Raw genomic sequence first — 46,377 nt, forward strand, 5'->3', positions numbered from 1 at the left:
CGCTACGCAACATCAGCAAGAAATGGACGATGCCGATCCGTGACTGGAAAGCGGCACTGACACGCTTTACGATCAGCTACGAAGGCAGGCTGCCACAGTAGTAACCCCATCCCCGGTTACACAGAATTCTGCACACCCTCGTTCAAACCGTCGGACAGTCGAGCAATGCGGCATATTGCGGAATTTGTCGGCTACTCCGGTTTCGAGCGGCTGACACCCGGTTCCAAAAACTCTCCTGAACGTTCTGTAACAGGGGCATTTTTCCAGCGTGGGCGCCGACCGCAATGGTGAGAGAAGAACTGCACAGCGGAAAACCGGTCAGTCTGTTGAATGACTGGTTTACCACCTATGACGGCTATTACCTGTATTACCCGAGTCGCCGTCAATCATCCCCGCTGTTTCGCTTGCTGGTGGATGCACTGAGGTTCAAATAGAAAAACCGGGTAATTCCAGGTAATTAATCAAAGTCCAAAAACAAACAACCCGGCAATGGCGCCGGGTTGAATGAACGCCTGTCATTGACAGACGGTTACCAGAGAGTGCCCGTCGTTGCCGGCTACTCCCACTCAATCGTCGCCGGCGGCTTGCTCGAGACGTCGTAGGTAACGCGGGAGATGCCTTCGATTTCGTTGATGATGCGGTTGGAGACCTTCTCCAGCAGCTCGTAAGGCAGGTGCGCCCAACGAGCGGTCATGAAGTCGATGGTTTCAACTGCACGCAGGGCAACCACCCAGGCGTAGCGACGGCCATCACCGACCACACCAACCGACTTGACCGGCTGGAATACCACGAAGGCCTGGCTGGTCTTGTGGTACCAGTCGAAGTTGTGCAGTTCCTGAATGAAGATGTGATCCGCCAGACGCAGCAGGTCGGCATACTCCTTCTTCACTTCACCGAGGATACGCACGCCCAAACCCGGACCCGGGAACGGGTGACGGTAGACCATGTCGTAGGGCAGGCCGAGTTCCAGACCGATCTTGCGCACCTCGTCCTTGAACAGTTCGCGCAGCGGCTCGACCAGTTCAAAGGCCATGTCGTCAGGCAGACCGCCGACGTTATGGTGCGACTTGATCACGTGGGCCTTGCCGGTCTTGGCGCCAGCCGACTCGATCACGTCCGGATAGATGGTGCCTTGGGCGAGGAACTTCACGTCCTGCAGCTTGGTCGCTTCGGTATCGAACACTTCGATGAAGGTGCGGCCGATGATCTTGCGCTTCTCTTCCGGATCGGCGACACCGGCCAGACGGCCGAGGAACAGATCTTCGGCATCAACACGGATGACCTTGACGCCCATGTTCTCGGCGAACATGGCCATGACCTGATCGCCTTCCTGGTGACGCAGCAGACCGTTGTCGACGAAGACACAGGTCAGCTGGTCGCCGATGGCCTTGTGCAGCAGCGCGGCAACCACCGAGGAGTCCACACCGCCGGACAGGCCCAGCAGCACCTTGGAGTCGCCAACCTGCGCACGCACGGTGGCGATGGCATCTTCAACGATGTTGGCCGGCGTCCAAAGCGCTTCACAGCCGCAGATGTCGAGCACGAAGCGCGACAGAATGCGGCCGCCCTGCTTGGTATGCGTCACTTCCGGGTGGAACTGCACGCCGTAGTAGCCGCGCTCGTCATCAGCCATCGCCGCGATCGGGCAGCTCGGGGTGCTGGCCAGGATGTGGAAGCCTTCCGGAATCGAGGTGACCTTGTCGCCGTGACTCATCCACACATCCAGACCAAGCACGCCGTCGGCGTCCACGTGATCTTCGATGCCGTCCAGCAGACGGCCCTTGCCGACCACATCGACACGGGCATAGCCAAACTCGCGAACGTCGGAACCTTCAACCTTGCCACCCAATTGCTCTGACATGGTCTGCATGCCGTAGCAGATGCCGAACAGCGGTACGTTCAGATCAAATACCGCCTGCGGGGCGCGCGGGCTGTCAGCGGCGTGCACCGACTCCGGGCCACCGGCCAGGATGATGCCACGCGGCGCAAAGGCGTTGATGTCCTCGGCGCTCATGTCCCAGGGATGGATCTCGCAGTAAACGCCGATCTCGCGCACCCGACGGGCAATGAGTTGGGTGTACTGGGAACCGAAGTCCAGAATCAGGATGCGGTGAGCGTGAATATCATGCAGGGACATGGAATTTCCTCAGAAAAAGTAAGCTACAAGCGCCAAGCCGCAAGCTACAAGTACACGCCGTACTGCTTGCAGCTTGAGGCTTTCAGCTTGCCGCTGGCGGGTTGAGCTGCGCTCAACCTACCCGATAGTTCGGCGCTTCCTTGGTGATCTGCACGTCATGTACGTGCGACTCACTCATGCCTGCGCCGGTGATGCGAACAAACTCGGGCTGGGTGCGCATCTGCTCGATGGAGCTGGAGCCGGTATATCCCATGGAAGCACGCAGGCCGCCCATCAATTGATGGATGATGGCAGACAGCGCGCCCTTGTAGGGTACGCGGCCTTCAATGCCTTCAGGCACCAGTTTCTCGGCACCGGCCGCGGAATCCTGGAAGTAACGGTCTGCGGAACCACCGCCAGCGTTGGCCATCGCACCCAGCGAGCCCATGCCGCGGTAGGCCTTGTAGGAACGGCCCTGGAACAGCTCGACTTCGCCCGGCGCTTCTTCGGTACCGGCGAACATGGAACCCATCATCACAACGGACGCGCCAGCAGCGATAGCCTTGGCCAGATCACCGGAGAAACGAATACCGCCGTCCGCGATCAGCGGCACGCCGGTGCCTTCCAGTGCGGCAGCCACGTCGGCAATGGCAGAAATTTGCGGTACGCCAACGCCGGCAACGATACGGGTAGTACAGATGGAGCCCGGGCCAATGCCCACCTTGACGGCATCTGCGCCGGCCTCAGCCAGCGCCTTGGCGGCAGCGCCAGTGGCGATGTTGCCGCCGATCACCTGAATGTCCGGGAAGTTCTGCTTGACCCAGCTGACGCGGTCGATCACGCCCTTGGAGTGGCCGTGTGCGGTATCAACGATGATCACATCAACACCGGCAGCCGCCAGCGCTTCAACGCGAGCCGGCGTTTCCGGGCCAGTACCAACAGCGGCGCCAACCAGCAGGCGACCCTGATCGTCCTTGGCAGCGTTCGGGTAGGCACGGGCCTTTTCGATGTCCTTGACGGTCATCATGCCCTGCAGGCGGAAGGCGTCGTCAACGATCAGCACTTTCTCGATGCGATGAATGTGCAGCAGCTGACGCACTTCGGAAGCGGCGACACCTTCCTTGACGGTGACCAGTTTGTCCTTGGGTGTCATTACGTCGCTGACCAGCGCATTCATGCGGGTTTCAAAGCGAATATCGCGGGCAGTCACGATACCGACCAGATCACCGTTGGACAGCACCGGCACACCGGAGATGTTGTTCTGGTGAGTCAGTTCGATCAATTCGGCAACGGTAGCGCTGGCGTCGATGGTGATCGGGTCACGGACCACACCGGATTCGAATTTCTTGACCTTGCGGACTTCGGCGGCCTGCTGCTCGACGGTCATGTTCTTGTGGATGATGCCCATGCCACCTTCCTGCGCCATGGCAATCGCCAGACGGGCTTCGGTGACGGTATCCATCGCAGCAGACAGCAGCGGGATGTTCAGTTCGATACGACGGGTCAGACGGGTCTTGAGACTCACGTCCTTGGGCAGGACCTCGGAGTATCCGGGCACCAGGAGAACGTCATCAAAGGTAAGTGCTTCTTGGCGAATACGCAGCATAGCAGGCTCCCGAGCGGGAAAAATGGAAGCGCGCCATTATACCTATCACCCCGGTCACACTCAATTGGATTCGGCATGCTAAATCACCACAGATATCAGCTGCTGCACGCTGCCCGGGCGGTCGTGAACACGCCATTTCAATGCACCTGAATTTGTCGCCAGCCTGCTAGAATGCGCCCATGAACGACGACCACCTGTTTCAGAAGCTGACCGCCGAGCCGGATGTGCTCAGCGTCAGCCAACTCAACGCCCGCGCCAGACAGCTGCTGGAAGACGTCTTCCCGCGTATCTGGGTCGAGGGCGAGCTGTCCAACCTGTCGCGCCCCAGCTCCGGACACATGTACTTCACCCTGAAGGATGACCGCGCGCAGATTCGCTGTGCCCTGTTCCGCCAAAATGCCGCCCGGGTGCGACTCGCGATGCGCGACGGGCAGCAGATCCGTGCCCGCGGCCGGGTCAGCCTGTATGAAGGTCGCGGTGACTATCAGTTGATCGTCGACAGTGTCGAGGCGGCCGGTGACGGCGCGCTGCGCCAGGCTTTCGACGCACTCAAGGCCAAGCTGCAGGCCGAGGGCCTGTTCGACAGCGAGCACAAACGCCCCCTGCCCGCCCATCCGACCCGGATCGGGGTCATTACCTCACCGAGCGGCGCCGCAGTACGCGACATCATCAGCGTCTTCGGCCGCCGGGCACCGTTCATCGAGCTGGTGATTGTGCCCGCTGCGGTGCAGGGCCGTGAGGCGGCACCGCAGCTGGTCAAGGCGCTGGAGCGGGCTGACCGTGCCGGCTTCGACGCCATTATCCTCAGCCGCGGCGGCGGCTCGCTGGAGGATCTCTGGCCGTTCAACGAGGAAAGTGTCGCGCGCGCCCTCGCCGCCTGCCAAACGCCGACCATCAGCGCGGTCGGCCACGAAACCGATTTCTCCATCAGCGACTTTGTGGCCGATGTGCGCGCCCCGACTCCGTCGGCCGCGGCCGAGTTGCTCAGCCCGGATCGGCTGGCTCTGCTGCGTCAGGTCGAGCAACTGCAGCGCCGCCTGCAGCAGCGCCTGAGCGAGCGCCTGAGCCGCGCACGCCTGCAACTCGATGGCCTGCGCCGGCGCCTGCGCCATCCCGGCGAACGCCTGGCCCAGCAGGCTCAGCGACTGGACGAACTGGAAATGCGCCTGCGCCGTGCGCTCGACAACCGCCTGCGCCAGCGCAGAGATCGCCTGCAGCACCTGCAGACACGGCTGAATACCCAGCATCCGGGCCGTCGCCTGCAGCGCCTGCATGAACAGTGGCAACAGCTCGACCAGCGCCTGCCGCGCGCCATGCAACAGCAATTGAAGCAACAGCAGACCCGCCTGCAGCAACAGGTGCAGGCGCTGCATCTGGTCAGCCCGCTGGCCACCCTGGGGCGCGGCTATAGCATCCTGCTGGATCAGCAGGGCAAGGCGGTGCGCAGTGCTGGCGACACCCGCCCGGGCCAGCGCCTGACTGCCCGCCTGCACGACGGTACACTCGCGGTGGAAGTCGTAAAAGACGAACCCCATACCCTCTCGCTGCTGGACTGATCCATGCTCGGTAATCGATTGCGCCGCCCGCTGGCGGTACTGCTTCTCACCGCCTTCAGCCTGCCCGCGCTGGCCGATGGTTTTATTACCCGGCTGCTCAACAAACCGGTGCCCGGCGGCGTTGCCGTAGTGGTGCTGCCCGAGCAAGCCGAGGCGCCGCGGGCAACCTTTCAGGGCAAACCGCTGCTGACCATCCGCGAAGATGGCCAGCGCTGGATCGCCATCGTCGGGCTGGGCCTGGATGTACCGGCCGGCCAGCAGCAAATCGATCTGGCGGACGGTCGCCAGCTGGCATTCAATGTCGGCTCACGCGAGTACACCCAGCAGCACATCACCCTGAAGAACCGCAGTCAGGTCAATCCGGATCCGGCGCAACTGGCACGTATTGAGCGTGAGCTGAAAGAGCAGACCGATGCCTACGCGCATTTCAGCCCGCGCCAGCCCAGCAACCTGCTGTTCGACCGTCCGGTGCCTGGCCGCCAGTCCAGCCCCTTCGGTGTACGCAGGTTCTTCAATGGCGAGGAACGCAATCCGCACTCCGGCCTCGACTTCGCCGCCGGCACCGGCACGCCGATAAAGGCGCCCGCTGCCGGCCAGGTCATTCTGGTGGGTGACTACTTCTTCAACGGCAAAACCGTCTTCGTTGACCACGGCCAGGGGCTGATCAGCATGTTCTGCCACCTGTCAGCCATTGACGTGGCCGTGGGTCAGGAAATCCCCCGCGGCGGCGTTCTCGGCAAGGTGGGTTCTACCGGCCGCGCTACCGGCCCGCACCTGCACTGGAATGTCAGCCTGAATGGCAACCGGGTTGATCCGACGATTTTCATTGGCACCTACCAGCCTTGAGCCCGCCCGGAAAACGGGCGCGCAAAGATCCGGCAGAATTCGCGCCACAGCGACAATAAGAACCAACATTTATTCACCAAAAGGTGATTCCTGCCAATTTTTTTCAACTTGTTGCAACTCAAAACCTCAGACATTACCTTCTACTGCAACCAACTCTTATCTGCCATTGCCTCAGGCCTTCACAAGAGGCCGGCCAGCCCAGGGAAACCCAGACCATGAGCATGCTCAAAGACCCGTCCAGCAAGTACCGCGCGTTCCAGCCGATCAACCTGCCCGACCGCCAGTGGCCCAGCCGCACCATTACCGAAGTACCGGTCTGGTGCAGCTCCGACCTGCGTGATGGTAACCAGTCACTGATCGAGCCGATGGATCCGGCGCGCAAGCTGCGGTTCTTCAAGACGCTGGTCGCTGTAGGGCTGAAGCAGATCGAAGTTGCCTTCCCATCTGCCTCGCAGACCGATTTCGACTTCGTGCGCACGCTGATTGAGGATGGCCATATCCCGGAAGACGTCACCATTCAGGTGCTGACCCAGGCCCGCGCCGATTTGATCGAACGCACCTTTGAGTCCGTTCGAGGTGCCAAGAAGGTCATCATTCATGTCTACAATGCGACCGCACCGAGCTTCCGCCGCATCGTCTTCAAGCAGGACAAGCAGGGCGTGACCGATATTGCCGTCAACGCCGCCAAGCTGATCAAACAGCTGGCCGCCAAGCAACCAGACACCCAGTGGACCTTCCAGTACTCACCGGAAATCTTCACCTCAACCGAACTGGACTTCGCCGTTCAGGTCTGTGATGCCGTGCTCGACGTCTGGCAGCCGACGCCCGAGAACAAGGTGATCCTCAACCTGCCGGCTACCGTCGAGGTCTCCACTCCGAACATTTACGCCGACCAGATCGAATGGTTCTGCCGCCACATCAGCCGCCGCGACAGCGTGCTGGTCAGCCTGCACACCCACAACGATCGCGGCACCGGTGTAGCCGCGACCGAGCTGGGCCTGATGGCCGGGGCTGACCGCGTCGAAGGCTGCCTGTTCGGCAACGGCGAGCGCACCGGTAACGTCGACCTGGTCAACGTGGCGCTGAACATGTACACCCAGGGTCTGTATCCGGGGCTCGACTTTTCCGATATCGACGCCGTGCGCAAGGTGGTCGAGGAGTGCAACCAGTTACCGGTTCATCCGCGCCACCCGTATATCGGCGATCTGGTCCACACCGCCTTCTCCGGTTCGCACCAGGATGCGATTCGCAAGGGCTTTGCCCAGCAGGACCCGAACGGCATTTGGGAAGTCCCCTACCTGCCGATCGATCCGGCTGATATCGGCCGCAGCTACGAGGCGGTCATCCGCGTCAACAGCCAGTCCGGCAAGGGTGGTATCACCTATCTGCTGGAACAGGAGTACGGCATCAGCCTGCCGCGCCGCATGCAGATCGAGTTCAGCCAGGTGGTTCAGGGTGAAACCGATCGCCTTGGCCTGGAGCTGACTGCAGCGCAGATTCACGGTTTGCTGGAGAAGGAATATCTGCAGGCAACCAGCCCGTATGCGCTGATCCGTCACCGCCTGCAGGAAGAAAACGGCACCAGCGCGGTCGACGTCGAAGTGCTCAATCAGGGTAATACCCTGCATTGGCGCGGTCTGGGCAAGGGCCCGCTGGAGGCACTGGTCGCCGGTCTGCCGGTTGCCGTGGAGATCATGGATTACCACGAGCACGCCATCGGCTCGGGCACCAACGCCAAAGCCGCGGCCTACGTTGAAGTCCGCCTGGACGGCGGTCGCCCGGTACACGGTCTCGGTATCGACGAGAACCTGACTACCGCCAGCTTCCGTGCTCTGTTCAGCGCACTCAACCGGGCACTGCGTCAGGCCGAGGCACAAGCCGCCTGACCCTGAATCCGCAGGGCATCGTCCTGCGGATCAGCCTTCTGCACCGGCAGCGCTCTGCTGCCAGTGCTCTCTCCCCCAGCTGCACATCGCTGCCAGTACCGGCTGCAAACTCGCACCGTGCTCGGTAATCCGATACTCCACCCGTGGCGGCACCTCGGCAAACACCGTGCGACTCACCACGCCGTCGCGCTCCAGCTCACGCAACTGCTGGGTCAGCATCTTCTCGGTAATACCCGGCACCAAACGCTTCAACTCCGAGAAGCGCTGCGGGCCCTGAATGATGTGGTAGGCCAATACAGCCTTCCACTTGCCGCCGATCACATCCAGCGTGACTTCGATAGGCGTCGAGTAGGTCTTGTCGCCACGCACCAATCGCTTGCTCTCGGCGATACGCAACTGCTCTTCGGTCATCTTATGATTACCTTTTGGTAAGTGACTGCCAAAATCGTACGTACTTGCCAAAAGGAATGCCACCCCCATAATGGCCGGCATTGGTAATTCACCGATGACTGAATCTGGGAGACACCCATGTCCAGCAATACCCTGTTTCAACCCGCTCGCCTCGGCAGCCTTCAGCTGCCCAACCGCGTGGTAATGGCCCCGCTGACCCGCCAACGCGCCGCCCAGCCCGGCAATCTGCCCCACGCTCTGAACGTCGAGTACTATACCCAACGCGCCAATGCCGGTCTGATCATCAGCGAAGGCGTGCAGATCAGCCCCGAAGCACAGGGCTACGCCTGGACGCCGGGCATTCACAGCCCCGAGCAGATTGAAGGCTGGAAGGCTGTCACCGAGTGCGTGCACAACGCCGGTGGTCGTATCTTCCTGCAGCTGTGGCACGTTGGCCGCATCTCGCACACCCTGATTCAGCCCAACGGTCAGGCACCGGTTGCCCCGTCGGCTATTGCCGCCAAAGCGGAGGTATACGTTCAGGAGCCGGACGGCAGTCATCACAAAGCCGCGGCATCAACCCCGCGCGCCCTGGAAACTGCAGAGCTGCCTCAGGTGGTGGAAAGCTACGCCCAGGCGACCCGCAACGCACTGCAGGCCGGCTTTGACGGCGTAGAGATTCACGCTGCCAACGGCTACCTGCTTGACCAGTTCCTCTGCTCCAACAGCAACCAGCGCACCGATGCGTATGGCGGCAGCGTCGAAAACCGGGCCCGTTTGGTACTCGAAGTCGTCGATGCAGTGGTCGCCGCCGCCGGCGACGCCGGCATCGTTGGCATCCGCATTTCTCCGCTCGGCACCTTCAACGGTGTTGAGGACGCCAACCCGCTGGAAACCTTTACCTATCTGCTGGAGCAGCTGAACAGCCGAGGCCTGGCCTACGTCCACGTCAACAAGCCGGACTGGGCGGGTGGCAGTTACGAGGGTTTCGACGAGTTGCTGGCCGCGCTGCGCAAGGTCTACAAGGGCGACTTTATCCTCGCTGGCGGCCTGGATGGCGAAAGCGCCTCCGCCGCAATCGACAGCGGTCTGGCGCAGTTTGCGGCGTTCGGGCGCCCCTACATTGCCAACCCGGACCTTGTCGCACGGCTGCAGGCCGGCGCGCCGCTCAATCAGGTCAACCCGCGCACGCTGTACGGCGGCGGCGCAGAAGGCTACACCGACTATCCGGTGATGGATGCCTGAATAGTGCAATTGCAGGGGGATGAGCACGCGGTACCACCCGCCTGACGGACGCGACATGTCGCGTCCCTACGAATGCAACGCCCCCTCCTGTAGGGCCACGGCATGCCGTGGCCGTGCGGCTGCCGGGAGAATGGATGCCTGAACAGCGGATACAAAAAAGCCGGCTTGATGCCGGCTTTTGTTTGAGCAGGATCAGCGCTTGTCCTTACTCTTCTTCTTCATCTTCTTGTTGTGACTCATCAGGCGGCGCTTCTTGTTCACCTGACGCTCGGTCAGCGTGTTCTTGCGATCGGCGTAAGGGTTGTCACTGCCCTTGTACTCGACACGGATCGGCGTACCGGTCAGCTTGAGCACCTTGCGGAAGGTGTTCTCCAGATAGCGGGTATAGGAGCGCGGCACCGCGTCGACCTGATTGCCGTGCACCACGATAATCGGCGGGTTGGAGCCACCGAGGTGGGCATAGCGCAGCTTGATGCGACGGCCATTGACCATTGGCGGCTGGTGCTCGCTGACGGCATCTTCCAGAATCTCGGTCATGCGGCGCGTCGGAATCTTGGTCATCGCAGCCTGATAGGCCTGATCCACTGACTTGTAGAGCAGGCCGACACCACTGCCGTGCAATGCAGAAATAAAGTGGATGTCGGCGAACTGGGCGAAAATCAGCCGGCGCTCCAGTTCGGTTTTGACGTACTCCTTCTCTTCCTGCTTCATGCCGTCCCACTTGTTGACGGCAATCACCAGAGCGCGCCCCGCTTCGAGTACAAAGCCCAGCAGGTGCAGATCCTGCTCGACAATCCCTTCCCGGGCATCGACCACAAAGATCACCACGTTGGCGTCCTGGATCGCCTGCAGGGTCTTGATTACCGAGAACTTCTCGATGGCCTCGAACACCTTGCCGCGACGGCGCACGCCGGCGGTATCGATCAGCGTGTAGGGCTTTTCAAAGCGCTCATAGGGGATGTAGATACTGTCACGGGTAGTTCCCGCCTGATCGAACACCACAACCCGATCTTCGCCGAGCATGCGGTTGACCAGCGTGGACTTACCTACGTTGGGTCGGCCGATAATCGCAATTTTGGTGCCGATCGGCTCAACCACGCGCCCTTCTTCACCCGTAACCTGCAGGCTCTCGTCGTTGAGTACCGCGTCCAGCATCGGGTTGATATTGCGGCCGTGCGCGGCGGCAATACCCAGCGGCTGGCCCAGGCCAAGGTTGGCGAACTCGCCCAGGATGGCATCCGGATCCGCGCCATCAATCTTGTTGGCGATCAGATAGGTGTGCTTGTTGCGCTTGCGCAGGTGCTCGGCAATCTGCTCATCGCCTGCGGTACGACCAGCGCGCGCATCGACCAGAAACAGCACGGCGTCGGCTTCTTCGATAGCCTGCAGAGATTGACCTGCCATCATCAGATCGAGGCCTTGCTCGTCCCCGGTGATACCACCGGTATCGACCACGATATAGGGTTTGCCCTGCCAGACTGCCTCGCCGTATTGACGGTCGCGGGTCAAGCCGGCGACGTCGGCAACAATAGCGTCACGACTCTTGGTCAGACGGTTGAACAGGGTGGATTTGCCGACGTTCGGCCGCCCCACGAGAGCGATGACAGGAACCATGATTACTCCGCGCACAGATGCTGTGCAAAAAAACAAAACGGCCGTTACACCTGACTGTGTAACGGCCGGGAAAGTATAACCGCTTTTCGGCTTACTTCAGCTTGTAGGCTGCCAGATCGCCGCTATTGCCGTAGACGAACAGCAGATCACCGATCACCAGCGGGCTGGCACGCAGACCGTCGCCATCGACCTTGACGCGACCGGCCATGCGACCGTCAGTCTGGGCCAGCAGGTGCAGATAGCCTTCGAAGTCACCTACCGCAACATAGTTGCTGAAGGCAACCGGTGCCGTCAGCTGGCGGCGAGCAAGCGATTCGTTGCTCCACAGCTCGCGAGCACTACCGGCGTCAAGCGCCTGCACGGTGCCGCTGGTTTCACTGACATACACACTGCCGAAGCCCGCGCCGGGACCAACATAGCTGGAGGCCGGATGCTCCCACAGCGGCTGCCCGGTCTGGGCATCCAGTGCGGCCACGCTGCCCTGATAGGACACAACATAAAGGCGCTGATCAACCAGCAGCAGTTGGCCGTCGATGTCGACCATACGCTCCAGCTCGGAACGCCCCTTGGGCTGCGCGACGCGCTGCTCCCAGAGGGGAATGCCGGTATCGGCTGCCAGCGCAACGACCTTGCCGCTGGCCATGCCGGCGAAGACCTGACGCACGCCAACGATCGGCGTGCTGTGGCCGCGCACGGTCAGCACCGGTAGCGAGGATTCATAGATCCAGCGACGCTCGCCGCTGCTGATATCCAGGGCAACCAGTTTGTCATCCTGCGTCTGCACGACGACCACGTCTCCGTTGGTCTGCGGCGGCGCCAGCACTTCGCTGGAAGCCTGCGCGCGCCACTTCTCGCTGCCGTCGTTCTCGTCCAGGGCGATCACCTGACCATCGAGGGTACCGACAATGACCAGACCACCGCCGGCACCAACAGCACCAGACAGGGGCGCCTTGAGTTTGACTTCCCACTTCTCGTCGCCATCTTCGCGATTCAATGCGACAACCCGCCCTTCGGCGTCGGCAGCGTACAGGGTCAAACCATCAAGGGCCGGGGTCAGGTTGTTGTACAGATCGCCCTGACCTACGCCGATGTTGCGCTTCCAGACACGGTCCAACTGAACCTCGGCATCAAACTTTTCCAGATCGGCCGGAGGCAATTCCTTCTTGCCGGAGCTGCTGCAACCGACCATCAATGCAGCGGCCAGACCCAGCACCAGATAACGGGACATCACTTTCACTAGGCTTCCTCCGCCAGATCATCCAGCTTCAATTGCAGTTGCGGACGCGCGGATGCATCCTCGAGCGCCTCAATGGCCGCCTGGTAGGCCGCCCGGGCTTCCGACTTGCGACCCAGGGCAAGCAGCAGGTCGCCCCGCACCTCTTCGCGGCCCGCCTTCAATTCGGAACCTTCGACCGGTGAGGCGAACAGCGCCAGGCCTTCTTCGGCACGCTCCTGTTGAGCCAGAACCCGCGCCAGACGCTGACGCGCCACTTCCTGCAGCGCCGCATCCTTGCTGGTGTCTACCAGCTCACGCAAGTGCTTCTCGGCAACAGGATAGTCACTCGCCTCAACCGCCATGCGCGCCTGCATCAAAGCAGCATAGTCGGCATAACGGGTGCTGGAATAGTCTTTACGCAGCTGGGTAGCCAGTTCCGCTGCGCGCGCACGCGACGCCTCGCTGTCACTGCTCAGTACGGATTCGAGCATGGTCTGGTAAAGGGTTGAAGCGCCCTGCGCCTGGCCCTGCTGATAGTTCTGCCAGGCATTCCAGCCAAACACCCCCGCAAGGGCTATAGCCACACCGGTGAGCAACGGCACACCATGGCGCTGCCAGAGTTCCTTCAGCTTCTCTACCTGTTCTTCTTCTGTCTCGTAAGCCACCCTAAAACTCCTTAGCCAAACCAGAAACGGCAAGCGCCGCTCAAATACTCTCTGCCAGTCGAGCCGGCACATCCTGCCAGCTCAAGGTTTCCTGCTCCTCACCACTGCGCAGCGGTTTGAAACCGATCTGCTGCGCAGCCACTTCGTCTTCGCCCAGCACCAGCGCGTAAAGCGCACCGGACCTATCGGCCTTCTTGAACTGGCTCTTGAAGCTGCCACCGCCAGCGTGCACGACCAGTCGCAATGACGGCAGCGCATCGCGCAGCTGCTCGGCCAGACGCAGTCCCGCCCTGGCAGCCACATCGCCCAGGGTGACGAGATAGACATCCACCTGACGGGCCAGTTCGGCGGGCACGCAATCAAGCGTCTCGATCAGCAGCAACAGCCGCTCGATACCCATGGCAAACCCCACAGCCGGCGCCGGCTTGCCGCCCAGCTGGGTTACCAGACCGTCGTAACGGCCACCGGCGCAGACGGTACCCTGGGCACCGAGCTGGTCAGTCACCCATTCGAACACCGTCAGGCCGTAGTAGTCCAGCCCGCGCACCAGTTTGGGATTGATTACGTAAGGGATGCCAACTTCGTCCAGCAGTGCACGCAGGCCGTCGAAGTGAGCGCGTGCCTCGCCGTTGAGGTAGTCGGCCAGCTTCGGCGCGTCTGTCAGCAGGGCCTGGGTCTCCGGCACCTTGCTGTCGAGGATGCGCAGCGGGTTGCTGGCAAGTCGGCGCTGGCTATCCTCATCCAACTGATCAAATCGCGCCTGCAGATAGGCAACCAGATCATCGCGGTAGCGGGCACGGTCTTCCGCACTGCCCAGGCTGTTCAGCTCCAGCTTGACCGCATTGCTGATACCCAGACGCTGCCACAGCCGCCAGGACAGCACGATCAGCTCGGCATCGATGTCCGGACCGGTCAGGTTGAAGGTTTCCACGCCGATCTGGTGAAACTGGCGATAGCGGCCCTTTTGCGGACGCTCGTGACGGAACATCGGGCCGTTGTACCAGACCTTCTGGGCAACACCGCCCCCGAGCAGACCGTGCTGCAGCATGGCGCGCACGCAGCCTGCGGTGCCTTCCGGGCGCAGGGTCAGCGAGTCACCATTACGGTCCTCGAAGGTGTACATTTCTTTCTCGACGATGTCGGTCACTTCGCCGATGGAGCGTTTGAACAGCTCGGTCGGCTCGACAATCGGCATACGTACCTGCTGGTAACCGTAGGTGGTCAACAGGTCAGCAACAGTGCGCTCAAAGTACTGCCACAGGGCGCTGTCTTCGGGCAGCACATCGTTCATGCCGCGAACGGCTTGCAGGGTCTTCAAAGTCTGTTTCCTATTACCTGACCGCTCAACCGCGGGCGATGGTGTTGGCATCCAGCGCCTGTTTGGCAGCCACTTTATCTCGAATCATTTTTTCCAGCCGGTCGACCAGCTCGGCGTTATCCACCTTCTGGTCCGGCTTGCCATCCTGATAGATCAGGTTGTTCGGCGAGCCACCGGTCAGGCCGATGTCGGCCTCCTTGGCTTCGCCCGGACCGTTGACGACACAGCCGATAACCGCAACATCCAGCGGTGTCAGCACGTCGTCGAGGCGCGCTTCCAGCTCGTTCATGGTCTTGACCACATCGAAGTTCTGGCGTGAGCAGCTCGGGCAGGCAATGAAATTGATACCGCGCGAACGCAGGCGCAGCGACTTCAGAATGTCGAAGCCGACGCGAATCTCCTCCACCGGGTCGGCCGCCAGCGAGATGCGGATAGTGTCGCCAATGCCTTCGGCCAGCAACATGCCAAGGCCAACGGCCGACTTCACCGTGCCCGAGCGCAGGCCACCCGCCTCGGTAATCCCCAGATGCAGCGGCTGCTCGATCTGCCTGGCCAGCAGGCGGTAGGCATCAACCGCCATGAAGACGTCGGACGCCTTGACGCTGACCTTGAAATCCTGGAAATCCAGGCGATCAAGGTGCTCGACGTGGCGCAGCGCCGATTCCACCAGCGCCGCCGGAGTCGGTTCGCCGTATTTCTTCTGCAGATCCTTTTCCAGCGAGCCAGCATTAACCCCGATACGAATCGGAATGCCATTGTGGCGCGCGGCGTCGACCACGGCCTTGACCCGGTCTTCCCGGCCGATGTTGCCCGGGTTGATGCGCAGACAATCAACACCCAGATCAGCGACCCGCAGGGCAATCTTGTAGTCAAAGTGAATATCGGCGACCAGCGCGATACCGACCTGCTTGCGGATTTCACCAAAGGCCTCGGCAGCCTCCATGCTCGGCACCGAGACCCGCACGATATCGGCACCAACCGCTTCCAGCCGCCGAATCTGTTCGACGGTAGCGGCCACATCACAGGTTTCGGTGTTGGTCATGCTCTGTACCGAAATCGGCGCATCACCACCTACCAGTACCGAACCCACCTTGATCTGCCGGGAGACACGACGTTTGACCGGCGACTCATGCTGCATAACTGACTGACCTCTTACTCGCCCAGACGCAGCCGGACGACACCGGACTGGCTCTGCGGCGGCAACGTTACGGGGTTACCCTGAAAGCGAATGGTGGTGACCGCACTGCGGTCGCCGATCACCAGGTTCAACGGACCTGCGTGATCAATGTCCAGCGCCTGGCCATCGCGCAACAGGCCACTGTGCAGGACCTGGCCGTCGACGGCACTGACCTGCACCCAGCAATCGGCGGCCACACTCAACTGCAGGCCACGCCCCTCGACGGCTGCAGGCTCCTCGACGGGAGCGACCACCTCAGTCTGTGCATCCGCAACCAGGGTCGCTTCCCGAGGCGCCTCCGCCGCATCCGCAACCGCCTCGGTCGCGAGCGGGTCGGCAGCCGGAGCTTCAGGCTCAGGGGCCAGCAAGTCGGCGGGCAGCGCCTCTGTCTGCTCGGCAATTGCCTCGGGCAACGTCATGGCATCGACCTCGACATCGTCCAGCAGCAACTCGGACTCCAGTTCTTCCATCGGCGGCAACGGCTCGGAGACAGGGCGGCCGGCTTCGTACCACCACCATGCCGAGGCCATCAGCACCAGCACAATCAGCAGGGTGCTCCAGCGCATGATGGACCGCCCAGCCCCGTTCGGCATCTGGACCCGGGCGATAGAACTGACCGGACGCTCGCGTACCTCGATACCACGATGCCGATCGAATTCAACGGCGAGCCGGTTGGGGTCCAGCCCCATCAGCCGCGCATAACTGCGTATGTAGCCGCGGGTAAAGGTATCACCGGGCAAGCGGTCGAACCGCCCTGCTTCGATGTGCTCTACCGCCTGACGCGAGATTTTCAGCTCCAGGGCAACCTCGGCGATGCTCAGGCCGCGAGCTTCACGGGCCTCGCGCAGGGTTTCACCAGGGTTACGCAGGGTGTTTGGTTCTGCCATGTCTGCTGCTGCATCATGACGCTCGGAACTCATGACTTTTCGGACTCCACAAGCGCGCGGGCTTCAGGACTGTTGGGATAGAGACGTTTGAGCTGCAGCGCATAGCTGGCAGCCTTGCTGTGATCCTCGAATCGACGCGCCAGGCGCACACCCAGCCAGAGGCTGGCGGCATTCTGCTCGGACAACTGGTCGAAGCGACGATAGTGATTCCACGCGGGCACAAAGTTGCCTTCAGCAAACTCGATCTGCGCCAGCTCAAGCAACGCACGCGGCTGGCGGATGTTCAGCCGCAGGGAGCGCTCGAGATTCTCGCGGGCGGCATCGATATTACCCATGCGCAGATAGGCGATACCCAGGTTCTCGAATACGCGCGAGCGTTCGCTGTAAAGCGTATCGGCTGCGGCCTTGTTGAAATACTCGAGAGCTTCCTGGTAGCGCTCGCGGTCAAGCAGAAACGCACCGTAATTATTCAGCAGCCGGGCGTTCTCCGGCTCACTGGCAAACGCAGTCCGAAAGTGCTTTTCGGCAGCGTCGTACTCGCCTTCCTGCTGGAATACCAGCGCCAGCACCATATTCGCCGATGCCGAGCGGGGGTCCAGCTTCAGCGCTTCACTCAGCGGCTGCTTGGCACGTTCGGTTTCCCCTTTCTGCAGATAACCGATACCGAGCTGAACGTAAGCATCGCGGGCGGCGGCCGGATCGACCTTGCGGCCGTTTTGCCCCGTGCTGACACAGCCCGCCAGCAGCAGACAGAAGATCAAGATCGCGGCGCTTGGCTTGCTCATGTCAACATCCTTTTCCGGCCTGAGTGATTAACCTGCAGTGTGCCGCGTCGTGGACGGCGCGGTCTCGGTTGCGTCTGTTGCCAACTGGCGTAGCGCAATGTAGCGCTCGCTTCGGCGGGTGCGATCCATAACCTGCCCGACCAGTTGCCCGCAGGCCGCATCGATATCTTCCCCACGCGTGGTGCGCACCGTGACGTTGTAACCGGCCTGGTGCAACATGTCCTGAAACCGGCGAATGGCGTTGTTGCTCGGCCGCTCGTAGCCGGAATGCGGGAAGGGATTGAACGGGATCAAATTGATCTTGCACGGAATATCGCGCAGCAGCTCGATCATTTCGGCCGCATGCTCGGGCTGGTCGTTGACCCCTTTGAGCAGGGTGTACTCGACCGTCAGCGAGCGCTTCTCGCCAAGCCCGGCGATGTAACTTTTGCAGGCCGGCAGCAAGACTTCCAGCGGATACTTCTTGTTCAGCGGCACCAGTTGGTTGCGCAAGGCGTTATTCGGCGCGTGCAGCGACAGCGCCAGGGCAACGTCCACCTTCTCGGCGAGCTTCTCGATCATCGGTACTACCCCGGAGGTAGACAGCGTCACCTTGCGCTTGGAGATACCGTAACCGAGATCGTCCATCATCAACGTCATGGCGTCCACAACGTTGTCAAAATTCAGTAGCGGTTCGCCCATGCCCATCATCACCACGTTGGTGACCGCACGATCGGCGGTAGCAGGAACGGAACCGAAGGACTTGCTGGCAATCCACACCTGGCCAATGATTTCGGCCACGGTCAGATCGCTGTTGAAACCCTGTTTGCCGGTCGAGCAGAAGCTGCAATCCAGCGCACAGCCCGCCTGAGACGACACACACAGGGTGCCGCGCCCGTTTTGCGGAATGTACACAGTCTCGACGCAACTGCCCGAGGCAACCCGGACGACCCACTTGCGTGTGCCGTCGCGGGAAATATCTTCGCTGACAACCTCGGGACCGCGAATTTCGGCGGTGGCCTTGAGCTTCTCACGCAGGGCCTTGCCGATATTGGTCATGTCATCGAAGTTGTCCACGCCATAGTGATGCATCCATTTCATGACCTGGCCGGCACGAAAACGCTTTTCTCCCAATCCTTCGAAGAAAGCTTCCAGTTTCTGCTGTGTCAGACCCAGCAGATTGGTCTTGCTGGTGGTATCGGTCATGGCGATCACATCACTCGGCTGAGATAACCCGACCCGGCCTTAGCGCGGGCAGAGTTCGGTTTCGGCGAAGAAGTAGGCCACTTCGCGCGCTGCGGAAGTGGTGGAGTCGGAGCCGTGAACCGCGTTGGCATCGATGGACTCGGCGAAGTCCGCGCGGATGGTACCGGCAGCGGCTTCTTTCGGGTTGGTAGCGCCCATCAGTTCACGGTTTTTCAGAACCGCGCCTTCGCCTTCCAGAACCTGAACAACAACCGGACCAGAAGTCATGAAGCCAACCAGATCCTTGAAGAAAGGACGCTCTTTGTGCTCGGCGTAGAAGCCTTCGGCATCGGCCTGGGACAGCTGAACCATCTTGGCAGCAACAACGCGCAGACCAGCCTGCTCGAAACGGGTCAGGATCTGACCAATGACGTTTTTGGCAACGGCATCGGGCTTGATGATGGACAGGGTACGTTCAACGGCCATAAAACTCTCCAGAGAGGTAGTTACAGAATAGAATTACAAAAGATGGTTAACCTGCGGATTATACGCAGGTTAAAGACAAATAGATAACAGCAGCGTAGCTGACGGCAAACCGTCAGCCGGCACGCAGGCGCGTTACCACCTGACAAATGATTTCGGCAGCCCGCTGCACGTCCTGCTCAGAGGTGAAGCGCCCGAGCGACAGACGAATTGAACTGTGCGCCAGCTCGTCGCTCAGACCAATCCCGCGCAGCACATAAGAGGGCTCGACCGCGGCAGAGGTACAGGCGGAGCCGGTCGACAACGCCAAATCCTTGAGTGCGAGCAACAGCAACTCACCGTCAACGCCAGCGAAGGCCAGATTGAGGTTGTGCGGCACCCGCTGTTCCGCGCTGCCGTTGAGGCTGACGCCGTCCAGCCCGGCCAGGCCCTTGAGCAGCGCGTCATGCAGAGCAGCAATTCGCGCCCCCTCGTCTTTCATCAGCTTGCCGGCCAGCTCGAAGGCTTCGCCCATACCCACGATCTGATGGGTCGCCAGGGTACCGGAGCGCAGCCCGCGCTCGTGACCGCCACCATGCATCTGCGCCTGCGGCTTGGGCGTCAGGCCTCGGCGTACAAACAGCGCACCGATGCCTTTTGGCCCATAGGTCTTGTGGGCGCTGAAGGACATCAGATCAACCGGCAGAGTCTGCAGGTCGATTGCCAGCTTGCCGGACGACTGCGCCGCATCGACATGAAACACCGCCCCGGCGGCATGGGCAACCTCACCCAGGGCCTGAATATCGTTGATCGTACCGATCTCGTTATTAACGTGCATCAGCGATACCAGCACGGTGTCTTCGCGCAGCGCCGCACGCAATTGCTCGGGCGTAATGACACCCGCCGCCCCCGGCTCAAGCCAGGTGACCTCAAAGCCTTCCCGCTCAAGCAGCTTGAAGCAGTCAATCACCGCCTTGTGTTCGATCTTCGAGGTAATCAGATGGCGCCCTCTGGCCTGCAAGGCATGCGCCATCCCCTTGATGGCCAGGTTGTCCGACTCGGTAGCGCCGGAGGTCCAGACAATCTCGCGCGGGTCGGCACCCACCAGGTCCGCGACCTGACGACGCGCGTTCTCAACCGCCTCTTCCGCTTTCCAGCCGTAGACATGGGAGCGCGAAGCCGGATTGGCAAAATTGCCATCCATGGTCAGGCACGCCACCATCTTCTCGGCGACCCGCGGGTCAACCGGCGTTGTAGCAGCGTAATCCAGGTAAATCGGCTGATTCATCAGCAACTCCGTCAAGGCTTCTCAGTAGTGGCATCGGTTGCCGCCACATCCGTCTCGTCATCCTTGAGCAGATCAAAATCCTCACCACCAAGCGCCGGCAGCTCCTTGGCGCAATAATCACTGCCCAGCTCACTCAATGCCTTGCACATGCCCTCGAGACGACTGTCTACCGCGTGCATATGATCCAGCATCTGCCCGATAGCACGTGCCACCGGATCCGGCATATCGCGACTGACGCCATAGGCATCGAAGCCGAGCTTTTCCGCCATGGCCTGACGATTGGCCTGCTGCTCGCACTCGGCGGAAGGCTCCGGGTCCTTCGGAATAATGCGCCCGGGAATGCCGACCGCGGTCGCACCAGCCGGCACTGCCTTGGTTACAACAGCATTGGAGCCAATCTTGGCTCCGGCACCAACGGTAAACGGCCCCAGCACCTTGGCACCGGCGCCGACAACGACGCCGTCCTCCAGCGTCGGGTGACGCTTGCCCTGATCCCAGCTGGTACCACCCAGCGTTACACCCTGATAAAGCGTAACGTCATTGCCGATCTCGGTGGTTTCACCAATCACCACACCAAAGCCGTGATCGATAAAGAAGCGACGACCTATCTTGGCTCCGGGATGAATCTCGATGCCGGTCAGCCAGCGGGCGAAGTGCGACAGCATGCGCGCCAAAAGGTAGGCACGGCGCACCCAAAGAGCGTGCGACACCCGATGCAACCAGACCGCATGCAAGCCGGGATAACAGGTCAGCACTTCCAGCGTGTTGCGCGCGGCAGGGTCACGGTGGAATACACTGGCGATATCTTCTTTCATGCGATCAAACATGGTCAGGTTCTCCGCTCGCCGGCTGCTTTGACGCCGACGGCCTTCTGGGTTTCGGTCAGGATGCCGCGCAGGATGTTCATCTCCATTCGATTCAAATGGACCCGCCCGTACAGGCGGCGCAAGCGCGGCATCAGCTGCCGTGGTTTCTGAGGGTCGTGGAAGCCGATTTCAACCAGCACCTGCTCCAGATGCTGATAAAACTGCTCCAGCTCGCCTGCGGTCGCCGGAATCTCGTTGAAAACAGCAGTGGTTTCGACCTTGTGCATCTTGGTGGGCGCACCCTCACGCTGCAAACCCTGCATACGCAGCTCGTAGGCCAACACCTGCACGGCTGCCGCCAGATTCAGCGAGCTGAAGTCCGGCATCGAGGGAATATGCACATGATACTGGCAACGCTGCAGCTCATCGGTGGTCAGACCGGAGTCCTCTCGACCAAATACCAGCGCGATCTGCGCGTCCGCAACCTGCTCCAGCTGATCCAGCACCTTGTCAGCGGATTCACGCGGATCCAGCACTGGCCAGGGAATGCGGCGATCGCGGGCACTGGTGCCGAGCACCAGCGAGCAATCGGCGATGGCTTCTTCCAGCGTCGCGACAATTCTTGCATTGACCAGCACATCGTCCGCACCTGAGGCGCGAGAAACCGCATCAGGATCGGGGAAGCGCTCGGGATCAACCAGCACCAGCTCGGACAATCCCATATTCTTCATGGCCCGAGCAGCGCCGCCGATGTTGCCAGGATGACTGGTGTTGACCAACACCACACGCACGTTCTTCAGCACAGCGACACCTTCAAGCCAAAAATGGGACCCTGCATCTTACAAAAGCTGCGACCTGATAGCCATGACGCATTTCTGTTCATTTTCAACTCTGCTACAATGTCCGGCTTTTCATCTTCCGACAGAGACATACCCCATATGCAGCCTATGCTGAACATCGCCCTGCGTGCCGCGCGCAGCGCAGGAGAGCTCATTTACCGTTCCATGGAACGCCTCGATGTGCTCGCCGTGGACGAAAAGGACGCGCGCGATTATGTTTCGGAAGTCGACCGCGCCGCCGAGCAGGCGATCATCAGCCAGTTGCGCAAAGCCTATCCGGATCACAGCATCCAGGCCGAAGAGAGCGGCTTCCAGCCCGGCCACGGCGACGGCGCCGATACCGTCTGGATCATCGACCCACTGGACGGCACCACCAACTTCATTCGCGGCGTACCGCATTTCGCCGTCAGCATCGCCTGCCGGGTCAAGGGCCGCATCGAGCATGCCGTCATTCTGGACCCCATTCGTCAGGAAGAATTCACCGCCAGCCGTGGCCGTGGCGCAGCACTGAACGGTCGCCGCCTGCGCGTCAGCAACCGCAAGTCACTGGAAGGCGCCCTGCTCGGCACCGGCTTCCCGTTCCGGGCCAATCAGGTCGACTCGCTGGATAACTACCTCGGCATGTTCCGCAGCCTGGTCGGCCAGACGGCCGGCATTCGCCGCGCAGGCGCTGCCAGCCTGGACCTGGCCTATGTTGCCGCCGGCCGCTTCGATGCCTTCTGGGAATTTGGCCTGGCCGAGTGGGACATGGCAGCCGGCGCCCTGCTGATCCAGGAAGCCGGCGGCCTGGTAAGCGACTTCAGCGGCGGCCACCAGTTCCTCGACAAGGGCCACATCGTCGCGGGCAACCCCAAGTGCTTCAAGGCCGTGCTGACCGCCATTCAGCCGCACCTGACGCCCGGGATGAAGATGTAACGCCCAGTCGCAAGCTGCAAGCCTCAAGCGGCAAGCTGGCCGTACGGGGCAGAACAAAAAGGCCCACATCCTGACCGGTGTGGGCCTTTTTTTGAGCTGCAAGCTACAAGCCGTAAGCTTCAAGCCAACCCAAAACAAAAAAACCCGCGCCGGATTCAGTTCCGACGCGGGTTTTCTTGCCGCTTGTAGCTTGTAGCTTGTAGCTTGCGGCTTGAAGCTTACCTCTTGAGGCTTGCCGCTGCGCCGGCGAAGCCGGCGCTCAGGGCCTATCGTCGACCGCTTCTTCCACCTGCGGCGGGATGAGATCATCCCGGGTGAGTTTCATGGTCACCAGCAGGCCACCGGCGATATAGATGGAGGAATAGGTACCCACACCCACACCGATCAGCAGCGCCGTGGCGAAGCCGTGAATATTTTCACCACCGAACCAGAACAGCGCCAGCAGCACCAGGATGGTCGAGAACGAGGTGGCCATGGTTCGACCGAGCGTCTGGGTGGTCGAGATGTTGATGATGTCGGTTAGCTCGGTCTGACGCATCAGACGCATGTTCTCACGCACCCGGTCGAACACCACGATGGTGTCGTTCAACGAGTAGCCGATCACTGCCAGAATCGCCGCGAGCACCGTCAAGTCGAACGAAATCCCGAAAAACGAGAACACCCCGAGGGTAAAGATCACGTCGTGGACCAGCGCCAGAATCGCCGCCACCGCGAACTTCATCTGGAAGCGCAGAGAGACATACAGCAGGATGCCGGCGATCGCCACCAGCATACCCAGACCGCCCTGATCACGCAGCTCTTCACCCACCTGCGGACCGATAAACTCGACCCGCTTGACCGATACATCACTGCCATCGGTGGTCTTGATCATCTGGGCCACCTGGTTACCCAGATTCGGGTCATCGCTGGGCAGACGGATCAGCACGTCGGTAGAAGCACCGAAGTTTTGCACCACGGCATCGCCCCAGCCATTCTCGCGCAGCGTGGCGCGAATGGCTTCAAGATCAGCCGCCTCGCTGTAGTTCAGCTCCACCAGCGCACCGCCGGTGAAGTCCAGACCCAGGTTCAACTGCTTGACCGCCAGGCTGCCGACCGACGCCAGCATCAGCGCAACGGCAACCACATAGAAGAACTTGCGCAGGCGGAGGAAATTAATGGTTTTACGAATGTTCATCGGTGTTTCCTCACAGCCAGAGCTTTTTGATGTCGCGACCGCCAACGGTCAGATTGACCAAAGCGCGAGTCACCATGATGGCACTGAACATGGAGGTCACAATCCCCAGCGACAGGGTTACGGCGAAGCCCTTGATCGGACCGGAGCCCATGGCAAACAGAATGACCCCGACCAACAGGGTAGTCAGGTTACCGTCCACGATGGCTGAAAATGCCTTGTCAAAGCCTTCATGCACCGCGCGCTGTGGCGACATGCCGTTGGCGATCTCTTCCTTGATACGGGAGAAGATCAGCACGTTGGCATCCACCGCCATACCCAGCGTCAGCACGATACCGGCGATACCAGGCAGGGTCAGAGTGGCGCCGAGCATCGACATCAACGCCAGCAGCAGCACCAGATTGAAGCTCAATGCGATACCGGCAAACACACCAAAGGCGCGATAGACCAGTACCATGAACACCAGCACCAGGGCAAAGCCGACCTGAGTGGCAGTCACACCCTTGGCGATATTCTCTGCCCCCAGGCTCGGGCCGATCGTACGCTCTTCAACGAAGTGCATCGGGGCCGCCAGACCGCCGGCACGCAGCAGCAGCGCCAGTTCGGAGGCCTCAGCCGGCGAGTCCAGACCGGTGATGCGGAACTGATTGCCCAGCGCGCTCTGGATGGTGGCCAGACTGATAATCGATTTTTCCTCGACGAACGCCGGAATCTCGACCTCCTGCATCACACCATCAACTTCCTGCATAACCTTGCGGTTGACCTGCCGCTGTTCAATGAACAGCACCGCCATGCCCCGACCGATATTGCTGCGGGTGGCACGGTTCATCAACTCGCCGCCGTGGCTGTCGAGGTTGATATTGACCTGCGGGCGACCGTTCTCGTCGTAGTTGGAACGGGCGTCGGTGACCTGGTCACCGGTAATGATGATGCTGCGCTCAACGTCGGCCGTACGCCCCTCTGCGCTGCGGAAGGCAAAGGACTCGGTGGTTGCGCGCGGCGCATCAGGCTCGGCCGCCAGACGAAACTCCAGGTTGGCGGTCTTGCCCAGAACCCGCTTGGCCTCAGCGGTATCCTGCACGCCCGGCAACTCCACTACGATACGGTTGGCACCCTGACGCTGCACCAGCGGCTCAGCCACCCCCAGCTCATTGACCCGGTTACGCACGGTAGTCAGGTTCTGCTGCACCGCGTAATCGCGAATCGCAGCCACTTCGGCCTCGGACAGGGTCAGCTGCAATACAGCCTGATCCTTGAGCTCGGCATTGGCAGTCACAAACTGGTTGTACTTGCCGGCAATCAGGCGACGGGCTTCACTGCGCTGGTCTTCGTCGGCAAAGCCGAACTGCAGGGTGTTGCCCTGGGTCGGCAGACTGCGATAGCGAATCCCCTCAGAGCGCATCAGGCCCCGCAGCTCACTCTGGTAGACATTGACCCGAGACTCGATGGCCTTGTCCATGTCGACCTGCAGCAGAAAGTGCACACCACCGGACAGGTCCAGACCCAGTGTCATGGGGCCAGCCCCAATTGCAGACAGCCAGTCCGGCGTGGTCTGCGCCAGGTTTTGCGCCACAACATAGCGCGCGCCGAGCGCGTCACGGACAACATCCTGCGCCTTCAACTGATCACTGCGATTAACCAGACGCACCAGGCCGGAGCGGCCGTTGGCACCCAGTTCGGTGCCCTTGGTCGGCAGATTGGCCGCAGCCAGCGCCTGCTCGATGCGGTCAAGATCAGCCTGATCGATGACCTGAGTGGAGCTGGCGCCGGAGATCTGAATGGCAGGGTCGTCGGGATAAAGGTTCGGCAACGCATAGATCACGCCCAGTGCAAGCACGGTCACGATCAGCAGGTATTTCCAGAGGGGATAACGGTTGAGCATATCAGGGCCTGATAGCAGTCCGGGCGCCTGATGGCGCCCGGAACGGGGTCTGCGAGGTAATTAGATGGCTTTCAGCGTGCCCTTGGGCAGGACAGCAACAATGGAGCCTTTCTGGAATTTCAGTTCCTGGCTATCACCCACTTCCAGCACGACGAACTCGTCGGTCACTTTCTTGACCTTGCCCAGAATGCCGCCACCGGTTACTACTTCATCACCGGTCGACAGGCCCGCCAGCAGGTTCTTGTGCTCTTTGGCACGCTTGGCCTGGGGGCGCCAGATCATCAGATAGAAGATGACCACGAAGCCGATCAGAAAAATCCACTCAAAACCGGTACCCGCCGGTGCGGCGCCACCTGCAGACTGTGCCATGGCGGCGGGGATGAAAAAGCTCATGTGACGCTCCTGTTATTGAACTGCGAAAAATCGGTTATGGGGGCGCTCCGGCCGCCATTCAAGGCTCAAGCGGCGGTACCGGCCGGCCCAGTTTGGCGTAGAAGTTTTCCACAAAGGCGGTCAATGTACCCTGTTGAATGGCACCGCGCAAACCTGCCATAAGCCGCTGATAATGCCGCAGGTTATGGATGGTATTGAGCATGCTGCCGAGCATTTCGCCGCACTTGTCCAGGTGATGCAGATAGGCGCGGGAGAAGTGCTGGCAGGTGTAGCAATCACAGGCCGGATCCAGCGGCGACTCATCGTGGCGATGTACCGCGTTGCGGATCTTGATCACGCCCGCCTCGGTGAACAGGTGCCCGTTGCGCGCATTGCGGCTGGGCATCACGCAGTCGAACATGTCCACGCCGCGGCGCACACCTTCTACCAGATCCTCGGGTTTGCCTACTCCCATCAGGTAACGGGGTTTTTCCGGCGGCATGTGGCCCGGCAGAAAATCCAGCACGCGGATCATTTCTTCCTTCGGCTCGCCGACCGACAGACCACCGATCGCCAGGCCGTCAAAACCGATCTCGCTCAACCCTTCCAGCGAGCGCAAGCGCAACTCTTCGTGCATACCGCCCTGAATGATGCCGAACAGCGCTGACGGATTATCGCCGTGGGCCTGCTTGGAGCGCTTGGCCCAGCGCAACGACAGCTCCATCGAGCGACGAGCCGTATCCAGATCCGCCGGATAGGGCGTGCACTCATCAAAGATCATGACGATGTCCGAGCCCAGCGCGCGCTGCACCTGCATGGATTCTTCCGGCCCCATGAACACCTTGGCACCATCAACCGGCGAGGAGAAGTACACCCCCTCCTCTTTGATCTTGCGCATGGCACCCAGACTGAATACCTGAAAGCCGCCGGAGTCGGTCAGAATCGGCCCCTGCCATTGCATGAAATCGTGCAGGTCACCGTGCCTGCGGATCACCTCGGTCCCCGGGCGCAGCCACAGATGGAAGGTATTGCCGAGAATGATCTGCGCACCGATCGCCTCGATATCGCGCGGCAGCATGCCCTTCACCGTACCGTAGGTACCCACCGGCATAAAGGCCGGCGTCTCGACCACCCCGCGGGGGAAGGTCAGCCGACCACGGCGCGCCCTGCCATCGGTGGCAAGCAGTTCAAAGGACATGTGACTCATGACGATACCTCAGGCCCGGTCGGGGCCGGATTGCGGGTGATGAACATCGCATCACCGTAACTGAAAAAACGGTACTTTTCGGCCACCGCTGCACGATAGGCAGCCATGGCCTCGGGATAACCGGCAAACGCCGACACCAGCATCAGCAGGGTCGACTCGGGCAAGTGGAAGTTGGTGACCAGCGCGTCCACCACATGAAACGGCTTGCCCGGATACAGAAAGATGTCCGTGTCGCCACTGAACGGTTTGAGCACGCCATCGCGAGCAGCCGACTCGAGCGAGCGCACACTGGTGGTACCCACCGCGATCACCCGCCCGCCGCGCGCCTTGCAGGCCTCGACCGCAGCCACGACCTCGGGCGCAACCTCCAGCCACTCCTGATGCATGACGTGCTCTTCGATCTTGTCGACCCGCACAGGCTGGAACGTACCCGCGCCGACATGCAGGGTGACCTCCGCCGTCTCCACGCCCAACTCGGCGACGGCATCGAGCAGCGGTCGGTCGAAATGCAGCCCGGCGGTCGGCGCCGCTACGGCACCTTCGCGCTTTGCATACACCGTCTGATAGCGCTCGCGGTCCGCCTCGTCATCAGGGCGATCGATGTAGGGCGGCAGCGGCATGTGACCGACCCGCTGCAGCAACGGCAATACCGGCTCGGCAAAACGCAGCTCGAACAGCGCATCATGGCGTGCCACCATCTCGGCCTCGGCGCCACCATCGATCAGGATACGGCTGCCCGGCTTGGGGGATTTGCTGGAACGAATGTGCGCCAGCACCCGAAACTCGTCGACTACTCGTTCAACCAGCACTTCCAGCGCACCGCCGGTCTCCTTGCGACCAAACAGGCGGGCCGGAATTACCCGGGTATTGTTGAACACCATCAAATCGCCGGGGCGCAGATACTCGAGCAGATCGACAAATTGACGGTGAGCCAGCTGGCCGGTCGGCCCGTCGAGGCACAACAACCGACTGGCGCGCCGCTCGGCCAGCGGATGCCGTGCGATCAGCTCATCGGGCAGGTCGAAATGAAAGTCACTGAGACGCATGCGCTAAGGAAGTCCGGAGTTACCTGGGAAAGGGCGCTATGGTAGCCGAAAACCGCTGCCACGGCGATCAGCCAGCGCGCACAGGATTGACCGAGACCGTTCGGGCTCCGTATACTCCGCGCCAGCCAGCGTACGCTCGTACGCACCTGCATTGCCCCGATGGCGGAATTGGTAGACGCGGCGGATTCAAAATCCGTTTCTGGTGACAGAGTGGGAGTTCGATTCTCCCTCGGGGCACCATTCGATCCCAACGAATGGATTTCAGCACATTCTCTCCCGGTTATTTCTCAACGCTTTTCAGTCGTCGGACCTGCGCATGCAACCGTTCAAGATTGCGCTGCCCGGCCGCCAGACGTTGCTGCTGCTCAGCCGACAGCAGCGCGGGCAATACCGATTCCAGCTGGCCTTCCAACCCCAGCAATACGTTCTTGCGCTGATCGCCAAGCTGACTCAACGCCTGCCATTCTTCCGGCTGCGGCAGACCATAACCCTCAGCCAGCAAATCCGCAGGACGGCTGAGAAATCCACGTTCGCGAAGCAGTGCTGCAACCAGCTCTCCAGCGGCGCGCACACTCTCCTCACTATCGGCACCGCGCAGATAACGCACCTTCAGGGCATGCTGCGCGTCAATAAGCTGCCGTCGCAGTGCTGCCTGCTCAAGCAGTAATAACGCCGCCGTCGAACGCAAATCGGCGTGGTCAAACCACCGCGCACGCGCCTCGGGAGGCAGCGCCAGCCACTGCTCAAACCCCGTGACCTGAACCCCCAGCCGCTCGCGCAACAGCGCGAATATCGACCGATAGCGTTCAGCATAGGAATCGAATCGATAGCCCAGGCGCAGGGCCTCGGTCGCATCAGTCAGCACACTGGCGTTTGCCATCCCGCGCGCTTCGAGCAACTGCAGCAGGCCGATCGGTGTCTGGCTTTCGAGATCAATCAGGCGTTCGCTACGACTGCCGGTACGCAACAGCTTGAGCGTCTCGACGGCGCAGTTGTTACCGACGAAAAAGTAACGGCCGTCATATGCCCAATGCAGCTGGGCAGCCTGCTGCACAACGCCCTCAATCTCGCCACGACTCAGTTGCAGCGGCACCGAACGCAGGGAGCGCAACTCCAGCTTGGTGTACTCATCAACCACCTGCGCCAACGGCAGCATGAACAGCCGCGACGGGTACTGCCCCACCAGCCCATCCCAATGCGACAGCTGCACATCGTCAACGTAGGCCCGGAACGACAACACCAGATCCTGCTCAAGGTCGAGCAGGCAGTCCGGCCCACGAGGGCGCCCGGGCGCGCAGACCACCAAGCGCAGCATACTGTGCCCCCAGCGGCTGGCCAGCGTCTGATCCGGCTCTGCCAGCAGGTAATGCACCGCGTACACCCGCTCGGGATCGAGCCATCCGAGCAGCGACTGGTGATTGTCGGCGCCCGCGTTCAGGTAAGGATAGACATCAGGGCAGCGAGTATCGAAGGGCGCCCAGTCAAAGTGTTCAACAAAAAACCGATAGAGAGCTGGCCGCCGACACCCATAACTCGGGTCCAGCAGGAAGTACTCGGCATTAACCGCGACGAATTCGGCAGGACTGCCTAACTCATAGGCATCAGGTGAGCGCAGCAACTGGCGATTTTCGCGCTCACGCCGACCACGGCCACCGACCCACTCGGGCCAGCCGGCCAGATCCAGTAATCGCGGATCATCGCGCAACCGAAAGCGCCGTTCGGTCTGCCCGCGGCAATGGGGCGGCAAGCCTACCGGGCCCTGAGCGTGCTGCCGCGCAGCGCAGCGCCAGTCGAGACCGGCCGGTCCCAACCGGTCATAGAGGTGCGCCAGCTCGTGCACCAGAGTGCGCTGTGCCAACAACTCGTCCTGATCAACCAGCAGGCGCGCGCTCAGCAGAATTTCATGATTAAAGGTCGCGCGCCCCACCACGCGCGGCTTGAGGTCACCTGCCCAGCGCACACTGACGATCTGATCAAGCTGCTCCTTCAGGCGCGGCGGCAGGCGTTCGTCGACCTGTTCGAGCAGGTCGTATGTAAAGCGTTGCTGCTGCGAAGTCAGCCCTGCCAGCTCGGGCTCCAGTCGCAAGGCGGCGCTGATCTGCACACTCCAGATCAGCGCCAGCAGCAAGGCAAACCGACACGGCAAGCCGGTCAACACCTTGCTCAACGGGCCAGAATATCCTCGGCCAGCTGCATATCGGTGGCCGGCGACGCTGGTTGCCGAGCGCGCAAATGCGCCAGTGCAGCCTCCAGATGCACGCCGCGGATCGCACCATCGCTGGCGACAAAGCTGGCCGCATCGTCCCGTGCCTGCAGCACTACCTTGTCGTCCCCCCCGGTAGTGACATTGCTGCTCGACTCGGCACTGTTGGCCAGCGAGGAGCCGATGGCATCAGTAGTACCAATAAAGCTGCTGGCCGAAGCTGTAGCGGCAAGCGAGAACGATGCTGCCACCATCAGATAACGTGATTTCATGTAGTTCGTCCTTTTCATAAGACTCGAAGCCGAGCCCAACTGACCGACAACCGCTCGGCGATCTGCGCCGCGCTCACCCCATCGTCAACTGGTGCCCGACCATGCCCAATACAAACCCGAGCACCGCGCCCATTGGCGGGGCCCACTTGCGTTCCAGCTTCGCCTGCGGGGCGATGTCCTGGAACACTGAATAACAGATGCCGCCGGCGGCAAACAGCATGACCGCCGCCACCGCCTCAGGATAGGCCGCCAGCCAGCCAAACCCAAGCAGCCCGAACAACGGGCCCAGCAGCGCCATCAGGGTAAAGCCCTTGGCAATGCGGCGTATTGGGTAATGGGTGCTGGCCCGCAGTTCTCGGCAGGCGTTGAAGCCCTCGGGCAGATTCTGCAGCGCCATCAGACACGCCAGCAGCAGGCCACTGTGACCACCCGCAGCAAAGGCCGCGCCGAGGGCAATCGACTCGGGCACAAAGTCGGACAGCATTGCGGCCATCTGGCTGGCCGGCGTCTTGTTGCGGTACAGAGCGATATCCAGCCACATGAACGCCAGCCCGCCAACGATAAAACAGCTGGCCGAAGCCAGTGCATCAACCTTGGCAATACCCTCGGGCACCAGCACCAGCGCGACCGCAGACAGCAATGCACCACCGCCAAAGGCGATGATGCCGTGGCGCAGCTCCTGGTCCAGCCACTTGGGCCGCACCCGCTCCACCCCGGCCAGCAGGGCCCCGGCGGGCATTGCCATGCCGGCCATCAGGGTCAGTCCGATTACCACTAGCCAATCTGTCAAATGCGCCTCCCTGCCGAGTATCTGTTGCTCAATAAAAAACCCCGCTGACGCGGGGCTTTCATTGTGAACCAGCGGTTACATCGCGTCGAGGAAGCGCTCTGCATCCAGCGCCGCCATACAGCCGGCGCCGGCCGAGGTGATGGCCTGGCGGTAGATGTGGTCAGCCACGTCACCTGCGGCGAAGACGCCCGGGATGTTGGTCTGGGTGGCGTTGCCTTCGGTACCGCTCTTGATCTTCAGGTAGCCGTCTTTCATCTCCAGCTGACCTTCGAACAGACCGGTGTTGGGGGTATGGCCGATGGCGACAAACACGCCAGCCAGGGCGATATCTTCGGTGCCGCCGGCGTTAAGCGCGATGCGCATGCCGGTCACACCGCTGTCGTCACCCAGCACTTCGTCCAGCGTGGCGTTGAGCTTGAGCTCGATCTTGCCTTCAGCAACACGGGCCATCAGCTTGTCGATCAGAATCTTCTCGGCGCGGAAGGTATCACGGCGATGTACCAGGGTGACCTTTTTGGCGATGTTAGCCAGATACAGCGCCTCTTCCACGGCGGTGTTACCACCACCGATCACGGCGACATCCTGATTGCGGTAAAAGAAGCCGTCACAGGTAGCGCAGGCAGACACGCCCTTGCCCATGAACGCCTCTTCCGACGGCAGGCCGATGTAACGGGCCGACGCGCCGGTGGCGATGATCAGCGCATCACACTTGTACTCACCGCTGTCACCCCACAGGGTGAACGGACGCTGGGTCAGGTCCACCTTGTTGATGTGATCGAACACGATCTCGGTCTCGAAGCGTTCGGCATGCTGACGCATGCGCTCCATCAGCTCCGGCCCCTGCACACCGGCAACGTCGCCCGGCCAGTTATCCACTTCTGTCGTGGTGGTCAGTTGCCCGCCCATCTGCATGCCGGTGATCAGCACCGGATTGAGGTTGGCGCGCGCAGCGTAAACGGCAGCGCTGTAGCCCGCCGGGCCGGAGCCCAGGATGATCAGGCGAGTGTGACGCACTTCAGACATGTAAACCTCCAGTTTCGCCAGCACGCTGGCGGCAAGAATAAAACGGGCAGCCGAGGGTAAGGGGAACCCTGAACAGCAGCGACTGCCCCAAAACCAGTCAGTTGATCAAAGCTCGGCAGCGTGCTCGGCCAGATAGCGGGCAACGCCTTCGGCGCTCTCCTGCATACCTTTCTGGCCCTTGCGCCAGCCGGCCGGGCACACTTCACCGTGCTCTTCGGTAAATTGCAGCGCCTCGATCAGGCGAATCATTTCATCCACTTCACGGCCCAGCGCCAGATTGTTCACCACCTGATGCTGGACGATGCCGTCGCGGTCGATCAGAAACGACGCCCGCAGGGCAACGCCATCTTCATGCTCCACCCCGTAGGCACGGGTAATCTCGTGCTTGACGTCGGCGACCATGGTGAACTCGACCGGGCCAATGCCGCCCTTCTCCACCGGGGTATTACGCCAGGCGTAATGGGTGAACTGAGAGTCCACGGAAACACCGACAACCTCTGCGCCCAGCGCACGGAATTTGTCCATACGGTTGTTATGGGCAATGATCTCCGAGGGGCAGACGAAGGTGAAATCCAGCGGCCAGAAGAACATCACCACGTACTTGCCGCGCAGCGTTGAGAAATCAAAGTGCTCGACAATGCTGCCATCAGCCAATACCGCCGGAGCAACGAAATCCGGCGCGGAACGATTGACCAGAACGCTCATCCAACCCTCCAGAGCAATACAGGCCGCAGCTTATAGCGACCTGAAACAAGTGGAAATTGCAAAGACTGTATCAGCCAAATAGTTTACCCCTATAGTACCCGGCGAAGCACTGCACATTTCTGCAAGACACGTTTCCATCAGGACCCGCACCAATGAAGCAAGTAACGGATGTACTACGTGGCCCCGATTACCTCAAGGAAGGCTGGCAGGTCATCAGGCAACCCGGGCTGCGGCGCTTTGTGATCATCCCGCTGATAGCCAACCTGCTGCTGTTTGCCGCGCTCATCGGCTGGGGAATCCAGCAGTTCAACCTGCTGATGGCCAGACTCATGCCACAGCTCCCGGACTGGGCCGCCTTTGTCGAATGGCTGCTGTGGCCGATGTTTGCACTGGTGGTCCTGCTGGTGCTGTTTTTCGGCTTCAGCGTGCTGGCCAATATCATTGCGTCCCCCTTTTATGGCTTTCTCGCCGAAAAAATTGCCGAGCAGGAGCGCAATGAAGTCAGCCCGCAGACAGGCTGGAAAGACGTCATCGCCGTGATTCCGCACAGCGTCGGTCGCGAACTGCGCAAACTGGCCTATTACCTGCCACGCATGGCCGCTCTTTTGCTGCTGTCACTGATACCGGTGGTCAACCTGATTGCATCGCCGCTGTTGCTGGCCTTCGGGGTCTGGATGATGGCCGTGCAATACGTCGACTACCAGGCCGATAACGACAAGGTCGGCTTCCCCGACATGCTGCGCTGGATGCAGACCCGCCGCAGCCTGTCACTCGGCTTCGGCCTGCCGGTCTACGTTGGCATGCTGATTCCGCTGGTGAACCTGCTGGTAATGCCCGCAGCCGTCGCTGGCTCCACGCTGCTGTGGGTACGTGAGCGCCAGCAACGCGATTCATAAAATGGTCACACCGATGTAACACGGCGATCATGCCCGCTCACCATACTCGGAGCATGACAACATTCCTCGCCCCTGCCCGGCGCTTCGCGCTGGTCACAGAAACCTACCCACCCCAGATCAATGGTGTGGCCAACACCCTTGGCCAGCTATGCAGCGGCCTGCTCGGCCGCCAGCACCAGTTGCAGCTGATCCGTCCGGCACAGCGCGGCGAGCAACCGGGCAGCTCCGCACAGGGCAGTCTGGAGGAGCACCGGGTCCGCGGCTTGCCGATTCCCGGCTACCCATCCCTGCAATGGGGACTGCCTGCCGGGCGCCTGCTCACCCGACTCTGGCGCCAGGCCCGACCGGACGCCGTCTACATTGCAACCGAAGGCCCACTGGGCTGGTCTGCCCTGCGCACCGCCCGACGGCTCGGCATTGCGGTAGTCAGCGGTTTTCATACCAATTTCCAGCAATACAGTGACCACTTTCACCTCGGCCTGCTGCACGAGCCCGCCATGCGCTATCTGCGCTGGTTTCACAACCAGAGCCAGACCACCCTGGTTGCCAGCTCAACCCAGCAGCGCGAGCTGAGCCGGTTGGGCCTGAATCACCTGGGACTGCTGGGTCGCGGCGTCGACTGCGAGCGCTTTCATCCGGCCCGCCGAGACGCCACTCTGCGCGCCAACTGGGGGGTTGGCCCGGATGATCTGGTACTGCTGCATGTCGGCCGCCTGTCACCGGAAAAGAACCCCGAGCTGCTCGCAAGGGCATGGAAAGAAGCCGGGAAGAGCACCCGAGACAGCCACCTGAAGCTGGTCGTCGTTGGCGATGGTCCCTCCCTTGCCGATCTGCAGAAACAGCTGCCGGAGGCGATCTTTACCGGTGCAAAAACGGGTGACGAGTTGGCCCGAATCTATGCCAGCGCCGATATTTTTGTCTTTCCCAGCCTGACCGAAACCTTCGGCAATGTTGTCACCGAGGCCATGGCGTCGGGGCTGGCGGTCTGCGCCTTTGATACCGCCGCAGCCCATCAGCACATTCAGGACCGCTACAGCGGCAGCCTGGCGCCGCCCGCACACGACCGGGTATTCATCGACAATCTGCGCTGGCTGACGGCGGATCAGGAAGGACGTCGCAGCATCCGCCTGCATGCCCGTCATAAGGCCTGCCAGCTGGACTGGAGTGCGGTGGTAACCCGTTTCGAGCGCTATCTTGTGCAGGCCGCCGAACGGCAGCCTGCGCTGACACAGGCACTCCCGAGCAAATAGCCCGGGCGCCTGCCATTGCGAATCAGACCAGAGTCTTGAGCGCGTCGCGGCTGAAGGGCGCGATGTCTTCGAAGCGACCTTCGCGCACCTTGTCGGCCCACTGCGGATCAACCAGCAGCGCGCGGCCAACCGCAACCAGATCAAACTCGTCCGCATCCAGACGTTCCAGCAGACCGTCGATATTGGCGGTCTGGGCAACCTTGTCGGTGTTGACCATGAACTGCAGGAACTCACCGTCCAGACCAACGCTGCCGACGGTAATGCAAGGCTTGCCGGTGATCTTGCGGGTCCAGCCAGCCAGGTTCAGTTCGGAGCTTTCGAACTCCGGCTCCCAGAAGCGGCGCTGCGAGCAGTGGAAGATATCCACGCCAGCGTCAGACAGCGGCGCCAGGAACTGCTCCAGCAGCTCGGGGGTCGGGGCCAGGCGCGCGGTGTAGTCCTGCTGTTTCCACTGGGAGAAACGGAAGATGATCGGATAGTCAGGGCCGACAGCGGCGCGAACTGCCTTGATGATCTCGACGGCGAAGCGACCACGGTTCTCCATGCTGCCGCCGTACTGGTCATCACGCTGGTTGGTACCTTCCCAGAAGAACTGGTCGATCAGGTAACCATGTGCGCCGTGCAGCTCGATGGCGTCAAAGCCAACATCCTTGGCGTCCCTGGCTGCCTTGGCAAACGCCGCAACCACGTCGTCGATGTCCTGCTGGGTCATACCCTTGACCAGCACCTTGCCATCCTTCTGCTTTTCCATCGGACCGTAACCCGGCACATCCCCATCCGGCTCGGTGCCGAGGCGGCGGACGTTGCCGACGTGCCACAACTGCGGCGCAATCTTGCCGCCGGCGGCGTGCACGGCATCAACAACCTGCTTCCAGCCGGCCAGCGCCTCGTCACCATAGAAGTGGGGCACATTCGGGTAGCCGTTGGCCGCGACGTGATCCACCACGGTGCCTTCGGTGATGATCAGACCGACACCGGATTCGGCGCGGCGACGGTAGTAGTCGACCACCGCCTGATTCGGCACGCCCTTGGGCGAGAAGTTACGGGTCATCGGCGCCATCACGATGCGGTTGGACAGCTCCAGATTGCCCAGAGTGAAGGGCTTGAACAGCGGGGTTACGGCTGTGGACATACATAATCTCCTGAACGGGGGGACAGACCAGAGCGCCTGCCAGCAGGCGAGCTGACCAGTCGTCTTGTCTTGATGAAATAGCTTTCAGGGCTGAAGCAGACGCTCCAGCTGCTGAATGAACACGCGCAAGGGACCAATCTGACGATCCGCCTTCATGCGCAACAGGGCACCCTCCCAGGCGGCGCTGATAAACCCGGCCAGTTCCGCCGGATTCTGATCAGCCGCAATCTCGCCTGCGGACTGCGCCTGGGCCAGACAGTCAGCCAGCACCTGATTGGAACGCTGCAGGATGGCACTGGCGGCATAGCCTATAGGCTGGCTTTCCTCCGCCATTTCATGACACAGGCTGCCAATGAAACACTGATGACTGGGCTGTTCCTGGTTGGCGAAATACCCAACCAGATCACGATAGCAACGCAGAACGCGTTCGCGCGGCGACAGCTCGGGCACACTCAGGGCATCGGCAAAACGCTCGATACGCGGCGTGTAGTAGTAGTGCAGCGCCTGAATGGCGAAGTCTTCCTTACTCTCGAAGTAATGATAGAAAGACCCCTTGGGCACACCGGCGCCCTGGGTAATCTCCTGCACGCCAGTGCCGTTATAGCCCTTGCGCAGCATGACGCTGGTACCCGAGGCGAGAATGCGCGCGCGTTTATCTTGAATCGTGTTCATGCCGAGCACTATACGACCGGTCAACTTCACCTGATAGAGCGAAATCACCAATATAAATACCGCTGATAATAATCAATCAGCAGAAAGCAGCAGCGCGTTCCGGCAGGCATAAAAAAACCGGGCCAGGGCCCGGTTCTCATGCTGCCATTACCACTTAGTGGTGATGACCGCCTTCGCCGTGGATATGACCGTGGGCGATTTCTTCTTCGTTGGCGTCACGCACCGCGACAACCTTCACTTCAAAGGTCAGACGCTCGCCAGCCAGCGGATGGTTGCCGTCGACGGTGACTTCATCACCTTCCAGTGCCTTGATGGTGACGATCTGCATGCTGCCATCCGGACCGGAGGCGTGGAACTGCATGCCGACTTCCAGCTCGTCGACACCTTCAAACATGTTGCGACCCAGCACGGCGATCAGCTCGGCGTTGAACTCGCCATAGGCCTCTTCCGGCTCGACGGTTACTTTGACGTCGTCACCGGCCGCCTTGCCTTCCAGCGCCTTTTCCAGGCCCGGAATGATATTGCCGGCACCGTGCAGGTAAACCAGCGGCGCACCACCGACGGACGAATCCAGCACTTCGCCATCGTCATTGGTCAGGGTGTAGTCGATGGACACGGCCTTGTTGGCGGCAATCTGCATAATCTCTTTCCTGTGATTGAGGGTATAAGAGGCCCGAGTGTACGCGTTATGGCACCGAAACGCACGGCTTGACCCGACCAGTGGGTCACCGGAAGATAGCCGAACGCAATCGATATCCGGCGGTCCATAGATGACATCCGGCTGAAAGGAACTCGCACAATCCCATGACAAACAGACTGGTCCTGGTCATCAACGGAGGCAGCTCCTCCATCAAGATGGCGCTGCGCCGCGAAGACACACCGGGCGCCCTGTTCGACGCCATCGCCGAGCGACTGAACACCTCGCAGGCCTGCTACACCACCTCTGACGGTGAGCGCGGCGAGCTCGCCAACGCGACCCATCTGGATGCACTGAACGCCCTGTTACCAATGGTTGAGCGCCATCTTGATCAACCGCTGAGTGCGGTCGGCCACCGGGTGGTCCATGGCGGAGAGCGCTTTACCAGCGCGCAACTGCTCAACGACGACATCATCGCCGGCATCGAAGCCAACGTCCCGCTGGCACCATTGCATAATCCGGCCAACCTGACCGGTATCCGCGCCGCCATGCAGCTGCTGCCGCAGACGCCACAGGTTGCGGTGTTCGATACGGCATTTCACCAAACCATGCCGCCGCACGCCTTCCGCTACGCGCTGCCCGACGAGCTGTACGCCGTGCACGGCGTACGCCGTTACGGCTTTCACGGCACCAGCCACAAATACGTCAGCGATCAGGCCGGTCTGCTGACCGGTCTCGGCAAGGGCAACGGTGCCTGGCTGACCGCCCATCTCGGCAATGGCTGCTCCAGCTGCGCCGTGCAGGACGGACGCAGCATGGACACCAGCATGGGGCTGACGCCCCTTGAGGGCCTGGTCATGGGCACCCGCAGCGGCGACGTTGACCCCAACCTGCACGCCCATCTGGCCCGCACCCTCGGCTGGGACCTGAACCGTATCGAGCAGTTGCTCAACCGCGAGAGCGGACTGCTCGGCCTGTCCGGGCTGTCCAACGACATGCGTGAGCTGGAGCAGGCCCGCGCCGACGGCCATAGCGGCGCGCAGCTGGCGATCGAAGTATTCTGCTACCGCCTGGCTCGCTCGCTGGCCGGTCTGTCGGTTGCCCTGCCGCGTATCGACGGCCTGATCTTTACCGGCGGCATCGGCGAGAACTCAGCGCTGACCCGCGCACTGACCCTAAAGCACCTGGCAGTACTGGGCCTGCGCATCGACCCGGACAACAACAGCGCACTGCCGCGCGGCCAGGCAGGTCGCATCGAGGCAAAAGGGTCACCGGCCATTCTGGTAATTCCTACCGATGAGGAACGCCAGATAGCCGAGGAAAGCCTGGATCTGCTCGATACCCAGCCAAGGAGCCAAACGGCATGAGCCTGCACACGTTTTTCGTCGCGCCGACCGGCTTCGGTGTCGGCCTGACCTCCACCAGCCTCGGCCTGATCCGGGCGCTGGAACGGACCGGCCTCAAGGTGCACTTTCTCAAGCCCATCGCCCAGCCGCACCCCGGGGACGACGGCCCGGAGCGCTCCAGCGAACTGATCAGCCGCACCCTGGGGTTGTCGCCGCCGCCGGCCATGCCGCTGGCGCAGGTTGAACACCAGTTGGCCATGGGCGAGCTGGACGAGGTACTGGAGGAGATTGTCAGCCGCTACCAGCAGGCAGCCGACGGTGCCGATGTGGTGGTGGTTGAAGGGATGGTCCCTACCCGCCAGAGCAACTACGCCGCGCAGATCAATCAGCAACTGGCCAAGAGCCTGGACGCCGACGTGATTCTGGTGACCGCCCCTGACGGCGACGACTTCACCACCCTGGCAGACCGAATCGAGATCAATGCCCAAACCTTCGGCGGCCCCAAACACCCCAAGGTGCTTGGCGTCATCATCAACAAGGTACGGGCACTGGCGACCGATACCGCGACCGACATTCCCGACCGGCCGACACTCAAAAGCACACTCAAGGACTTCGCCCAGAGTCTGCGCGACGCCTCCAGCCGACTGGATACCGACGACTTCCGCCTGATCGGTTGCGTGCCCTGGCAGGACGAGCTGAACGCGCCGCGCACCGCCGATATTGCCGAGCTGCTCAAGGCGACCACCTTCCACGCCGGCGAGATGCAGCAACGGCGGGTGATGGAAATGGCACTGTGCTCGCGCACCGTTCCCAACATCATTCATCTGCTGCGCCCGGGTGCATTGATCGTCACCCCCGGTGATCGCGACGACATCATCATTGCCAGCTCGCTGGCGGCACTGTCCGGCACACCGCTGGCCGGCCTGCTGCTGACCGGCGGCTTTGAACCCAACCCGCGCGTCATCCAACTGTGCCAGCCGGCTCTGGATCAGGGCCTGCCGATTCTCGGCGTGCCGACCGACACCTTTGCCACCGCGACCCAGCTCGACCGCATGAACCGCGAGATTCCGATTGATGATCGCGAGCGCGCCAATAAGGTGACCGATTTTGTTGCCAGCCATATCGACCACGTCTGGCTGGCCAAGCGCTGCGATACGCCACGTGAAAAGCGCATGTCACCACCGGCGTTCCGCTATGAGCTGGTGCGCCAGGCCCAGCATGCAGCCAAGACCATCGTGCTGCCCGAGGGCGACGAGCCGCGTACCGTACAGGCCGCTGCCATCTGCCAGCGCCGCGGCATCGCCAACTGCATTCTGCTGGCCAAGCGCGAGTCGGTTGAAGCCGTTGCCCGCGCCCAGCACATCAGCCTGCCGGAGGGCCTGCAGATCGTCGACCCCGACCAGGTGCGCGAGCGCTACGTGGCGCCCATGGTCAAGCTGCGCGAAGGCAAGGGCCTGAACGAGCCAATGGCGCTGCAACAGCTGGAAGACAACGTGGTGCTGGGCACCATGATGCTGGCACTGGACGAGGTCGACGGGCTGGTGTCCGGCGCCATCCACACCACCGCCAACACCATTCGCCCGGCCTTTCAGTTGATCAAGACCGCCCCCGGTTACAACCTGGTGTCGTCGATCTTTTTCATGCTGCTGCCCGAGCAGGTGCTGGTCTACGGCGACTGCGCGGTCAACCCCGAGCCCAATGCCGAGGAACTGGCCGAAATCGCCATTCAGAGTGCCCGGTCGGCAGAAGCCTTTGGCATCCCCGCACGGGTCGCCATGATCAGCTACTCGACCGGCAGCTCCGGCAGTGGCAGCGAGGTAGAAAAGGTCCGCGAGGCGACCCGCCTGGCCCGCGAGCGGGAGCCCGGACTGTTGCTGGACGGCCCACTCCAGTATGATGCCGCCGCCATCGCCAGCGTCGGCCGCCAGAAGGCGCCGGACAGCCCGGTGGCCGGACAGGCAACGGTATTCGTGTTCCCTGACCTGAACACCGGCAACACCACCTACAAGGCAGTGCAGCGCAGCGCCAACGTGGTAAGCGTCGGCCCCATGCTGCAGGGCCTGCGCAAGCCGGTGAACGACCTGTCACGCGGCGCGCTGGTCGACGATATCGTCTACACCATTGCATTAACCGCGATCCAGGCCTACAACAACGAGTAACCCATAACACGGCCGCCCGCCAGCGGCCCCTGGACGAGCCAACCCATGCTGTCGTTTCTGCCTGCCCCCGTGCGTGGCATTATTGCTGCCCTGCTGCTGGTGCTGAACACCCTGTTTCATGCACCGATTCTCTTCGTATTCGCGCTGATCAAACTGGTGCCCATACCGCCCCTGCGCACCTGGTGTACCCGGGTAATGATCCGCATCGCCGAGTTCTGGATCAGCTGCAACAGCGGCTGGATGGCGCTCAGCGGGCGCACCCGCTGGGATATCGAAGGGCTGGAGCGGCTCGACTACAACGGCTGGTATCTAGTCACCAGCAACCACCAGAGCTGGGTGGATATTCTGGCTCTGCAGCATGTACTCAACCGCCACATGCCCATGCTCAAGTTCTTCCTCAAACAGGAATTGATCTGGGTCCCCATCATCGGCCTGTGCTGGTGGGCGCTCGATTTCCCGTTCATGAAACGCTACACCAAGGCCTACCTGGCCAAGCACCCGGAAAAGGCCGGCCAGGACCTGGCAACGACCCGCAAGGCCTGCGAAAAATTCAAGACCACTCCGGTTGCGGTGTTCAACTTCCTTGAGGGCACCCGCCTGACACCGGCCAAGCACCAGCAACAACAGTCCCCTTTCACCTACCTGCTCAAACCCAAGTCCGGCGGTGTCGCCTTTGTACTGGATGCCATGGGTGAGCAATTGCGCTCGCTGCTGGATATCACCATCCACTACCCCGACGGCAACCCGAGCTTCTGGGACCTGCTGTGCGGGAGGGTCAGGCACGTGGTCATGCACCTTGAACTCAAGCCGATTCCGGCAGCGTTCCTCGGCCGCAACTACCAGGAAGACGAAGCCTTCCGTGCCGAGTTTCAAGCCTGGGTCAACCAGCTGTGGACCGACAAGGACGCCCACCTGGCGCGCCTGCACCAGCAGTACCCGACGCCGATGGATCGCTCGACCCATTGAGTTCTCACGGCAATAAGATGGTTCATCGCGCGAGTCCGGGTGTGATGCGATCCGCTTTTCCAGCGCGATAAACCGAATGCTCTGATGGTGGAGTGCGCACCGGGGTTCGTCCCGTTTACGCGGGCGAGTAGCGCAGGGCTGGCGGGAAAAAGAGTCGCAGCATGTTTGAGGGGCGCAGCCCCGAGTTCTGCGACTCCCCGTCGGCCCGAGCAACGCAGCGAACCCGAAGGGCCGCGTAGCCGGGTGCCCGGGGGGATCGCCAAGGGGGGCCGGGCAAGCGGCCCCCTTTGGCTCGCCGTAAAGGCGAAAGGCTGAATCAGCCCCAGCTCAATAAGGAAGTAATTCCCCCATTAACCCGCGACGAATCCAAAAAAGGCCAACCGGTTTCCCGGTTGGCCTTTTGGCTTGCATGCCGTGATCAGAGCTGACGCAGGGTGATCTCGACGCGACGGTTCTGCGCGCGACCGGCCTCGGTATCGTTGCTGGCGATCGGCTGGCTCGGACCAACACCGGCGCTGCTGATACGCGCACCGCTGACGCCCTGGCCGGCGATATAGGATGCAACACTGGCGGCACGCTCACGCGACAGACGCATGTTCAGCTCCATGGAGCCGGTGCTGTCGGTGTGGCCAACGATGTTGATGCCGTTCTTGTCGAACTCCTGGAACACCTTGACCAGCGAATTCAGCGTCGGATAGAAGCTGCTGGAGATGTCGGAGGAGCCGGAGGCGAAGGTAATGTTGCCCGGCATGACCAGCTGCAGGGTGTCGCCGTTACGGATGACCTGCACGCCGGTGCCGGTCAGCTCCTGACGCAGGCGCTGTTCCTGCTTGTCGACGTAGTAGCCATAGCCACCGCCAGCAGCGCCACCCACGGCCGCGCCGATCAGAGCGCCCTTGGCACGATCATCGCTGCTGGAGGTCGCCGCGCCGATGGCTGCACCGGTCAGCGCGCCAATCCCGCCGTAAACAGCCGACTTACCTGCCTGCTGCTCACCGGTGTAGGGGTTGTTGGTGCACCCGGCAATCATCAGTGCGCAGGCACCCGCAATAATCAAACCTTGGCTTTTCATGGTAATTCCCTTGTTCTGGTTGGTTCTGTGTCCAGCCCGCACAGACTGGAACGGAAAACGCGCGGACATCAGCCGCGAATAAACGGATTCTCGCGAATCTCGTCACCAATGCGGGTGTCGGGCCCGTGCCCGGTCACCACAACCGCATCTTCATCAAGCGTATAGAGTCTTTCGCGAATCGATCGTTCAATCTGACGATAGTCTCCGCCCCACAGATCGGTACGACCGATGCCGCGGCGAAACAGCGTATCACCGGCAATAAGCAACTTGCCCTCCGGGAACCAGAAACTCATCGAGCCCGGGGTATGCCCGGGCGTATGCAGGGCAACACCGCAGCCACAGGCCAGCTCCTCGTCATCCTGCAGCCACTGGTCCGGCGCCGGCGCCGGTTTGTAGGGAATGCCGAACATCTTGCACTGCATTTCCAGACTATCCCAGAGAAACTGGTCTTCCTTGTGCAGATGCAGGGTCGCGCCGGTCAGCTTTTTCAGCTCACCGGAGGCGAGAAAGTGGTCGAGGTGGGCATGGGTGTGAATGATGCTGACCAGCTTGAGCCCCAGCTCGTTCAGACGCTTGACGATAAATTCATGGTCTCCGCCCGGATCAACCACAATCGCCTTCTTGCTGATCGGATCACCAATCAGGGTGCAGTTGCACTGCAGCGGGCCAACGGGAAAGGTTTCACGAATCAGGGCAGGTACTGGGGTCATCTTGCGTCCGGAAAATGGCAATGGGCATACGCCGCGCAACTGGCACGACGGAGACTATCCTGTTCCGGAGTATAGGGAGACTGACGCCCGGCGGCCAGCCGCCGATGCCCAACGCCGCCGGTAGAATGCACAACGCCCGACAGAGCCGGGCGTTGTGTTTACTGCAACGAACGCTTAGCGCACGCCGGACTGACGCAGGGCAGTCGGAGTGAACTCGACACTGGAGGTCTTGTAACCGTAGTTGTAGTTGGCACGCTCTTCGTTGTTTGCGCCCATCACCAGGTAACGGCCGGCGACCAGGTCGTACAGGGTTTCCATGGTGTAGCCCAGCACCTTGTCGGCATAACGCTGAACCGAGTGCGCCTCGGCTACACGCCACAGCTCACCGCGACCATCGTAATGATCAATGTGGGCAGCCTGCCAGGAGTCCTCATCAAGGAACAGATGACGCTTGGCATAGATATGACGCTCACTCGGCTTGACGTTGGCAACCACTTCCCAGACGCGGTGCAGCTCATAACGCGTCAGGTCCTGGTTGATATGGCCGGCCTGGAAGATCTGGTCATATTTGAGTTGCGGCGAGCCCAGCTCGAAGTTGTTGTAGGAGATGAACATTTCGCGCTTGCCAACCAGCTCCCAGTCGTAGCGATCGGGGGCGCCGTTGTACATGTCCAGGTTGTCGGAGGTACGCATGCCGTCGGCCGCAGTACCCGGACCATCGTAGGACACCTGGGGAGCGCGGCGCACGCGACGCTGGCCTGCGTTGTACAACCACGCCATACGCGGCGTCGCTACCTGGTTGATGGTCTCGTGAACCAGCAGAACGTTACCCGCCAGACGCGCCGGATCGGTTACCTGCTGCTTGAAGTAATAGAGCATGTCGGTCGGCGCGCTGGCGTCGTAATCCTCCAGACCGGCCGGTACGGCGTACTCCTCGACAAAACGCACCACGTTGAAGTTGCCATTGGTCTGCGGGGTAGCCTGCACTACGGTGCGCTGAAACGCGTTGCCGCGGTAGCGGGTAATGTGGTTCCAGACGACTTCCAGCCCATCGGCCGGAATCGGGAAGGCATAGGCCAGGCGATAGTCGGTCAGACCATTACCGCCCTGAACCAGCTTGGTGCTGGTCGCGTTGGCAGCCGCAGCGTCGTATACCGCCTGCGGGAAGGCAGCAGAGCGATGGCTGGCAAATACGCGCATCTTGAAGGTGTCGGGGTAGCGCTTGAACATGGCAATCTGGCCCGGCGCCAGGTTCTCGGCATACTGTTCATAGTTGGCTGCGGTGATGACAAACAGCGGCTGCTCACCGGCGTAGGGATTGGCCAGGAAGCCGTTGGCATCGACCGGCGCGGCATCGGCTGCCAGGCCGCCGGTCCACTCGGGAATGGTGCCGGCTGCGTTGCCGGCAACCTCTGCGCCAACCGGGGTCAGGCTGCTGCCCAGCTTGGCGGCGTCCTGCGCGCTGACCGCAGCAAACGCCGTCGGCGCAGCAAGCGCAGTGACCAGAGTCAAAGAAGCAATAGTGATGGGTTTCATGGGTTCGCCCTGTTTTGCTTGGAGTTGTTTGGGGTAACCGGCCATCAGCATGCGCATTGCCACAACCATGACCGGTGTTTATCCCTCAAGGAGCACACACGGTGCCTGCCGTCAGACTTTCAGACGCGCAACATCGCCCGCATTACCCGAAATGATAGACACAGGGGCAACGCAGCGACGGGTTTTATTAGGATTCTTATACGACTTGAGAGGCCAGAGACTCTACTGATTGACTACGAGCTAAGCAAGCCCGTTCGTCCCATCGGGCAAATATAAAAAACCCGCACAAAACCCATAAAACCCACCTAGAACGGGCCATACAGAAACAGACCGAACGGTCACACCGCCACAATGGCGAGACAAAACACCCGTTATGATTCACCTTGCCATGGGTAGCGAACAGGCAAAAAAAAGGTTCTTCACGGATTGCCGGGAAAGTCATTCTTGATCTTCATGAAAAAGAATTCGCTGTCTCGGTAACCGTAGGCCATCCGCTTGATCACCTTGATCCGGTTGTTGATACCTTCCAGCTGACCCGTGTGCATCGGC

Annotated in this window: 43 protein-coding genes and 1 tRNA gene; 12 read left to right on the plus strand and 32 right to left on the minus strand. The window is 61.3% G+C overall.

The features are described from left to right. The first annotated feature begins 257 nt into the window (after positions 1–257). Positions 258–434 carry a type 2 periplasmic-binding domain-containing protein gene (locus AC13EY_RS01370; RefSeq protein ID WP_228247729.1) on the plus strand — a complete coding sequence of 59 codons (177 nt, stop codon included), beginning with the start codon at positions 258–260 and terminating at the stop codon, positions 432–434. Between the two features lie 122 nt (positions 435–556). On the opposite strand, the gene guaA is transcribed toward AC13EY_RS01370, so the two are convergent. Together guaA and guaB are read right to left on the minus strand one after the other, a co-directional pair. Continuing rightward, positions 557–2,137, minus strand: coding sequence for a glutamine-hydrolyzing GMP synthase (gene guaA / locus AC13EY_RS01375; protein WP_228247727.1), 1,581 nt, complete (start codon positions 2,135–2,137; stop codon positions 557–559). Positions 2,138–2,249: 112 nt separating this feature from the next. Further along, on the minus strand, positions 2,250–3,722 hold the full coding sequence (gene guaB / locus AC13EY_RS01380) for an IMP dehydrogenase (protein WP_088274742.1): 1,473 nt from the start codon (positions 3,720–3,722) through the stop codon (positions 2,250–2,252). 179 nt (positions 3,723–3,901) lie between these two features. Here guaB and xseA point away from each other — a divergent pair, with 179 nt between their 5' ends. The 3 genes from xseA (at position 3,902) to leuA (ending at position 8,010) form a co-directional block, all read left to right on the plus strand. Further along, positions 3,902–5,278: an exodeoxyribonuclease VII large subunit gene (gene xseA, locus AC13EY_RS01385; protein WP_233049039.1), complete on the plus strand. Its 1,377-nt coding sequence runs from the start codon at positions 3,902–3,904 to the stop codon at positions 5,276–5,278. A gap of 3 nt (positions 5,279–5,281) precedes the next feature. Continuing rightward, a complete protein-coding gene (locus tag AC13EY_RS01390; protein ID WP_458363656.1) occupies positions 5,282–6,124 on the plus strand; it encodes a peptidoglycan DD-metalloendopeptidase family protein in 843 nt (280 codons plus the stop codon). Between the two features lie 215 nt (positions 6,125–6,339). Next, positions 6,340–8,010, plus strand: coding sequence for a 2-isopropylmalate synthase (leuA, locus tag AC13EY_RS01395; RefSeq protein WP_335599398.1), 1,671 nt, complete (start codon positions 6,340–6,342; stop codon positions 8,008–8,010). Between the two features lie 30 nt (positions 8,011–8,040). Here leuA and AC13EY_RS01400 read toward each other — a convergent pair whose 3' ends face one another. After that, positions 8,041–8,421: a winged helix-turn-helix transcriptional regulator gene (locus tag AC13EY_RS01400; protein WP_228247724.1), complete on the minus strand. Its 381-nt coding sequence runs from the start codon at positions 8,419–8,421 to the stop codon at positions 8,041–8,043. A 117-nt stretch (positions 8,422–8,538) separates the two neighbouring features. On the opposite strand from AC13EY_RS01400, the gene AC13EY_RS01405 reads away from it, so the two are divergent. Next, positions 8,539–9,645, plus strand: a complete 1,107-nt coding sequence (locus tag AC13EY_RS01405; RefSeq protein WP_228247723.1) for an alkene reductase — start codon at positions 8,539–8,541, stop codon at positions 9,643–9,645. Between the two features lie 192 nt (positions 9,646–9,837). Here the strand turns inward: AC13EY_RS01405 and der are convergent, their stop codons facing one another. From der to trmJ, 12 genes are all read right to left on the minus strand, one after another. Further along, positions 9,838–11,259, minus strand: coding sequence for a ribosome biogenesis GTPase Der (gene der / locus AC13EY_RS01410; protein ID WP_228247491.1), 1,422 nt, complete (start codon positions 11,257–11,259; stop codon positions 9,838–9,840). 91 nt (positions 11,260–11,350) lie between these two features. Further along, a complete protein-coding gene (gene bamB / locus AC13EY_RS01415) occupies positions 11,351–12,487 on the minus strand; it encodes an outer membrane protein assembly factor BamB (protein ID WP_228247513.1) in 1,137 nt (378 codons plus the stop codon). A gap of 8 nt (positions 12,488–12,495) precedes the next feature. Next, positions 12,496–13,140, minus strand: a complete 645-nt coding sequence (locus AC13EY_RS01420) for a YfgM family protein (RefSeq protein ID WP_228247492.1) — start codon at positions 13,138–13,140, stop codon at positions 12,496–12,498. A gap of 40 nt (positions 13,141–13,180) precedes the next feature. Next, entirely contained in the window at positions 13,181–14,458 is a 1,278-nt protein-coding gene (hisS, locus tag AC13EY_RS01425; RefSeq protein ID WP_266101902.1) for a histidine--tRNA ligase, read from the minus strand. Between the two features lie 25 nt (positions 14,459–14,483). After that, the gene (gene ispG / locus AC13EY_RS01430; protein WP_088274725.1) at positions 14,484–15,596 is read right to left on the minus strand and encodes a flavodoxin-dependent (E)-4-hydroxy-3-methylbut-2-enyl-diphosphate synthase; all 1,113 of its coding nucleotides are present in this window, start codon (positions 15,594–15,596) and stop codon (positions 14,484–14,486) included. Between the two features lie 14 nt (positions 15,597–15,610). After that, positions 15,611–16,555: a RodZ domain-containing protein gene (locus AC13EY_RS01435; RefSeq protein ID WP_233049038.1), complete on the minus strand. Its 945-nt coding sequence runs from the start codon at positions 16,553–16,555 to the stop codon at positions 15,611–15,613. Continuing rightward, complete coding sequence (pilW, locus tag AC13EY_RS01440) at positions 16,552–17,307, minus strand: type IV pilus biogenesis/stability protein PilW (RefSeq protein WP_228247494.1); 756 nt, start codon at positions 17,305–17,307, stop codon at positions 16,552–16,554. The genes AC13EY_RS01435 and pilW overlap by 4 nt, the downstream gene beginning before the upstream one ends. A 27-nt stretch (positions 17,308–17,334) precedes the next feature. Next, positions 17,335–18,492 (minus strand): dual-specificity RNA methyltransferase RlmN, encoded by a 1,158-nt coding sequence (gene rlmN / locus AC13EY_RS01445; protein ID WP_228247495.1) that lies wholly within the window; start codon positions 18,490–18,492, stop codon positions 17,335–17,337. A gap of 39 nt (positions 18,493–18,531) precedes the next feature. Beyond that, positions 18,532–18,957 (minus strand): nucleoside-diphosphate kinase, encoded by a 426-nt coding sequence (gene ndk / locus AC13EY_RS01450; RefSeq protein WP_088274719.1) that lies wholly within the window; start codon positions 18,955–18,957, stop codon positions 18,532–18,534. Positions 18,958–19,069: 112 nt separating this feature from the next. Next, on the minus strand, positions 19,070–20,221 hold the full coding sequence (locus tag AC13EY_RS01455) for an IscS subfamily cysteine desulfurase (protein WP_228247496.1): 1,152 nt from the start codon (positions 20,219–20,221) through the stop codon (positions 19,070–19,072). 11 nt (positions 20,222–20,232) lie between these two features. Beyond that, positions 20,233–21,048 carry a serine O-acetyltransferase gene (gene cysE / locus AC13EY_RS01460; RefSeq protein WP_228247497.1) on the minus strand — a complete coding sequence of 272 codons (816 nt, stop codon included), beginning with the start codon at positions 21,046–21,048 and terminating at the stop codon, positions 20,233–20,235. Between the two features lie 2 nt (positions 21,049–21,050). Next, positions 21,051–21,830 carry a tRNA (cytosine(32)/uridine(32)-2'-O)-methyltransferase TrmJ gene (trmJ, locus tag AC13EY_RS01465; RefSeq protein ID WP_228247498.1) on the minus strand — a complete coding sequence of 260 codons (780 nt, stop codon included), beginning with the start codon at positions 21,828–21,830 and terminating at the stop codon, positions 21,051–21,053. 135 nt (positions 21,831–21,965) lie between these two features. Between trmJ and suhB the strand changes: the two genes are divergently transcribed. Then, the gene (suhB, locus tag AC13EY_RS01470) at positions 21,966–22,781 is read left to right on the plus strand and encodes an inositol monophosphatase family protein (RefSeq protein ID WP_228247499.1); all 816 of its coding nucleotides are present in this window, start codon (positions 21,966–21,968) and stop codon (positions 22,779–22,781) included. Positions 22,782–23,040: 259 nt separating this feature from the next. Here suhB and secF read toward each other — a convergent pair whose 3' ends face one another. From secF to queA, 5 genes are read right to left on the minus strand one after another with little or no spacing between them, the layout of a single operon-like run. Beyond that, the gene (gene secF, locus AC13EY_RS01475; protein ID WP_228247500.1) at positions 23,041–23,955 is read right to left on the minus strand and encodes a protein translocase subunit SecF; all 915 of its coding nucleotides are present in this window, start codon (positions 23,953–23,955) and stop codon (positions 23,041–23,043) included. A 10-nt stretch (positions 23,956–23,965) separates the two neighbouring features. Beyond that, positions 23,966–25,834, minus strand: coding sequence for a protein translocase subunit SecD (gene secD, locus AC13EY_RS01480; RefSeq protein WP_228247501.1), 1,869 nt, complete (start codon positions 25,832–25,834; stop codon positions 23,966–23,968). Between the two features lie 60 nt (positions 25,835–25,894). After that, positions 25,895–26,227, minus strand: a complete 333-nt coding sequence (gene yajC, locus AC13EY_RS01485) for a preprotein translocase subunit YajC (RefSeq protein ID WP_088274707.1) — start codon at positions 26,225–26,227, stop codon at positions 25,895–25,897. 58 nt (positions 26,228–26,285) lie between these two features. Continuing rightward, entirely contained in the window at positions 26,286–27,404 is a 1,119-nt protein-coding gene (tgt, locus tag AC13EY_RS01490; protein ID WP_228247515.1) for a tRNA guanosine(34) transglycosylase Tgt, read from the minus strand. A gap of 5 nt (positions 27,405–27,409) precedes the next feature. Then, on the minus strand, positions 27,410–28,459 hold the full coding sequence (gene queA / locus AC13EY_RS01495; RefSeq protein WP_228247502.1) for a tRNA preQ1(34) S-adenosylmethionine ribosyltransferase-isomerase QueA: 1,050 nt from the start codon (positions 28,457–28,459) through the stop codon (positions 27,410–27,412). A 153-nt stretch (positions 28,460–28,612) separates the two neighbouring features. On the opposite strand from queA, the gene AC13EY_RS01500 reads away from it, so the two are divergent. After that, positions 28,613–28,699: transfer RNA gene (locus tag AC13EY_RS01500), tRNA-Leu, on the plus strand. Positions 28,700–28,739: 40 nt separating this feature from the next. On the opposite strand, the gene AC13EY_RS01505 is transcribed toward AC13EY_RS01500, so the two are convergent. The 5 genes from AC13EY_RS01505 to AC13EY_RS01525 all read right to left on the minus strand — a co-directional run bounded on the left by AC13EY_RS01505 (position 28,740) and on the right by AC13EY_RS01525 (position 33,452). Continuing rightward, entirely contained in the window at positions 28,740–30,617 is a 1,878-nt protein-coding gene (locus tag AC13EY_RS01505) for a DUF7844 domain-containing protein (RefSeq protein ID WP_228247516.1), read from the minus strand. A 5-nt stretch (positions 30,618–30,622) separates the two neighbouring features. Beyond that, the gene (locus tag AC13EY_RS01510) at positions 30,623–30,934 is read right to left on the minus strand and encodes a DUF2388 domain-containing protein (protein ID WP_228247503.1); all 312 of its coding nucleotides are present in this window, start codon (positions 30,932–30,934) and stop codon (positions 30,623–30,625) included. 73 nt (positions 30,935–31,007) lie between these two features. Beyond that, positions 31,008–31,724: a ZIP family metal transporter gene (locus AC13EY_RS01515; RefSeq protein ID WP_228247504.1), complete on the minus strand. Its 717-nt coding sequence runs from the start codon at positions 31,722–31,724 to the stop codon at positions 31,008–31,010. A gap of 75 nt (positions 31,725–31,799) precedes the next feature. Further along, entirely contained in the window at positions 31,800–32,747 is a 948-nt protein-coding gene (trxB, locus tag AC13EY_RS01520; protein ID WP_228247505.1) for a thioredoxin-disulfide reductase, read from the minus strand. Positions 32,748–32,852: 105 nt separating this feature from the next. Beyond that, entirely contained in the window at positions 32,853–33,452 is a 600-nt protein-coding gene (locus tag AC13EY_RS01525; protein ID WP_088274697.1) for a peroxiredoxin, read from the minus strand. Positions 33,453–33,604: 152 nt separating this feature from the next. On the opposite strand from AC13EY_RS01525, the gene cysZ reads away from it, so the two are divergent. Together cysZ and AC13EY_RS01535 are read left to right on the plus strand one after the other, a co-directional pair. Continuing rightward, positions 33,605–34,348, plus strand: coding sequence for a sulfate transporter CysZ (cysZ, locus tag AC13EY_RS01530; protein ID WP_228247506.1), 744 nt, complete (start codon positions 33,605–33,607; stop codon positions 34,346–34,348). Positions 34,349–34,401: 53 nt separating this feature from the next. Beyond that, complete coding sequence (locus AC13EY_RS01535; protein ID WP_228247507.1) at positions 34,402–35,598, plus strand: glycosyltransferase family 4 protein; 1,197 nt, start codon at positions 34,402–34,404, stop codon at positions 35,596–35,598. Between the two features lie 22 nt (positions 35,599–35,620). On the opposite strand, the gene AC13EY_RS01540 is transcribed toward AC13EY_RS01535, so the two are convergent. The 3 genes from AC13EY_RS01540 to AC13EY_RS01550 form a co-directional block, all read right to left on the minus strand. Beyond that, on the minus strand, positions 35,621–36,730 hold the full coding sequence (locus AC13EY_RS01540; protein ID WP_228247508.1) for an NADH:flavin oxidoreductase: 1,110 nt from the start codon (positions 36,728–36,730) through the stop codon (positions 35,621–35,623). Between the two features lie 84 nt (positions 36,731–36,814). Continuing rightward, positions 36,815–37,402 carry a TetR/AcrR family transcriptional regulator gene (locus AC13EY_RS01545; RefSeq protein ID WP_088274903.1) on the minus strand — a complete coding sequence of 196 codons (588 nt, stop codon included), beginning with the start codon at positions 37,400–37,402 and terminating at the stop codon, positions 36,815–36,817. Between the two features lie 154 nt (positions 37,403–37,556). Beyond that, the gene (locus tag AC13EY_RS01550; RefSeq protein WP_088274689.1) at positions 37,557–38,042 is read right to left on the minus strand and encodes an FKBP-type peptidyl-prolyl cis-trans isomerase; all 486 of its coding nucleotides are present in this window, start codon (positions 38,040–38,042) and stop codon (positions 37,557–37,559) included. Positions 38,043–38,206: 164 nt separating this feature from the next. Between AC13EY_RS01550 and AC13EY_RS01555 the strand changes: the two genes are divergently transcribed. The 3 genes from AC13EY_RS01555 to AC13EY_RS01565 are packed head-to-tail and all read left to right on the plus strand — an operon-like array spanning position 38,207 to position 42,510. Beyond that, on the plus strand, positions 38,207–39,406 hold the full coding sequence (locus tag AC13EY_RS01555) for an acetate/propionate family kinase (RefSeq protein ID WP_228247509.1): 1,200 nt from the start codon (positions 38,207–38,209) through the stop codon (positions 39,404–39,406). A 2-nt stretch (positions 39,407–39,408) separates the two neighbouring features. Beyond that, the gene (gene pta / locus AC13EY_RS01560) at positions 39,409–41,544 is read left to right on the plus strand and encodes a phosphate acetyltransferase (protein WP_228247517.1); all 2,136 of its coding nucleotides are present in this window, start codon (positions 39,409–39,411) and stop codon (positions 41,542–41,544) included. A gap of 45 nt (positions 41,545–41,589) precedes the next feature. After that, a complete protein-coding gene (locus AC13EY_RS01565) occupies positions 41,590–42,510 on the plus strand; it encodes an acyltransferase (protein WP_228247510.1) in 921 nt (306 codons plus the stop codon). A gap of 418 nt (positions 42,511–42,928) precedes the next feature. Here the strand turns inward: AC13EY_RS01565 and AC13EY_RS01570 are convergent, their stop codons facing one another. From AC13EY_RS01570 to AC13EY_RS01585, 4 genes are all read right to left on the minus strand, one after another. Continuing rightward, positions 42,929–43,582, minus strand: coding sequence for a YiaD family glycine zipper/OmpA-like lipoprotein (locus tag AC13EY_RS01570; RefSeq protein ID WP_088274683.1), 654 nt, complete (start codon positions 43,580–43,582; stop codon positions 42,929–42,931). 68 nt (positions 43,583–43,650) lie between these two features. Beyond that, positions 43,651–44,292 (minus strand): MBL fold metallo-hydrolase, encoded by a 642-nt coding sequence (locus AC13EY_RS01575; RefSeq protein ID WP_228247511.1) that lies wholly within the window; start codon positions 44,290–44,292, stop codon positions 43,651–43,653. 174 nt (positions 44,293–44,466) lie between these two features. Then, complete coding sequence (locus AC13EY_RS01580; RefSeq protein ID WP_228247512.1) at positions 44,467–45,828, minus strand: DUF1329 domain-containing protein; 1,362 nt, start codon at positions 45,826–45,828, stop codon at positions 44,467–44,469. Between the two features lie 419 nt (positions 45,829–46,247). Continuing rightward, on the minus strand, positions 46,248–46,377 hold a 130-nt coding region (locus tag AC13EY_RS01585), incomplete at its 5' end, for a transposase (protein ID WP_482875955.1).

It is taken from the genome of Halopseudomonas sp. L-58, from assembly GCF_056859475.1.

What these genes read in the sequence shown, in the direction of transcription:
- guaA (WP_228247727.1), bottom strand. Translation starts at nt 2,137, where the DNA reads ATGTCCCTGCATGATATTCACGCTCACCGCATCCTGATTCTGGACTTC.
- guaB (WP_088274742.1), bottom strand. Translation starts at nt 3,722, where the DNA reads ATGCTGCGTATTCGCCAAGAAGCACTTACCTTTGATGACGTTCTCCTG.
- xseA (WP_233049039.1), top strand. Translation starts at nt 3,902, where the DNA reads ATGAACGACGACCACCTGTTTCAGAAGCTGACCGCCGAGCCGGATGTG.
- AC13EY_RS01390 (WP_458363656.1), top strand. Translation starts at nt 5,282, where the DNA reads ATGCTCGGTAATCGATTGCGCCGCCCGCTGGCGGTACTGCTTCTCACC.
- leuA (WP_335599398.1), top strand. Translation starts at nt 6,340, where the DNA reads ATGAGCATGCTCAAAGACCCGTCCAGCAAGTACCGCGCGTTCCAGCCG.
- AC13EY_RS01400 (WP_228247724.1), bottom strand. Translation starts at nt 8,421, where the DNA reads ATGACCGAAGAGCAGTTGCGTATCGCCGAGAGCAAGCGATTGGTGCGT.
- AC13EY_RS01405 (WP_228247723.1), top strand. Translation starts at nt 8,539, where the DNA reads ATGTCCAGCAATACCCTGTTTCAACCCGCTCGCCTCGGCAGCCTTCAG.
- der (WP_228247491.1), bottom strand. Translation starts at nt 11,259, where the DNA reads ATGGTTCCTGTCATCGCTCTCGTGGGGCGGCCGAACGTCGGCAAATCC.
- bamB (WP_228247513.1), bottom strand. Translation starts at nt 12,487, where the DNA reads ATGTCCCGTTATCTGGTGCTGGGTCTGGCCGCTGCATTGATGGTCGGT.
- ispG (WP_088274725.1), bottom strand. Translation starts at nt 15,596, where the DNA reads ATGCAGCATGAGTCGCCGGTCAAACGTCGTGTCTCCCGGCAGATCAAG.
- AC13EY_RS01435 (WP_233049038.1), bottom strand. Translation starts at nt 16,555, where the DNA reads ATGAGTTCCGAGCGTCATGATGCAGCAGCAGACATGGCAGAACCAAAC.
- pilW (WP_228247494.1), bottom strand. Translation starts at nt 17,307, where the DNA reads ATGAGCAAGCCAAGCGCCGCGATCTTGATCTTCTGTCTGCTGCTGGCG.
- rlmN (WP_228247495.1), bottom strand. Translation starts at nt 18,492, where the DNA reads ATGACCGATACCACCAGCAAGACCAATCTGCTGGGTCTGACACAGCAG.
- ndk (WP_088274719.1), bottom strand. Translation starts at nt 18,957, where the DNA reads ATGGCCGTTGAACGTACCCTGTCCATCATCAAGCCCGATGCCGTTGCC.
- AC13EY_RS01455 (WP_228247496.1), bottom strand. Translation starts at nt 20,221, where the DNA reads ATGAATCAGCCGATTTACCTGGATTACGCTGCTACAACGCCGGTTGAC.
- cysE (WP_228247497.1), bottom strand. Translation starts at nt 21,048, where the DNA reads ATGTTTGATCGCATGAAAGAAGATATCGCCAGTGTATTCCACCGTGAC.
- suhB (WP_228247499.1), top strand. Translation starts at nt 21,966, where the DNA reads ATGCAGCCTATGCTGAACATCGCCCTGCGTGCCGCGCGCAGCGCAGGA.
- secF (WP_228247500.1), bottom strand. Translation starts at nt 23,955, where the DNA reads ATGAACATTCGTAAAACCATTAATTTCCTCCGCCTGCGCAAGTTCTTC.
- secD (WP_228247501.1), bottom strand. Translation starts at nt 25,834, where the DNA reads ATGCTCAACCGTTATCCCCTCTGGAAATACCTGCTGATCGTGACCGTG.
- yajC (WP_088274707.1), bottom strand. Translation starts at nt 26,227, where the DNA reads ATGAGCTTTTTCATCCCCGCCGCCATGGCACAGTCTGCAGGTGGCGCC.
- tgt (WP_228247515.1), bottom strand. Translation starts at nt 27,404, where the DNA reads ATGTCCTTTGAACTGCTTGCCACCGATGGCAGGGCGCGCCGTGGTCGG.
- queA (WP_228247502.1), bottom strand. Translation starts at nt 28,459, where the DNA reads ATGCGTCTCAGTGACTTTCATTTCGACCTGCCCGATGAGCTGATCGCA.
- AC13EY_RS01510 (WP_228247503.1), bottom strand. Translation starts at nt 30,934, where the DNA reads ATGAAATCACGTTATCTGATGGTGGCAGCATCGTTCTCGCTTGCCGCT.
- trxB (WP_228247505.1), bottom strand. Translation starts at nt 32,747, where the DNA reads ATGTCTGAAGTGCGTCACACTCGCCTGATCATCCTGGGCTCCGGCCCG.
- AC13EY_RS01525 (WP_088274697.1), bottom strand. Translation starts at nt 33,452, where the DNA reads ATGAGCGTTCTGGTCAATCGTTCCGCGCCGGATTTCGTTGCTCCGGCG.
- cysZ (WP_228247506.1), top strand. Translation starts at nt 33,605, where the DNA reads ATGAAGCAAGTAACGGATGTACTACGTGGCCCCGATTACCTCAAGGAA.
- AC13EY_RS01535 (WP_228247507.1), top strand. Translation starts at nt 34,402, where the DNA reads ATGACAACATTCCTCGCCCCTGCCCGGCGCTTCGCGCTGGTCACAGAA.
- AC13EY_RS01540 (WP_228247508.1), bottom strand. Translation starts at nt 36,730, where the DNA reads ATGTCCACAGCCGTAACCCCGCTGTTCAAGCCCTTCACTCTGGGCAAT.
- AC13EY_RS01545 (WP_088274903.1), bottom strand. Translation starts at nt 37,402, where the DNA reads ATGAACACGATTCAAGATAAACGCGCGCGCATTCTCGCCTCGGGTACC.
- AC13EY_RS01550 (WP_088274689.1), bottom strand. Translation starts at nt 38,042, where the DNA reads ATGCAGATTGCCGCCAACAAGGCCGTGTCCATCGACTACACCCTGACC.
- AC13EY_RS01555 (WP_228247509.1), top strand. Translation starts at nt 38,207, where the DNA reads ATGACAAACAGACTGGTCCTGGTCATCAACGGAGGCAGCTCCTCCATC.
- AC13EY_RS01565 (WP_228247510.1), top strand. Translation starts at nt 41,590, where the DNA reads ATGCTGTCGTTTCTGCCTGCCCCCGTGCGTGGCATTATTGCTGCCCTG.
- AC13EY_RS01570 (WP_088274683.1), bottom strand. Translation starts at nt 43,582, where the DNA reads ATGAAAAGCCAAGGTTTGATTATTGCGGGTGCCTGCGCACTGATGATT.
- AC13EY_RS01575 (WP_228247511.1), bottom strand. Translation starts at nt 44,292, where the DNA reads ATGACCCCAGTACCTGCCCTGATTCGTGAAACCTTTCCCGTTGGCCCG.
- AC13EY_RS01580 (WP_228247512.1), bottom strand. Translation starts at nt 45,828, where the DNA reads ATGAAACCCATCACTATTGCTTCTTTGACTCTGGTCACTGCGCTTGCT.